This is a genomic window from Pseudomonas guineae (assembly GCF_900113745.1).
In the GTDB taxonomy this organism is placed as follows: Bacteria; Pseudomonadota; Gammaproteobacteria; order Pseudomonadales; family Pseudomonadaceae; genus Aquipseudomonas; species Aquipseudomonas guineae.
In genome coordinates this window covers 282,295-337,721 of sequence record NZ_FOQL01000003.1, presented here as the reverse complement: position 1 = coordinate 337,721, position 55,427 = coordinate 282,295, and the positions used below count along the sequence as shown (strand labels likewise).

Sequence of the window (55,427 nt, the reverse complement as noted above, 5' to 3'; positions counted from 1 at the left end):
CACCGTCAGGATTGTGCCTCGGTGCTGCAGCTGTCCGGTCGAGAGCCGGAGCGGATCATTCAGGTCAGCTGGGGCCCAGTGCCGGTGCAAACCTACCCGGTGGATATCATCATTCGCGCTTATGATCGCGCCGGTTTATTGCGTGACGTAACCCAGATGCTGCTCAACGAAAAGCTCAATGTACTCGCGCTTAATACCCGCTCGAACAAAGAGGACAACACCGCTTCGATGTCCATCACGGTCGAGATTCCTGGGCTGGATGCGTTGGGGCGGCTACTGGGACGTATCTCGCGCTTGCCAAATATTATTGAAGTACGCCGTCATCGCGCATCCTGATAAGCGATAGATCGAGGCAGGTGCGTTAGGCGCAGGATGTTTACGCGATGTTGATGAAAAGGGGTTTAACCGCGACGCGGTTAAACCCCTTTTTTACTCAAGTGACTCACTAGCGGTTTTGACGCTCAGTCACTTAGTCGACTTTCAACACCAGCTTACCGAAGTTCTCGCCGCTAAACAGCTTGAGCAGGGTTTCCGGGAAGGTCTGCAAGCCGCTGACGATGTCTTCCTTGGACTTCAGCTTGCCGCTGGCCAGCCAGCCGCCCATCTCCGCAGCCGCTTCGGCAAAGCGCGGGGCGTAGGTCATCACCACCATACCTTCCATGCGTGCGCTATTGACCAGCAGATTGAGGTAATTAGCCGGGCCTTTGACGGCCTGCTTGTTGTTGTACTGGCTGATTGCACCGCAAATGATTACCCGCGCCTTAAAGGCCAGGCGGGTGAGGACGGCATCGAGAATGTCGCCGCCGACGTTATCGAAATACACGTCCACGCCTTTCGGGCACTCGCGCTTGAGGCCGGCGATCACCTCTTCATTCTTGTAGTCGATGGCGCCATCGAAGCCCAGTTCGTCGATGAGGAACTTGCACTTGTCTGCGCCGCCAGCAATGCCGACAACGCGGCAGCCTTTGAGCTTGGCAATTTGCCCGGCCACACTGCCCACGGCACCGGCTGCACCGGAGATCACCACAGTTTCACCGGCCTTCGGCGCGCCCACATCGAGCAGGGCGAAATAAGCGGTCATGCCGGTCATACCCAGCGCCGACAGGTACAGCGGCAGGGGCGCGCGCTTGGGGTCGACCTTATAGAACCCCTTGGGCTCGCCGAGGAAGTAGTCCTGCACACCCAGTGCACCGTTGACATGGTCACCGACAGCAAAGTCCGGGTGCTGCGAGGCGATCACTTCACCCACACCGAGGGCGCGCATGACTTCGCCAAGAGCGACGGGCGGGATATAGGACTTGGCATCGTTCATCCAGCCACGCATGGCCGGGTCCAGCGACAGGTAGGCATTTTTCACCAGAATTTGTCCGGAACCAGGCTCGCCGACGTTGCTTTCTACATAACTGAAGGTTTCGCGGCTGGGTAGGCCAACGGGGCGTTGAGCGAGCAGGAATTGACGATTGAGTTGGGCGGTCATGGCAGATACTCACTAAGCGGAAAGACTGTTGATAGCCCTTACATGCGCAATGAGCAAGATTTGCCCAAAGAACGAATGGTGGTTAATCCATTCGAGTGATAGGTGGCGTGGGGTGTTAATCACTCATTTGGATGGAGTCTTCACCGCCAGTTTGATAGTGCTGCCTTGGGTGTGGGCAGCTGATTAGACTCAGCACAGACTTTTAAATCTTTGTGAGGACACGCAGATGAGCTTGAGCTTTTCCGGCCGGGTTGCCCTGGTCACCGGTGGTGCTGCTGGTATTGGCCGTGCTACCGCACTAGCATTCGCCAACGAAGGTCTGCAAGTGGTGGTGTCCGATGTCGATGTGGCAGGCGGTGAGGGCACGGTTGCGTTGATCCGTGAAGCCGGCGGCGATGCGCTGTTCGTGCGCTGTGACGTGACCCGCGATGCTGAGGTCAAGGTACTGATGGAGCGTACGCTGGGGGCCTACGGTCGTCTGGATTACGCCTTCAACAATGCCGGCATCGAGATTGAGAAAGGCAAGCTGGCCGAAGGCAGTGAAAGCGAATTCGATGCGATCATGGGCGTTAACGTCAAAGGCGTGTGGCTGTGCATGAAACATCAGATTCCATTGCTGCTGGCTCAGGGCGGTGGCGCCATCGTCAACACCTCGTCGGTGGCTGGCTTAGGTGCGGCGCCGAAGATGAGTATTTATTCAGCGTCCAAGCATGCAGTCATTGGTCTGACTAAGTCCGCTGCAATCGAATACGCAAAGAAGAAAGTACGCATCAACGCTGTTTGCCCAGCGGTGATCGACACTGCTATGTTCCGCCGCGCCTATGAAGCTGACCCGAAAAAGGGCGAGTTTGCGGCGGCCATGCACCCGGTCGGGCGTATCGGTAAGGTCGAAGAAATTGCCACCGCCGTGCTGTACTTGTGCTGCGATAACGCAGCCTTCACCACCGGCCATGCACTAGCGGTGGATGGTGGTGCAACGGCGATCTGATCTGCAGATGCGGCGATAAAAAAGGTGCCTCTATGGCACCTTTTTGCATATAGGGTTCCCCGGTCGGCTGATTGGCCGCTAAAGTCAGTGCGAGCATCGTCATGCGCTCGCCAGAATCGTTACGCTGTCCCGATCCCGGAGTAGAACAATAATGACTGCTGATCCGTTACTGACCCTGTTTCTTCCTCTGGCCCTGGGCATCATCATGCTCGGCCTGGGCTTGTCATTGACCCTAGCGGATTTCGCCCGCGTGGTGAAACTGCCTAAACCGGTGTTTATCGGCCTCAGCTGCCAGCTGGTGCTGCTGCCTTTGGTGTGCTTTTTTCTGGCCAAGGCGTTTGGTTTGGAGCCGGCGCTGGCCGTTGGTCTGATGCTGTTGGCCGCCTCGCCAGGCGGTACCACCGCGAATCTTTATAGCCATTTGGCCCACGGTGATGTGGCGCTGAATATCACCCTGACGGCGGTTAACTCAGTGATCGCCGTGCTGACCATGCCGCTGATCGTCAACCTGTCGCTGGCCTATTTTATGGACGGTGATCAGGCACTGCCGCTGCAGTTCACTAAAGTGGTTCAAGTGTTTGCCATCGTGCTCGGCCCGGTGGCCATCGGTATGTGGATCCGCAGCCGTTTCGAAGGCTTTGCTGCACGCATGGAAAAGCCGGTGAAAATTATCTCAGCGCTGTTTTTGCTGATCATCATTCTGCTGGCTGTGGTTAAGGACTGGCAGACGTTCGTTGACTACGCGCCCTTAGTGGGCGGCGCGGCGCTGGCCTTCAATTTGATCAGCCTGGCGGTAGGCTATTGGGTGCCGCGCTTGTTGAAGCTGAGCTTGCGCCAGTCGATTGCCATCGGCATGGAAATCGGCATCCACAACGGCACCCTGGCGATTGCCTTGGCATTGAGCCCGATGCTGTTGAATAACCCGACCATGTCCATCCCGGCCGCCATCTACAGCATCATCATGTTCTTTACCGCAGGCGCGTTTGGCTGGTGGGTGAACTTTGCCCATGGCCAGGAGCTGAAGCGCAGCGAGTGACCAGCAGCTTTTAGCAGGCAGAAAAAAGCCGGTCACGCGACCGGCTTTTTGTTGCCTCGATATTAGTGCAGGGGCAGTTCAACGCCTTCAAACAGTTCTTCCAACTCAATCTTGTTGTGGCATTGCACGGCTTTGGCCATGACATCGCGGGTCAGGTGTGGGGCGAATTTTTCGATAAAGTCGCACATGAAGCCACGCAAGAAGGTGCCACGACGGAAGCCGATCTTGGTCACGCTGGATTCGAATAGGTCGCCAGCATCCAGCACCACTAGGTCGGGGTCGAGCTTGGCATCGACGGCCATCATAGCCACGATGCCTACGCCGAGGCCTAGGCGAACGTAAGTCTTGATCACGTCAGCATCGGCGGCAGTGAACACCACTTTTGGCGTTAGGCCACGATGGCTAAAGGCTTCATCGAGCTTGGAGCGGCCGGTAAAACCGAATACGTAGGTGACGATAGAATACTCAGCCAGTGCTTCCAGCGTCAGCTTCGGCAGCTTGGTCAGCGGATGGCCCTGTGGCACCACCACGCAGCGGTTCCAGCGGTAGCAGGGCATCATGATCAGGTCGTTGAACAGCTCCAGGCCTTCTGTGGCAATGGCGAAATCAACCGTGCCATCGGCGGCCATTTCGGCAATCTGCATCGGCGTGCCCTGGTGCATGTGCAGCGACACATCCGGGTACTGCTTGATAAACGCGCTGATCACCGGCGGTAGGGCATAACGCGCTTGGGTGTGGGTGGTGGCAATCGACAAGGTGCCTTTTTTCTCGTTGGAGAATTCCTGAGCAATCTGCTTGATGCTTTCAACCTTGCGCAGGATCTCGCCGGCGGTGTTGATGATGCGCTCGCCGGCTGGGGTGATGCGGGTCAGGTGTTTACCGCTGCGGGCGAATACTTCCACGCCCAGTTCGTCCTCCAGTAAGCGAATTTGCTTACTGATGCCAGGCTGCGAGGTGTAGAGACTTTGCGCCGTGGCAGAGACGTTGAGGTCGTGATGCGCGACTTCCCATATATAGCGCAATTGCTGAAGCTTCATAAAAATCCCTCAGTGCAGAAAGACAGCCGCTCAGGTCGCCGGCGTTTTATATAACCATAATGACTAGTTAAGCATTAAATCTAGACCAAAAAATTAATATTTGCTGCGCTTCTTTAAAGATCTCCGCGGCCGCGATGCTGCAGCATCGGCACCAGGTACACCGGTACTTCGGCCAATTGCACCAGGCGTGAAGCGGTGCGTCCCAGAGGTATGTCCATATCCGTGCCGTGGCTGTGGCTACCTAGGACCAGCAGGTCGACGCCCAGTTGCTGCGCTTCATCGAGTATCACCAGCGGTGGATCGCCCTGTACCACGCGTACCGCCTTGATCAGGTCAAGGTCATGCAAGGCTTCACCAATCTCATCACGAAAGCCTTCCAGCACGCGCTGCTCGATGCTCGCCATCACCGTGCTCAGGCCGTTGCTGCGCAGTTTCTTGAGCTGTGCTTCATCTAGATAAGTTTGTAAAACTGACTCGGCAAACAGGCCCATAGGCTCCACAGCGTGCACCACATACAGGCTGGCATTGAATGAGCGGGTCAGCTCAAGCGCATGCTGCAAGATATAGGGTGCATAAAGGCCAAGATCAGTGGCATAGAGAATCGAGCGAATCATGCGGCCTCCTTGACTGCCTGACTGGCGGGCCTGATTTGAGCTTAGCAGCGCAATGGGCAGGTCAATGATGCTCAGGGTCTTGAGGACGAATGGTTATATGCGCAAGTAAGCAGGGCAGCGGGGCGCAAGTGCCCCGCTTAGAGGGTAGGGTTAGAGCTGAGGTTCGTTGCTGATACCGTGCGGCACATGCCCGGTGGCGACCACTTCGCGGGCTTTTTCGCAGTGCCCGGCCTGGTCGTCGAAGAACACATCGGCACCGAAGGTTTCCAAAATCGCTGCTTTCTCCAGGCCACCAAGGAAGTAGGACTCATCCAAGCGAATATTCCATTCGCGCAGGGTGCGAATCACCCGTTCATGGGCTGGAGCCGAGCGCGCGGTAACCAAGGCGGTACGAATCGGGCATTGTTCTTCGGGAAACTCCTGCTGCAAACGGTGCAGGGCCGCGAGGAAGGGTTTGAAGGGGCCACCGCCGAGTAACTCACGGGCCGACTGGCGTTCGTGGCTCTGGAAGGCTTCCAGGCCACCCTGCTGATAGACCCGCTCGGCCTCATCGGAAAACAACACCGCATCGCCATCGAAGGCAATGCGCAGTTCATTACTGGCCGCCCGCCGCGCACCACCGGAGAGAATGGTCGCCGCACCAAAGCCGGCGCGCAGTGCGCTGCGCACATCTTCGGCATGGGTGGAGAGAAACAACTGGCAGCCGAATGCGGCGAGATAAGGGTCCGGGCTGCGCCCGCCAACAAAGGCGGCGCGGGAAATGCCTAAGCCATAGTGCTGAATCGAATTGAACGCGCGTAGGCCTGTGTCGGCACTGTTGCGCGACACCAGAATCACCTCGACCCGCTGTTGCTTAAGGGTGGCATTCAGCGCCAGCAGCTTTTCGACGAGGGGGAAGGCATCGCCGGGAGCGAGTATCTCGTCCTCATGCTCAATCTGGTATTGGCGATAAGCCGCGACGCCTTGGCTTTCATAAATCTGATGGCTATCGCGCAGGTCGAACAGCGCCCGCGAGGAAATCGCCAGTACCAGTTTGTCGCCTAATCCCTTGCTCATAACTGCTCCACTTTACGGTTGGCGTTGTTCGAGGTAACGCAGGGCTTGATAGAGCATCTCAGTGCGCGGCATGGCGCAGCCGACCTTGGCGGCGGCGGCCAGGGGCGCGGCATAAATAGCGTGCAACTCCAGCGGGCGTTGCAGGGCAAAGTCGTGGTACATGCTCGGCAGGTAATCCGGCATGCGTTCAGTGGCGGCCAGTAGCTTACCGGCAAACCCGGTGGGCAGCGGATAGCCGCAGGCGCCTGCAGCGTCCACCACCTCCTGCATGATCGCCTCAATCAGCGTACGGCTATCGGCATTACCCATCAATGCGGTGGTAGCGCTGTTCAGCAGTACGGCCAGGCCGTTATAGGGCACGTTCCACACTAATTTTTGCCAGCGCGCTTGGCTCAACTCAGCCATGGCCGTGGAGTCCAGCCCCGCCGTTTGAAACAAGCCGGTGCCTTGCTCAAGGATCAGCTGGCGACTCTCTGTATCCATCGCCGGGCCTGAGTGATAGCCGAGATTCACGCCGCCAAGGGCTTGGTGCTCGACCACTCCCGGCGCGCTGCGATGGGCGCAGATATAACAAAGGCCGCCGAGCAGGTGCAGCGAGTCGGGTAACAGCGGACGCAGTTCGTCTTCTACGCCCAGGCCGTTTTGCATCAGCACCACCTTGGCGCCCGGAGCCGCCGCCTGGCTGATGAGCGGCGCCAATTCGGTGTTACTGGTGGTCTTGGCCGCGACTAGAAGCCAGTCGCAGGGTGGCATATCGGCGACTGACTGGTATGCCTGCACCGGTTGCTCGTGCAAATTACCGTGCACAACACTGTTGACCCTTAGGCCTTCGCTGGCCACGGCAGTGAATTCACTGCGCAGAAGAAAGTGCACATCAAAACCGGCGCGGGCCAGCATCAGGCCATAAAAGCCGCCAATGGCGCCTGAGCCGATAATGCCAATACGGGATCCTGCAGTCATCAGGGAAGCTCCTCAGCTGGGCGCGACAGGGCAGTGTTCAGCGCCAGGGTTAATTCGGCGCTCAGCAAGCGAGCCTGCACAGCGCCATAAAATTGGCCGTCACGCACAGCAAATAATGCCGGCAGATGGAAGACCTCGTAACGCGTGACTAAACCACCATTATCGCCGGCATCGACCCACGCCAAGCGCTGCACGGGCAGGTCCAGCTTGGCCAATTCACGGCGCGCCCAACGGCAACTGGCACAACCTATGCTGGTGAATATCAGCAGTGAAGTGCCGGGCAGGTCGAGCAGGTAACGATCCGCATCTAAATCGGTGAGTTCCAGTTCAGTCACTATACTGCTCATATGTGATATCAAATTGATGGCATTCGAGGCCGTAACCGATGCGTCACTTTCTGCGTCATCCCAGTGATATGCCGGTGGAGTTGGTGTTGCGCAAACAGGCGTGTGTGCCCAAACAGCGGCTCAACAATATCAGCCTCGGTGGCGTGGCTTGCAACTCCAACCGTGCTTTTCGCCGTGGTACGGCGGTTGAAATGCGCATCCCGCTGTTCGGCGAACAGGCACGTTACCCGGGGCTGGTGGCGTGGTGCCGTAAACAGGGTGAGCATTATCTGGTGGGTATCGCCTTTATTGATGAGGACACCTTGTTTCGCGCCCGCATGGTCGAGCAGGTCTGCCACATCGAGCACTACCGCAAGCAGTGTGAGCAGCAGCAGGGCTGTAGCTTATCGATTGAGGCCGTGGCGCAAGAGTGGATCAGCCAACACGCTGCCGAGTTTTCCCGCGATAGTTTGAGTTAGTCAATCCAACCATCGGCACAGCTCAAGCCGCCATGCCCATTGTCGAGCCGTGCCTTTACGCGCTAAGGTTCGGCTTCCCCGCAGTGCTCCTATTGCTGTGCTCCGCCACACGGGGATCGCTGGCGGCCGGCACCCGTGACCTGATGACTCTGACTGATGAATAGCACGATGGCTGATTTACCGATTGATGACCTCAACGTTGCCTCCAACGACACCCTGATAACCCCTGCACAGCTCAAGCGTGAAATTCCGCTGACTGAAGCTGCACAGCGCACGGTTTCCAGCGGTCGTGAGGTAATCCGCAATATTCTCGATGGCAAGGATCATCGCCTGTTCGTGGTAGTCGGGCCGTGCTCGATCCACGACATCAAGGCCGCCCACGAGTATGCCGAGCGCCTTAAAGCACTGGCTGCCGAGGTATCGGACAGTCTGTATCTGGTCATGCGTGTGTATTTCGAGAAGCCGCGTACCACCGTGGGCTGGAAAGGCCTGATCAACGATCCGTTTATGGATGACTCGTTCAAGATTCAGGACGGGCTGCACATCGGTCGCCAGCTGCTGCTTGACCTGGCCGAAATGGGCCTGCCGACCGCCACCGAAGCCCTCGACCCGATCTCCCCGCAATACCTGCAGGATTTGATCAGCTGGTCGGCCATTGGTGCACGTACCACCGAATCGCAAACCCACCGCGAGATGGCCTCTGGTCTGTCTTCCTCGGTCGGTTTCAAGAACGGCACTGACGGCGGCCTGACCGTAGCGATCAATGCCTTGCAGTCGGTTTCCAGTCCGCATCGTTTCCTTGGTATCAACCAGGAAGGTGGCGTGTCCATCGTCACCACCAAGGGCAATGCCTACGGTCACGTGGTACTGCGCGGCGGCAACGGCAAACCGAACTATGATTCGGTGAGTGTTGCCGTGTGTGAGCAAGAACTGACCAAAGCCGGCATCCGCCCAAACATCATGGTCGACTGCAGCCACGCCAACTCCAATAAGGACCCGGCGCTGCAACCGCTGGTGATGGACAACGTCGCCAACCAGATTCTGGAAGGCAACCAATCCATCGTCGGCCTGATGGTCGAAAGCCACCTGGGTTGGGGCGCTCAGTCGATTCCCAAGGACTTGAGCCAGCTCAAGTACGGCGTATCCATCACCGACGCCTGCATCGACTGGGAAAGCACCGAGAAAACCCTGCGCGGCATGCACGCCAAGCTCAAAGACGTGTTGCCTAAGCGTCAGCGCGGCTGATTTAGCTAGCTGCAACAAAAACGGGCTTATGCGTGATGCATAAGCCCGTTTTTTTTGTGGCTGTGTTTGCGCTGGCTGATCAATGTTTCAGTGAGAGGGTGATCCGCGTGGGCGGAGCTTTTGCGGCGAGCCTTTAACGAGTCATGTCGCGGCTAATGCCCCTCCTGAATCAGTGTTGCTCTACTGCCTTCTTCGGCAGACCTGCGGGTGCATAAGTGCATTGCACTTGACCGTCCACTGACACCGCTTCGGGCCAGTTTTTTGAATTGGTTATGACCAGCGATTGCACTCGCCTGACTAATTAGCGGCGACGAAGTGAGGTGCTTCAATCATCCAGTGTTTACGAATGCTGGGTCGGTCGAGTCGGTACCTGCTTATTTTTCCAGCTGCTTGCGAATCGTTTTTAGCTCCTGCCGCCGCGCCGCGTTGACCGTCGGGTAACTCAACTTAAGACCTTGCAGTGCATCGAGCACGATCTGCGACACGATCAGCCGCGCGTTGTGCTTGTTGTCGGCTGGCACGATGAACCAGGGCGAGTCCGCCGTACTGGTTGCGCCCAGGGCATGGCCATAGGCTTGCATGTAGGCGTCCCAGTACTCGCGTTCGGCGATGTCGGCCGCGCTGAACTTCCAGTTCTTGTCGGGCTCATCAATGCGCGCCAGCAGGCGCTTACGCTGCTCCTCTTTCGACACGTGCAGGAACACCTTGATGATGCGCGTACCGTTGGCGTGCAAGTGTCTTTCCAGGTCAACGATTGAGCGGTAACGGCCGTGCCACACCGATTCGTCGGGCTCAGGGTCGGGCAGGTGCTCGCTGTGCAGCAGGCTTTTGTGCACGCGCACAATCAGCACTTCTTCGTAATACGAGCGGTTGAAGATGCCGATGCGCCCGCGCTCAGGCAGGTCGCGGGTGGTGCGCCAGAGGAAGTCGTGTTTGAGTTCGCGCGCACTCGGGTGCTGAAAGCTGAACACCTGGCAGCCTTGCGGGTTGATACCCGACATCACGTGACGGATGGCGCCGTCCTTGCCCGCGGTATCCATCGCCTGAAACACCAGTAATAAGGAATGGCGGTTAGACGCGTAGAGCATGCGTTGCTGGTCGCTTAAGCGATCAACGTGGCCTTGCAGCACTTTGTGGTACTTCTTCTTCGACTTGCACAGCGGTTTGACGTTGGTAGGCCAAAGGCCGAGGTCGACCGTATCGCCTTCGCGGAGTTTGTATGCAGTGGCGTCGATTTTCATGTGATGTCCTTTTTCGTCGCCGGGCAACCGTTGTGCTTCTCGCGTTAGCGGTCTAGCTCGATTGCTGGGTCGTAGGCGGGGGCGGCCTTCACTGCCTCACGGCTCAGGTCCACGGTCACGGTTCTGTCGGGCCAATGCACGCCACTGACCTGCTCCGGCGCGATGAGCACCTTGTGCCCGACCCACCAGTTGCTGGTATTGATCACCAGGTAGCGGATGGCCCAGCTTTCATCATCAATCAGAAACCCATCAACATGGCCCACTTCGCCATCGCTGGCGTGGATGTGGTAACCGATGACCGCCTGGCAACTGCGTAGGTGCGGATCGTCGTCACGATGGTTCGCCTGGTCGGCCATTGCGCTTTGTTCGTTGCTTTGTTCCAGCGCTACGTTGCCACCGGGCAGCACAGCGGAGCCGGGGTACAAGCCCATCGGCAGCATGCCGTTGCCCCACATCCCGGTGCCGCCCCAGTAATTGGGATAGCCGTAGTAGCCCATGTACTGCACCTCATGCTGCCGGGATACGGGCTTGTCGGTGTCGATGATGGGGCTGTGTTTGACTTGCTCCTGGGTGATCGCGACGTGAAGCTTGTTCGCCTCCCACTCGAGGCGGTTGATGGCAATGGGCGAGATCAGCACTTTGCGTTCTGCCAACCAACGCCCTGTGTCGACGATGAGGTAGCGGGTCGCCCAGGCGTGATCGTCGAAGTAGATATCCTTAACTTGGCCAATGTCGCCGTCGGCGGCGCTGATAACGCACTTCTCGATGTCTTTCTGGCTGTGCAACATGGGGAGTCTTCCTTTCGGGATGGCGACCACTGCGCATCAACAGGATGCGTGGGTGAATCGTGGGTGGCAGGGACGTCAGCGGGGCGAGGTGACAGCCGCCGGCGCTGATGTACGCGATGAGTTGGCGATGCAACCAATGTGCTGGCCGGCAGGGGCTGACGTCTGTTCGTTGGCGCACACACTGCGGTTGCGGCAAGGCAAAACCGGCATACAAATTCGGGTTCTGTTCGGCAACCGGCTGAACAAGTCCGAGCATCCTCCACGCTCTCTGTGCGCCAGCGAACAGACTCGAGCAGGTAGCGCGGGCAGGCTTTTGCTTTAGGTAGCGAAGGATGCCCCTGCGCATGCCGACCGTGCGGATACTGTTGGTTGGCATTACTTAGTAAGGGCCGTCTGCTTGTTTGGCTTGGTGACTCGCGCTCGTTATTCAAGGAGACGCAGCATGATGACGTTACTAAGCAATCTTCCTGATCATCTAGTGGGCGTCAGTGCTTCGGGTCAGATTTTTTTCAAATGCGCAGCGCGCCGATGCCGAGAAGTGGATTGCGGCCTAGAACCCATTCACGCCGCAGGCGCCATTGACCCCAGCGTCAACGCGAGATCCTGCCTTGCGGTGTGTCGGTCGGGCAGTGACCGCTGTGATGTCAGCCGCGCCTTGTTCATGGCTCCTCAGACCCGCCTAATAAGGAACAACGGCAAATGGTACTGACAGTTATCACCGCATCGATTCTCATCCTTCTCGGCACCGTCCTCGTTGCTGGGGGGGCCTGGCTTGCCACGCTTGGCGGCAGCTGGGCGTATGGCGTCGCGGGCATCGCCTTGGTGGCGTGCGGGATCTTGCTGGTTCGCCGCCGCCGCCGCGCATTGGCTGTGTATGCGGCACTGCTGGCGGCGATGGCAGTCTGGTCACTATGGGAGGTGGGGTTCGATCGCTGGGCGCTGATTCCCAGGGGCGCGCTGCTCGCCGTCGTCGGCTTATGGCTGTTGAGCCCATGGATCGACCGGACGCTGCAGGCAGTGCCGGTCTCACCGTCCTCTTCATGGCGCGGCCCGCGCGGCTGGTTGGCAGCCACCATGCTCAGCCTGGTCGCCATCGCGGCTATTTCGATTACGCGCGACCCCTTCGATGTAGCGGGCAGCCTGCCCGATTCAGCTGCCGCGGCGGCTGCAGCGCAAGGTCGCGCGGATACCCCTGACGCTGCGGGCGATGACTGGCCGGCCTATGGCGGAACTGGCCTTGGCCAGCGCTACTCGTCGCTGGCGGACATCACACCTGCCACGGTAAGCCGATTGGATCTCGCGTGGACCTTTCACACTGGCGAGACGCCGCGCCCGAGTGACCCGGTTGAACGCACTTTCGAGGTCACGCCGTTGAAGATTGGCGATCTGCTGTACTTGTGCAGCGTGCGGCAACACGCCATTGCGCTGGACGCCGCCACCGGGCAGGTGCGCTGGCGCTTCGATCCACAGATTGACGTGGGCCACAGCAGCCAGCATCTGACCTGCCGCGGCCTGGCCTATTTCGATAGCTCCGCCGGGACATCGCAAGCGCCTGCCAGCGCGCCGGATGCAGTTCAGCCGCCAACTTGTACCCGTCGCATCTTCTTGCCCACCATCGACGCGCGTCTGTTTGCGCTGGACGCGCTGACCGGCAAGCCCTGTCTCGAGTTTGGTGAACAAGGCGTGGTCGACCTCAACACGGGTATGCCGAACCTTCGTGCGGGTTCCTACATGCAGACCTCGCCACCCGTGGTGGCGGACGGTGTGGTGATTGTCGGTGGTGCAATCAACGACAACGCGTCGGTGCTCAACCCGTCCGGCGTGATCCGGGCGTTCGATGCGCGCAGCGGGAAGTTGGTATGGAACTTCGATCCAGGCCGTCCGGATGCTACCGCGCCACTGCTGCCGGGCCAGACCTATACCGCTGGTGCGCCGAACAACTGGGCACCGTCCAGCGTCGATGCGCAGCTCGGGCTGGTCTATATCGGGCTGGGCAACCGCTCGCCCGACCAACTGGGTGCGGGCCGTAGTAAGCAGGTCGAACGTTTCTCCAGTGCCCTCATCGCACTCGACGTGGCGAGTGGAAAACTGCGCTGGCTGTTCCAGACAGTGCACCACGACCTCTGGGACCGTGACGTGCCGTCGCAACCGTCATTGATTGACTTGACGATTGACGGCAAGCGGGTGCCCGCACTGGTCCTGCCCACCAAACAGGGCGACCTGTATGTGCTGGACCGTCGCAGCGGCCAGCCGATTCTGCCGGTGCGCGAGTTGCCGGCCCCGGCCAGCACGGTGCCCGGTGAGTTCGCCGCGCCGACACAACCCCATTCGTCGCTGAGCTTCATGCCAGCCGCTCTGACTGGCAAGGACATGTGGGGCGCAACGCCACTGGACCAACTTCTCTGCCGCATTGAGCTGCGCCGCATGGGTTATGACGGGTCCTACACGCCACCCGCGACGCGGCGCACGCTGGTGTATCCGGGCAACCTGGGGGTCTTTAACTGGGGCGGCGTGGCGGTCGACCCTGTGCGCCAGATCATGGTCGGCACACCGGCGTTCCTGGCCTTCACATTCGAGTTGATTGCCCGCCCCGATGCTACGGCGAATATCGTCAGCGCCGGCTCCAGCGAGCACTGGAACGAGAACCATGGTGCAGCTTACGCGGTGAAAATCGGCCCGTTCCTCTCGCCACTCGGCCTGCCGTGCCAAGCGCCGCCCTGGGGTGCGATTGCCGGGGTCGATCTACGCAGCGGTCAGCGCGCCTGGATGCACCGCCACGGCACCGTGCGCGATCAGATGCCGAGCGTACTTCCGATTCCTTTGCCGATGGGCGTGGCCAGCCTGGGCGGGCCCTTGATTACGGCCGGCGGGGTGGTGTTCTACAGCGGCACGCTGGACAACTACCTGCGCGCCTATGACGTGACGACCGGGCGCAAACTCTGGGAGAGTCGGCTGCCTGCAGGCGGCCAGGCGACCCCCATGACCTACCGCATCCATGGCAAGCAGATGGTTGTCGTCGCCGCGGGCGGCCATGGCTCATTTGGCACCACGCTGGGCGATACGGTCCTGGCTTACGAGCTGAAGTGAGGCTTCTTGAACGCACCGCTACGTCGGGAGTTATCAATCGCTCCGTCGCCGCTGTGTGTGTTGCCGTGCCGACACCTAAAGCACGTCCCGCCCGCCAAGGCTGCGCGGCGCAGTAAAGCAGTAAGGAGAACCAGCATGAAAGCACCGGTCACGCTTGCGCTGCTGGCACCGGTCGGCGTCTGCGCACAGCTCTCGAATAGCCAGATTTCAAGGCGCCCGTGCTGATTGATTAAAACCGGCGGCACGCCTCACCCCGAAATGGGGCGGGCAATCACTTACTGCGCGTTCGGTGTCTTAGTTGCCTTCGTCGTCAGCAGGATGCTGATGCCGATCGCTGCGGCCAGCAATGAACCGATGAGGATGGCCAATTGCGCTTCGCGCACGAAATGGCTGTCCTGAAACGCCAGGCTGCTGATGAACAGTGCCATGGTGAAGCCGATACCGGCCAGGAAGGCGGTGCCAATCAGCTGCCGCCAGGTCGAGCCTTCGGGCAGTTCGGCCAGCCCGCTCTTCACGGCCAGCCAGCTGGCCAGGCTGATGCCGAGCGATTTGCCGAGCACCAGTCCGACCATGATGCCCAGTGGCACAGCGGTGGGTAGCGTGCGCAACACCGCGGCGTCGATGGCGACCCCGGCATTAAACAAACCAAAAATCGGCAGGATGGCGTAGGTGACCCACGGCTGCCCCCCGTGCTCGAAACGCTGCAGCGGCGCGGTGGCTGCATCGAGGCTGCCGTCGAGCGCGCCTATGATGGCGACACGATCGGGATGCAGCGCGTCGGAGTCGTTATCGAGGTCCTGGGCTTCGATGTCGTCGGCGCCACGGTGGATGACCTCCGGCAGCGCACTCGGCAGGATTTTCACCCGTGCTGGCACAAACAATGCTGTCAGCACGCCGGCCAGTGTCGCGTGCAGACCGGACATGAAAAATCCGGCCCACAACCCCAGCCCGAGCAGCAGATAGATCGCGGCCCGGCGGGCCCCGAAGCGATTGGCCACCCACAGCCCGAGCAGCACGGCGACGATCACGGCGATGCCGCGCCAATCGATCGACGCGGTGTAGAAAATCGCAATGACCAACAGTGCGCCGAGGTCGTCGACGATGGCCAGTGCGACTAGAAAAACCTTCAGGGCTTCGGGAATACGCGAACCCAGCAAGGCCAGCGCACCGAGGGCAAAGGCGATGTCGGTGGCCATCGGAATGCCCCAGCCTTTGGCGCCTGCACCATCGAAATTGAACCCGGCATAGATCAATGCCGGCAGCACCATACCGCCCACAGCGGCCACGATGGGCAACATGGCCTTGCGGCGTTCGGCCAACTCACCGACGAGGAACTCGCGTTTGATTTCAAGGCCGACGCCGAAGAAAAAGATCGCCATCAGGCCGTCGTTGATCCAATGCAGCAGGTCCAGGCGCAACACCTGATTGCCGACGGCAATGCTCAGCGGAACGTGGAGCAACTGCTCGTAGGTCGATGCCCACGGCGAGTTGGCCCAGGCCAGTGCCAGAATGGCGCAGCCCAGCAGGACCAAGCCGCCGGACGCTTGCCGTTGTGCGAACAGCTGAAACGGCCGCACCACAAGGTCACCCGCGCGCTCAGCGGTCGTCTGATCGCGCAGCTCCTCGTCCCGCACCAAGCTATTCGGCTTCATGGTCGCAAGGGCAGGTGCAAGCTGCCTAACAAACGACTGTGCGGGGTGGGTCGCGGCAAATTAGCGTCTGTGCTGTTCATCCGCTAAGCCTATCGCGATCTGCGCGCATTGCACGGTGCGTTAGCGAACAGTCGAGTGTGCGCTGTCGTACAGACCCGCTCGCGCAAATTGGGCAGGCTGTATTTGAGTTGCATCCGCCAATTTCTGCTGGCTTTCAGCCCGGTCAGGGCAAAGATGATAGGTCGCAGCCGACAGCGCTGGTGTGCGCCCGTGAGCTCGATTGCCCCACCACCGGCTCGCAGATACCCGCGAAGGAATCGATATGAAGACCACTGAAACTCTACTCAGTAGCGAGCGCCTGTGACGCTGTCCGGCCGGCCCGCCGCATGGTGGGGGCTGACCAAGCAGGTCGCGAGTTCCTGGCTCGACGATTACGTGCCGAGCATGGGCGCCGCGCTGGCCTACTACACGATATTCTCGCTGGCGCCGCTGCTGCTGGTGGTGATTTCGATGGCTGGGCTGCTGTTCGGTGAAGACGCCGCTCGCGGTGAGATCCAGGCGCAGTTGCAGAACCTGATGGGTGAGCGCAGCGCTGGCGCGGTGCAGAGCCTGCTGGTCAGCGTGCGCGAGCCCGCCGAGGGGCTGACGGCCACCGTTGTGGGTTTGGTGCTGCTGTTCGTTGGCGCGACCACCGTGTTTACCGAACTGCAGAACGCCCTCGACCGGATTTGGCGGGTTCCGGAGGGGCTGCGCAAGACGGGTTGGTTCTCGCTCGTACGCGCCCGTCTGATGGCGTTCGGTATGGTGCTCGCATTAGGCTTCCTGCTCATTGTGTCGCTGGTCGCCAGTGCGCTGCTGGCTGCTGTGGGCCGCCAACTGGAACCGGTGCTGGGCACCTGGCAGACCGTGCTGGAGGCCGGCAATGCGCTCGGCGGTTTCCTGCTGGTGGCGTTGATGTTCGGCCTGATCTACAAGATCATGCCGCGCCAGCGTGTCCTAGCGTCTGATGTGTGGCTCGGCGCATTGCTCGCGGCTTTGCTCTTCACTGGGGGCAAGGTGGTGATCGGCGCTTACATTGGCCGCAGCGACGTCGCGTCGGGCTTTGGCGCGGCTGGCTCGTTAGTGGTGGTCCTGCTCTGGGTGTACTTTTCAGCGCAGATCCTGCTGGTAGGCGCAGAGTTCACCTGCGTCTACGCCCGCACGTTCGGTTCGCGAAAAGATATCGACTGATCGCTGCCAACGCCGTTGCCGATTTCCATGTGGTGCCCGGCCAACAATGAGCGGTCGGCGACGAGACGCGCCGTTGCGTCAGCTGCGAACATTGCGCAGAGCAAGCGTCGCCGCGGCGAAGCGCACCTCAACGGCGAGCACATCGTCCGCTTCCGGCACCGCTTCTCGCGCCCCTTTGACGATCATCCCGGCCTGGCGCTGAAGGCACGTCGCCTGCTGCTGGGAGCTCACATGACCCGCGATCTGGGCGATGGCATCAAGCATGCGGATGGCCACGGCCGGGTTCGATCGAGCGCTTTGCCTGATCTGGTTGAAGGCCGTATCAATAATGCCGGCAAACGTGGCACCCGATGCTACCAGCCGCAGCTGCCCGTGATCATCGAATCGATAAGGGGAGGGTATGTCGTGCTCGGCCAGACGGCACAGTGCCGATTCCAGCCGATCCACGCAGGCGACTGCCGTGAATGGGTCGTTGATACCCGGTGACAACGCACGCAAGGCGATTTCGACCAACTGCTGGAGGGAGAACTCGACATCCTGTGCGGCACTGCGCTGGTTGCCCAGCACAAAGGCGGCGTTCAATTTGCCCGCAAGGGTTTCAGTCACGCGATCCCCGGGCCAGACCATCAGCATCGCTCTGCCCTTGGCGAGGTAGTGCCCAGGCCGGCGCTCCAGTCGCAGCAAGAGATCTTCTTTGCAGGCCAACGTCATCAGGGCGTCAGCATCGATCATCTGGATATAGCCGTCTGCAAGGGCACCCACAGGGCATGCCTGGCGTGCGAAATCGGTTGGCAGCTTGGCTTCGCTGGTCTCTCCTGAAACGTCGGCCCCAGGGTTGCCAAGGTCAGCGGGAAACAACCTGTCGATACCGTCAGCGAGTTCCCGGCCGACCCGAGCCACGACCTGATCCGCCTGTATCGAGACCGAGATGTGGTGGATGAAGTAGATCAGCACGCCAACGCTGACAATGGCCAGCAATACACCGATGCTGATAGAGAGATGAGGCACGAATGCCACTTCGTCGGCGCGCCGGATGGTGCGTAGCACCAGCAGGCAGTACAAAAACGTGGCGACGAAGGTGCCCAGCACCACCTGGTTGGCGGTGTCGCGCATGAAGTTGCGCAGCAGGCGCGGGCCCAACTGAGACGAGGCGAGCGAGAGCGCCACCAGTGTCATCGAGAACACCGTCCCGGCGATGGCGATCATCGACCCCGCCACGGTGCCCAATAGCAGGCTGGCGCCCTCAGCACCCCCCGAGTAACTCCAGCCTAATAGCTGCAGCCAGTCGTTAGTAACGGTCTTGTCGAGACCGACGGCGCATAAGGCCAATGCCACGGCTAGGAACGCCATGGTCGCTGGCACGAACCATAAACTGGATCTAAGTCGATACCAGTATTTCTGCAACAAAGTTTTCACGACGCCTCATTTCAACTCGACAGCTTCGAACTAAGCGCCCAAACAGGCGCTGAACAAGCCTTTTCTACCCTGTAAGTTTTCGAACCGAAGTTAGCTGTTCGTCCTTCTATATCGTGCCAAGCCTTTCTTTCAGGGGGCGCGGCATCTCATGCACGGACCGCGCGCAGCATCGCCGCGAACTCGTGGAGCGTCTCGCTGCCGCTGGCCTCGGCTGTCTTCAGCCAAGCCTGCAAGTCGGCTACACGTTGTGCGCCGGAGGCGTCCGAGGGCGTCCACAGCGGTCGCAGTTGTTCGCGCATCGTGACCAGCTCTTTGAGTGTCGGGCTTTGCTGAATCGCGCTCGACGCCTGCCGCTGCTGGCTGATCGGGATATGGCGCGCGTCTCGGTGCAGCCAGCGGCGCGCGCTGCGCAGGTCCGCACGCTTGAGCGAGTGCCCTCCCTCGCGTAAGCGCAGCCATTCGGCAAGGGCCGCGCGGCGCACACGCCTTGCATAATTCGCCATCAGCTCGTAGCGGTTCGCAATGATTGCGTTGAGCATGGTCGCATCCACCACCGGCCGCGCGGAACCAAGCCGCAACTGCGGGCGGACCCGGCGCACAGTGGCCAGCCCGAGCATTTCGAGGCCGCGGATGTAGGCCCAACCGAGGTCGAACTCATAGCGCCGTACCGACAGCTTCGCCGACGTCGGATAGGTGTGATGGTTGTTGTGCAGCTCCTCGCCGCCGATCAGGATGCCCACGGCACAATATTGCGGCTTGCATCGGCGAGTTCGAAGTTGCGATACCCCCACCAGTGGCCGATGCCGTTGACGATGCCAGCGGCGGTGATCGGGATCCAGAGCATCTGCACTGCCCAAACGGTTGCGCCGATCGCGCCAAATGCCAGCAGATCGATCACCAGCATTAAACCGACGCCGTAAAAACTGTGCGGCGTATAGAGTTTTCGCTCGATCCAGTCGTTGGGTGTGCCGGCTCCGTACTGCTCAAGCATCTGGCGGTCCTTCGCGGCGGCCGCATACAACTCGCTGCCGCGCAGCAGCACGGCTGAGATGCCACGGGTCTGAGGGCTGTGCGGATCTTCGGGTGTCTCGCAGGCGGCGTGGTGTTTTCTATGCACCGCCACCCATTCGCGCGTCACGATGCCGGTGGTGAGCCAGAGCCAGCACCTGAAAAAATGTGAAGCCAGTGGTCGCAGTTCGACCGAGCGATGCGCCTGGCTACGGTGCAGAAAGATCGTGATCGCAGCGATCGTGATGTGCGTTGTCACCAGCGTATAAGCGACGATCTGCCAACCGCTAAAACCAATAAGGCCATGCGCAAGCCAGTCGAATAAAACGTCTTGCAGTGTGGTCAGCAGTTCGCTCATGAGCATTGGGATGTCTCCATGAATAGCCTGGGGTCGGCCGGCACCGCACTAGCAGGCTGTTGAAAAACCACCTACGTGGCCGATACTTCGTTAAAAACGACCTGCTACTGGGTCGAGCGGACCGCCATTTCAACCTCGCTGACCGTGGCCTCGTTCGGCGCGCCCTCGACGCGTGCGATGACCTTGCCCTGCGCGTCGAGCACGAATACGAATGCCTTGGCACTGTCGCGCGGGATGTTCAAAGCGCTTTCAAGGCTCGCCTCGTTCAAGATCCAGGTCTGGTCCTGGTAGCGCCGCGGAATTTTTTCCTTGGCCCGGCTGATCGCGTCTTCCTCGCTCATGAAGAACGGCAGGTCGATCGCCAGCACGTCGCGGATCCGCACCGCGCTCTGGTCAACGTTCTTACGCAAGGCTTCGGCCCACAGGCGGGTGTGTTTGGCGGCGTCCGTGCTCGGCGTGACGATCAGGATCGTCGGCTGGCCGATCAACTGGGCGGCGCTGACTTTTTCCCCCGTCAGCGCGGTTGCCGTAAAATCGGGGATCGGGCTGTTCGAGAGCTGTGCCCAGGCGTTAACAGGCAACAGCAGCGCAAATGTGAGCGTGATAGCTGTTTTCATGGCAGTTTTCCTGAGAGGTCGGACTGCACTGCGCAGCCTCTAATCAGATTTCAGCCTACGCAGGACCTGCTTGGGTTGTCGGTACGGCAACACACACAGTGGCTGCGCAACGATTGCTCACTGAGGCCCGCCCTGGACGATGTCAACTCAGCAAGGCAACACTGTGAAAGCCGTAGTAGCTGGATTACGGGGTGATCCTTGAAAAGCCAATCGTTATTCAGCAAAGACCTACAGCAAGCTGCCGCGGGTGACAGCCGTACCCTAAGACAACGAGTATTCTTGGATCGTCAGGCGTTCGACTGCGGGACGGTGAGGGTGTGCAGGATTTGTTTAAACGAAATTTTGCTGAAAGCTGAGGACGTCGCGGCTCAGCCTTGGCCAATCTAAACAACCCCAAGGCACACCCATGTGCTCAGGAGCAGAATGCACTGGTGCTGGAGTGATGGGCCGCTTTCTACGGGTGGTCAGCGGCAGCTTTGGAGCGGTTTCGGCCGGTCATTGACCAGTAAGATAGATCGAGCGTAGCGATACCTAGCGATCAGCGTCCTGCTTGCCCCAGTTGAGAATAGCCAGGGTCAGCAAGCCGGCGACTATCCCCCAGAAGGCCGAACCCACCGAGAACAAGGTCATGCCCGAGGCCGTCACCAGAAAGGTGATCAGCGCCGCTTCACGCTCTTTTGGTTCACTCATGGCTTGGGTCAGGCCGCCGATGATTGAGGCAAACAGAGCTAGCGCCGCGATGGACAGGATCAGCGCTTTCGGCAGTGCGCTAAACAGTGCGGCCAAGGTAGCGCCAAAAATCCCGGCTATGCCGTAGAACACTCCGCACCAGATGGCGGCGGTGTAGCGTTTCTGCGGGTCTTCGTGGGCTTCTGGGCCGGCGCAAATGGCAGCGCTAATGGCGGCCATATGGATGCCGTGGCTGCCGAACGGGGCCAGCAAGATTGACGTCAGTCCGGTCGTGGTTAGCAGTGGGCTGGCCGGTACGTCATAGCCATTGGCACGCAGCACGGCCATGCCGGGCAGGTTTTGCGAGGCCATGGCGACGATAAACAGCGGAATGCCGATGCTGATGGCTGCTGCGAGGGAAAAGCTTGGCGTGGTCCATTCCGGCACCGCCAGTTGTAACTCGAACTGCTCGAAATTGAGCAGGCCGAATAGCCCAGCCAGCACGCTGCCGACAATCAGCGCGGCGAGTACCGCATAACGCGGCAGCAGGCGTTTGCCCAGTAGGTAAGCTAACAGCATGGCCACTACTAGCACCGGTTGCTGTTCGGCGGCCACGCAGATTTCCAGGCCAATTTTGAACAGCACGCCGGCCAGCAGGGCGGCCGCCAAGGAGCCGGGAATGCGCCGCATCATGCGGTCGAAGGTACCGGTTAAGCCGATCAGCACGATCAATCCGGAGGCGAGGATGTAGGCACCTATGGCTTCGCCATACGGCACGCCGGGCAGGCTGGTGATCAGCAAAGCGGCACCGGGCGTCGACCAGGCGATCATGATCGGCGCGCGGTAGCGCAGTGACAGGCCGATGCAGCAGATGGCCATGCCAATCGACAGCGACCAGATCCACGAGGATATCTGGCCATCCGTCAGTCCGGCGGCTTGGCCTGCCTGGAACATCAGCACCAGTGAGCTGGTGTAGCCGGTGAGCATGGCAATAAAACCGGCAACGACCGCTGAGGTCGAGGTGTCGGCCAAAGGGCGTAAGCGGGCTGGTGATAAATCGTGCATCAGAACAGCCCCGTGTCCGCGATGATGGGGTATAGCGATGCCACCAACAGCAGCGCCATACCGATATTAAAGATGCGTAACCGTCGTGCATCCTGCAGCCAGTTACGCAGCAGGCTGCCGAGCACGGTCCAGACGCTCATGGTCGGGCAATTGACTACTGCAAAGAGTGCTGAGATTAGCAGCACATTGACCACGAAATTTTCCTGCGGGGTGTAGGTGGTGATCGCCCCGATCGCCATGATCCAAGCTTTGGGGTTGACCCACTGGAAGGCCGCGGCCTGGAGAAAGCTGAAAGGTTTGCCGCTGGCTGAGGCTTGGCTGTTCGGCGCGCCGGCATTGGCAATTTTCCAGGCTAGATAAAGCAGGTAAGCCGCGCCGACATAACGCAGCACGCTGTACAGCACAGGCACTTGCTCGAATAACTGACCAAGCCCCAGCCCGACCGATAGCACCAGCAGCATCAGGCCCAGGCTAATGCCCAGCATGTGCGGCAAGGTGCGGCGCAGGCCAAAATTGGCGCCAGAGGCAAGCAGCATGGTGTTGTTGGGCCCAGGTGTCACCGAAGTGACAAAGGCAAACGCGACAAAAGCAATCAACAGTTCGAGGGTCATGGCGCAGCACTCATAAACAGTGCTTAACAGCCTAGGGACAGATAGGCAGGGCGTCGCGGTACAGCGATGCAGGCAATGATCGGTACAGTTTAGATTAGGTTATTAGCAGTAGCAGTACAGTTAAACGGTAGCGAAGTGCAGATCATTGGTCAGCCATCGCACGCGCTGCTGTTAGCGGCTGTTGCCTAGCGTTTGGTTGACTTGCAACCAGCCACTGACGGCCGCTTCACCCGCCTCATTGAAAGCGCGCTGCAGCAGCTTGGTCTGTTCGCGGCGCAGCGCTTTTTCCAGCTTGGTGCCTTCGGCGGTAAAGCCGAGCAAACGTTTGCGCTTGTCATCTTCGGCGGTAAGGCTCTGCACCAAGCCCATTTCCAGCAACTGACGCAGTGGGGTATTCAGTGCCTGCTTGCTCACGCTCAGATAAGCCAGCAGTTCTTTCATGCTCAAGCCAGGGTACTTGGCGATAAAAAATAGGATGCGGTGATGCACCCGTGACAAACCGCGGCGCGCCAGCATCTCATCGGCTTTGGCGGTAAAGGCCTGGTAGCCGAAGAAGAAAGCTTCCATGGCTACTTGTTGAGTGGCTGTGCTTTTGAAATCAATCATTAAGGTCAAGCCTATTGACGTATATGTGGTGGCCGGCGTAGTTTCTGGCAACCAGAGTTTCAGTCAAACAGTTTGACCTATTTTTATTTGCCTTTGCTACCGGTGTATCCATGGCCTTCTCCGAACGTGTTGCCCGCCTGAAAAGCTCTTTGATTCGTGAAATCCTAGCTGCGGCGCAGCGTCCGGAGGTGATGTCGTTTGCCGGCGGCTTGCCTGCCGAGCCGATGCTGCCGAAGGTCGAGTGGGATGCGATGCCGGCGAGTATGGGCCAGTACGGCACCAGTGAAGGCGAGCCGGCATTGCGTGAGGCCATTGCCGCCGAAGCGCGCGCCTTGGGCGTGCCCTGCGATGCCAGCCAGGTGCTGATTGTCAGCGGTTCGCAGCAAACCCTCGACTTGGCCAGCAAGCTGTTTATTGATCCGGGTACCGAAGTGCTGCTTGAAGCACCGACGTATCTGGCCGCGCTGCAAGCCTTCCAGCTATTCGGTGCTGATTGCATCGCCGTACCGCAGGAGTCCGATGGCCCGCAGCTCGATGCGTTGCGCCAGCGTTTGGAAAATCATAAACCAGCGTTTGCCTATCTGATCCCAACCTTCCAGAACCCCTCGGCCGTGCGCTACAGCGAAGCCAAGCGCGATGCCGTTGCGGCACTGCTAGACGAGTTCGGCGTGACCCTGATTGAAGATGAGCCATATCGCGAGCTGGTATTCGATGGCGGCAGCGCCACGCCGATTGTCAGCCGCTTAAAGAAAGCCAGCTGGATCTACACCGGTACCGTGTCGAAAACCCTGCTGCCGGGGCTGCGCATCGGCTACCTGATTGCCACACCGGATCTGTATCCCTACTTGTTACGCCTCAAGCAGTCCGCGGATTTGCACACCAATCGCATCGGCCAGTGGCAGGCGTTGCAGTGGTTGGGCAGCGAGAAATATCGCGGCCACCTGGCCGAACTGCGTGATTTCTACCGCATCCGCCGTGATGCCATGCAGGCCGTGCTGGCAGAACACTTCAGCGATCTGGCTGAGTGGCAAATTCCTCAAGGCGGCTTGTTCTTCTGGCTAACCCTGAAGAAACCGCTGGATACCCGCACCCTGCTGGCCCCTGCACTGGCGCAGAACGTGGCGTTTATGCCGGGTGAACCCTTCTTTATTGACCCGGACGCTCACCCGGGTCACCTGCGACTTAACTTCAGTCACGTGGCGCCGGAGCGTTTAAGCGAAGGCCTCAAGCGGCTGGCCGAGGTGATCCGTCAGGCCCAAGCGAGCTAGTTGAGCGGCTTCAGTCAGAGGAGGGTGAGATGTACAAGGTGTATGGCGATTACCGTTCTGGCAACTGCTACAAGGTCAAGCTGATGCTGCACCTGCTGGATCAGCCCTATGAGTGGATAGCGATCGATATCCTCAAGGGCGAAACCCACAGCGAAGCGTTTTTGGAGAAGAACCCTAACGGTAAGATCCCGGTGCTGGAGCTAGAAGACGGCACCTGCCTGTGGGAATCCAACGCCATTCTGAATTTTCTCGCCGATGGCAGCGGGTTTTTGCCGACCGAGCCGCGCTTGCGCACGCAGGTGCTGCAGTGGCAGTTCTTCGAGCAATACAGCCATGAGCCTAATGTCGCGGTGGCACGCTTTATCCAGCTGTATCAGGGCCTGCCGCCAGCACGCCGCGCGGAGTACGAAGCGTGTCATGCGCTCGGTTACAAGGCGCTCAAGGTCATGGAGAAGCAGCTGCTGCGCACCACCTATTTGGTCGGTGAGGATTTCTCGATTGCCGATATTGCACTGTATGCCTACACCCACGTGGCGGATGAAGGCGGCTTTGACCTCGCGCAATTCCCGGCGATTCGTACGTGGCTGGCGCGGGTTACCAGCCACCCGCGCTATGTAGGCATGCTCGACTAACTATCTATCCGCATTGGCTGGTGAGCACGCGTTGTGTCTGTACGCCAGCCAATCGCCAGCTCAGCGTAAAAAGCACATATCATTCAACGATCTATCTACATGACTGGGTCGCGGATGCCATCTGTTGTTCAGCGCTACACGCGGCGGCTTGCCGCCGCCTTGGCGCGCTACTTCCCCCACACCACCGCGTACCTGCGTGCCGAGCGCGAAGCGCACGCGTTGCCGAAGCAACCTGGCGCACGCACCAAGAAGTCGCCCGCTACGGCTAAGCCCAAAACCGCTAACGCCAAGCAAGCGGCAAAACCACGCCGCGCCAGCACCTCGGCCAGGGCTCAGGGTATTTACGGACCGGCCATGCTCGCTGTCGATGCGAAGCAGAGCCAAAACATGCGCGAGCAAGTGGCCCGTACCGTAACGGCTGGCGTACTCAGCGCACCCTCGGATGAGCAGTGGGCGATGATCCTGAGCGATCATCCGCTGACACGCATCTTCGCCGGGGCCGGCTCGGGTAAGTCGACCACCTTGGTGTTGCGGGTGGTCTTTATGCTTTGTCACTTGGGTATCAAGCCTGAACAGTTGACAGTGATTTCCTTCACCAATGCCTCCTGCGCCGAGCTGCGTGAACAGTTGCTCAAGGTGCTGGGGTTATTCAACTACCCCTTCGATGCCGTCCAGGCGAGCCAGACGGTGCGTACCTTCCATTCGGCCATGGGCGGCATGGCCAAGAGCCTGCTCGATAATCCGCGTTGGTTCGAGCAGCTAGATGATCGCCAGGCCGCCAAGCGAGAGCTGGATAACCCGCTGATGGCGGGCCGACTTCGCCCGGCGCAGCAGCGCTTACTCAAGCAGGCGTATCAGCAGTGCTATGCCGAGCAGCCAGTGTTCCGTGAGCAGGTCCACAGCCTCTTGCAGCTGCCGATGCCAATACCGTCGGATGAGGCCAAGCGCCAGCCCAAGGCGCCTCTGGATGCCTTCAAGCTGCAGGGTGAGTTCAGTGCCATGCCGCTATATGAGGCTTTTTATGCTCAGGCTGGTTTTATCGAGAGCATTGGCATTGACCTGGCCACTTTGCAGCCACAGGCGCTGAGCGGCCCGGAGCAGGTGCGCAGCTTTAGCACGGCGCTGGTGCTGTTCTGGCCGTACTTCGAACGCGCCTTGCAGGAGCAAGGGTTGATGACCTTCAATGCGGCGTTTCAACAACTCACGGCGCGTTTGAATACGGGCGCGCAAGGCGTTGCTGCGCAGGTGCTAGCGCCCTTCAGTCACCTGTTGATCGACGAGTTTCAAGATATCTCGCCACAAATCGTGCAGTGGCTGCAGGCGGTGCAGCGCGCTCAAGCCGAGCGGGGCAGTAGCGTCAGCCTAATGGCGATTGGTGATGACTGGCAGTCGATCTATGGCTGGCGCGGCAGCTCGCCGGAGCTGTTTATCGACTTCGATCAGCATTTCCCCGGTAAAGGCCGAGCCAAGCACAGTGCCGTGCTGACCCTGGCCAACAATTACCGCTCAATCGAACCGATCATCCGTGACGCTGAAGCGCTGCTTGATGGTGTGCGACATAAACAGGCGAAAATCAGCCAGGCGATCAAGGCCATTCAACCGGGCGACCATGGGGTACGTTTGATACAGCGCTTCGACAGCAAGGCCCGTTTGCCTGAGTTGCTCAAACAGATTCAGGAGCAATGCGCGCACGCGGCTCAGCGCAATAGCCCTGAGCGCAACGCCGTGCTGCTGCTCAGCCGGCGTAACGAACCGTTGCAGGCCATTACGGCGCAGCTGGACAAAAAACTGCCGTTCAAGGCCTACACCATTCACCGCGCCAAAGGCCTGCAAGCGGAGGTGGCGATCATCCTCGATGACTGCATAGCACCCGCGCCGCATCCGTTGCGTAATGCGCTCTATGCCTACTCGGGGTTCTTCAACAACAGCTACGACCAAGCCATGCAGGATGAAAGCCTGCGTCTGGCTTATGTGGCAGTTACCCGTGGCGTTAGCCGGGTGTTTTGGTACTGCCAGAAAACCCAGGGGGCGACGCAGGTACTAGCGGGGCGGGGACGGTTTTAGAGCGGTTGAATCCACAGCCTAAATCTGCCGGTTACGATAGTCGGCAATCACCCCAAAGGACTTATTCGCTAGGGGCGGTAACCGGCAGGGGGCCAAGGGCAGGGCGCAAAAATAAATCTACGCTCTTATCTGTTATGCCGTCGTCGAGACTAAACCTTGTAATAGGCCAGTAACGTGCGCAGCTTGTCGGCGAGGAGCGTTAGGTTCTGACTGGCGTCCCGTGTCTGTGCTACCAGCTCTCCATTCTTCAAGGCTTCGTCGCTGATGCGCAGCACATTGCGGTTGATGTCTTCGGCTACGTGACTCTGTTCCTCTGCCGCACTCGCGATTTCAGTGTTTACCTGGTTGATGCGTGTAACGGCCTCCATTACATCGCTAAAGGCCCTGCCAGCATCTTGAGCCGCCTCGGCGTTACTGACTGCGAGCGTACGGTTTTCGGCCATCATCGCGGAGGAGCGACCAACGCCCTGCTGCACACGCTCAATCATGCCGCGAATCTGTTCGGTTGAGGCTTGTGTGCGCTGCGCCAGTGAACGGACCTCATCAGCCACTACCGCAAATCCGCGTCCCTGTTCGCCCGCCCGCGCTGCTTCGATTGCGGCATTAAGTGCCAGAAGATTGGTCTGCCCGGCAATGTTCACGATCACCTCTAAAACCGAGCCGATATCATCGCTGGCGGATGCGAGCTCTTCGATGATGACCATGGACGAGGAGATTTCCTTCGCCTGCCCCTGAATGCTGCTGATGGTTTTACTGAGCGAGTCTCTGCCCTCAAGCGCCTGCGCGCTCGCCTGATTGGCTGCATCCTCACCGGACACTGCACTTTGCGCGACACTTTGCGCGGTTAGGCTCATCTCATGCATAGCCGTCGCGACCATTTCGGTCTCGCGATTCTGAACGTTAATTGACTCGTTGGATTGTTCCGCGACCGTTGCCAGTTCATTGGCCTGAAGGAGCAGGGTGTTAGCGGACGCCAGAGCTTCGCGAATAGTATGTTGTATGCGGCCAAGAAGCCGGTCGAATGCCCGGGCCATAATCCCGAATTCATCTTTATTGGTGCTGTTGAAGCGAACTGTCAAATCGCCGTTGCCATCGGCGATTTCTTCAATGGCTTTGATATTGGCCTTCAGAGGCTGGCTGATTAAAAGGTTCATCAGCAGACTGATACACAGGGCTAATACAACGCCAGCCAAGGTGATCATGATGGCTACTGAGATGGAACTGGAGAGCACCAGTTGACGCACCTCATTGGTGGAATAGCCAGCGATGATGTCATAACCCGAAGGCGCAAATGTACGTGTCTCGATATGCCACTTTTCGCCGTTATCCTTCATGGCGGCATTAATTTCATCTTCAGTCAGATTATTAGAGTGCATCCTGAGATTGCCGTTAGGATCGCGCAGAGCAACAAAGCCGTTGTCCAATATTCGTGAGTTGGATATGGCTTCGGATAGAGCGCTGAGGTCTGCGGAGTAACCGACATACCAGATACCTATCGTGCTTCCTTGCGCATCCTTGATGGGCTCGTAGCCGGTTAAATAGGGCTGCCCTAAGATGTCAACTTGGCCATAGAAGGCGTTGTCTGCCAGGATGGCCTTAACTGCGGCGCCATTTGGGTCTAATGGCGTGCCAATTGCGCGCTTTCCATCGCGCAATACGTTAGTTGAAACACGTACGAAATCGTTGCCCTGCCGTGAGAAGAGCGTTGCCGTGCCGCCCATGATTTTCGTAACGCCATCTACCAACTCAAAGTCATTGGCCTGTGGCAGACCACCTAGCAAAAGCTGGGGTACAGACGCTGTACCCACAGTGACATTACTACCCAGTTCCGGACTGCCAATTGAGGTGCCGCGCTGAATTAACAGCTGCATACTGTTTTTAACACGCTCACTCATGATCGAGTCGGTCAAGCCGAGCAGCCTGGTAGCTTCACTTTGCCGGCTGGTCACTTCTGCTAACGCCTGATCATTGATGCGTTTGCTTTGTGTGACGGAACTGATAACGACCGCCGCAGCAATAAATACCAACAGTAGGCACGCAAGAGTAAGGATGAACTTTTTTTGCAGTGTCATAATTAATCCGCATGCTAAGAAGGGTTTTTAAGTCGCGAGCATAGTGTCATTTGCAAACGAGCGATTAGAACGGCTGTATTTTAATGTTGTTTCCCCCTTCAATGTAAGCGCTTGTCCAGCCGCAGTGTAACGATACCTGCCGGATCCTATTTCCGGGTATTACTTCATCATAAGACTGGCTGTAGATTTTTGACGTGTAGGTGAATATCAGCAGGCGTTGACCTTGGCGACATTGGCCCACACCACGTGATGAGGTGATTGTGAGCGCCATCATGATCTGAGTTGCCCGAGTTTCCCTAGATATACCTGACCTGCTGACTTTAGCCGCGTACTGCAAATATTCAACGACGGCTATGCGTCGGAAACGCCAGACCAGACAGGCCAAAAGCTTATGTGTAGGCCACGGAAAATAAATCTGATCCTTTTGGCCGGCTAACCCCGCCAAGACTGAATACAATGTGCGCCCGATTATCCCGGGCCATGAAGATGGCTGCACTGAACAAGGAACGCGCCTCCATGGCCTCCCCAGATAAACAGCAAAAACGCGCTCAGCGGGCCAAAGCCAAGGCCAAGCAAAACCGCGCGGGCAATGCAAAAGTCAATGTTGTCCATCCGCTGCTGGCCAACCCGCTGATTAACGAGCCGTTCGATGATGTTGAAATCGACCTGAGCACCTTTGACTTCAAAGACATTGAAGAGAACGGCTTTGATCCGGCGCACTTCGACGACCTCTTCCAGGCGATGAAAGTCGGCGAAAGCATCAACCTACTTGCGATGTGCGTGGTGTTCCTGCAATACCCGGTACTGGAGCTGGTGGTCGCTGAGGAAGCGGAAGACGCGGCCACCGACTTCATGATGGGCCTGCTGATCACCTATCGCGGGATCTTCCATGATGAAGACGAAAACACGGCAGTTGATTGGGTTGGCGGCGACGCCTTCCAGAACGCCTACAACGAAGCGTCGATGATCCTGCAGAAGAAGAACGCTCGCGGCGCCCCAGGTGCACGCGCCTAAACGAGAAGAAGAGCAAAAGGGACTGATTTATTTGAGTTATCGGCGGCAGACCACGATTTAGAAAATACGGATCTGCCACCGACTTATATTGGCCTAGTTAGCCCGGCTAACACGCCATCGATCTCCCCGCTCCAAGCTACGCAGTTGCGCTAAAAACCCTTGCCCAGTATCTGCCCATTAACGGTTTCACCGTATAGGCTCACCCCGTCATTGGCGTGGTACTTATCGCGGGTCTTTTCCACCGAGCCTTCGACCAAGCGCGGGTCCTGAGGTCGTTCGTGACTGTTCATGAATGCCGCCACATGCCAGGCATCCTCATCCGACAAGGTGCCGCCTTTTCCAAACGGCATGTTCGCCTTGATAAACCCCGCAGCGGTGTTGATCCGGTGCATGCCAGCGCCCCAATTAAACGAATCAGCCCCCCATAGAGCTGGGAACACATATTCCTCGCCTGACGTCTGTCCTTCGCCACTTTTCCCATGGCACACCGCGCACTGTGCGGCGTAAATCTTTTCCCCTTGTGCAAGGTCAAACCCGCCTTTGGGTTTCGCTACTTCTGGGTAGGCGCGGCCTGGCAGCTCTTGCCCTATTGGTGCACCGGTTGCGAGCCAATAGGAGTAGGCGGTAAGCGCCGCGATTACGGGGCCGGTCGCGTCCGGTGCTTTGCCGTTCATGCTGAATTGGAAGCAGCCTTGCAGCCGCTCGGCATAGCTATTGACCTTGTCGTTCTTTTTACGGTAAGCCGGATACATGGCGTACGCGGCCCATAGCGGCGCAGAGTTAGCTTGTCTTCCCTGTTCAAGGTGACAGTTGCCGCATGCGAGACCATTGCCTACATATTCCGGTGCGTATGTTTTGGTGTCTACGAAGATGGCGCGACCTTCCTGTACCAGCTTTCCAAATGCGTTGTCTGGGAGCTCACTTAGCTTAGGCGGCTGGAAGTACTGACGGCTGGCTGGGTTAACTGCATCGGTGAGGATTTGCGTCTGATCCTCCATGGCGATGTTGTCTGCATGAGCAGGTAGGGCAAGTGCGAACAGTAACAAGGCGCTTGTGCGAGCGTTCATCTTCCTGCTCCTGTTTCGGTCAAGTTGGCGAAGTACTCCGAAACGGCCTTGATCTCATCGTGAGTGAGGCTGCGGGCGATGTGCCCCATCAGGTCGTTCGGGTCATTCTTGCGAGTCCCTTGCTGCCAGGCGATTAGCTGCGAAGACAGGTACTGGGCGGACTGTCCCACGAGTGGCGGAAAGGCTTTGCCGACACCGACACCGCTGGGTCCGTGGCAGGCCACGCACTCAGGAATATTGCGCTCCCAAGCGCCACGCAATGCAATGACAGCACCTACCTCCTCGGCCACAGCGGCGCGGCTGATGCGCTCGACTTTCGGTCCTGGTTTGCTGGCGAGCATTGTCGTGACCGCGTCGACTTCCTCGGGGCTTAAGGCTGCAGCAATAGGTTGCATGATGGGATTGGCGCGCTGACCGGAAGCGAAGTCCATCAGCTGTTTTTTCATGTAGTCAGCGGACAAACCGGCAAGCCGTGGAAACCCAGCTGCGGCCAGCCCTTCTCCCTCGGCGCCATGGCAGGTGGCGCACGCCATCGCGGCAGGATTGGTGCCGCCTTTGGCATAGATCGCGTTCGGGTCGGCGGCCTGGATAGATACGGATAACGCTAAGAAAAGCCCTGCGAAGGTCCAGCGAGCGACGTTCATATAGCCTCCACATCATTTTAGGTAACGGCGCTGAGCCGCTGGGGGAGTGATTTAGCGCTTCGCGGAAAGCGCCCCATAAGCTGATTCAGTGGAGCGGGACGTGGAAAGCCTTGTTATTGCAGTCGCCAATTCACCCATCGGCGTTACATTCGCTCAAGCTGTTCATTTACCTTAGACGAAATGCTTACGAGTGTTCGTTGGGCGCACAGAGGGTTTAAATCGGGTGCGCAGTTATTTTCGTTCTGATGGTGTTTGTTTGGGGGGATGAGCAGTCGCTAGTAACGCCGGCACATTTAAATGGCTGCGCTCAGGTCCTGGTTAACGCTCTTGCCTGTTTAATGCTTAGAGGTAAGTAGCAACGGCTTTAGTCAGTGCTACCCACTAGTAGGCGAAGGCTATGCAGTCACTAATGACAAAGACATCCAGCCACTTCGCGATGGAGTGGTTGATTTGGAAACTGGCGTTATAGAAGCGTTGACAGCGTCGGAATTGAGGGTTCAAGTGCTGTTCCGGGACAGGTATGTAGGTGTGGTGCGCTCACAACACCCACTGAGCCAAGAGGCAATCACAACGGCGAGTTATGCCGCGGGCAAGCATATCTTCGTCTCGCGTGCGGGGCTTGATGAAGGCCCCATTGATGAAGCGCTGAGGTCGCTTGGATTGAAGCGAAAGATCGTCATCATTGTTAGCGGTTTCTTGACCGCCCTGGGTTTAGTACGGGGCTCCGACCTTATCGCTAGCGTACCTGAGCGCCATACCGCAAATTTGCGGCAAGGGATGTTCAGCTTCCCACTTCCAGTTAGCACTGCGCAGTTCACCGTCTCCTTCCTTTGGCATCCACGACTAGGTGCTGATCCAAGCCATCGGTGGCTGCGGAAACGGGTGATAGGTATCTGCGCAAAGCCTACCTGAGTGATATTAATCGCCCTGAACCTGCTAGGCATTTGATGACTGCTTTGGCCGGTTGGTGTTTGTCGCAGTATCCACTCCAGCCACTGCGATTTCCCTTTACGCAGCGCCTCAAGTATCCCGAAACAGGTCGTGGGCGTTGAGCAGGCTATAGGCGATCTCTGGGCGTTTTTCCAGCGCGCGGCGGATGGCGGTGGGGATGGCCTGGCGGGTTTTTCGGCATAGGCCGGGAAGGGTGTCGATCTGGACCGCCATGCCGCGCATGCTGCGCACTTCATTGAAGCCCGGAGCGACGGCGACGCGTAAGCCCAGTTGCTCATAGATACGTTGCTGCATTTTCTCCAGGTCGGCCAAGCTCTCGAGGTTTTCCAGCCGCTCAAGCAGGCGCTTTTCCTCGGCGCGGGTAAGCCGCAGGATGCGCGCGTCGCTGTCGGCGTTTTCCAGCAAGGCCTCACGCCCGCAGTCGCAGGCTCCGGGAGGGCAGGGTTGGCGTAATGCTGGTGTGGGTGTCATGGGGTTCGATCATAGCCATCTCTTATGGCTTTTGCCCATAGGGCACACGTTGTGCGGCTGGGGGTAGGCAAAGGGTTTAGATCGATATGTGGGAGTGATCAATGGGGCCGTTAAACGGCCCCGGTTGCCTGATCAAGCGGTGGCGAAGCGCTCGTTGAGGTAGGCAATGATGGCCTTGGATTCGTACAGCCAGGTGCTCTGGCCATTTTCTTCGATGCGCAGGCAAGGCACCTTGATCTTGCCGCCTTGCTGCTCCAGATCATTGCGTGCCTGGGCGTCGTTTTTCGCATCACGCAGCGCTACCGGCACGTTCAGTTTGTGCAGGGTGCGGCGCGTTTTCACACAGAACGGACAGGCGTGGAATTGGTACAGCGCCAGGTTGCTGGCGCTTTGCGCGACGGAGGCCTGGGCTTCAGGTGTGCGCTTGAGCTTGGCCGGACGGCTGATCCAGTCGAGGAAGATGATCAGCTGGCCGAGGCCGATGCGCAGTGCCTTGATAATCATGCTGAGATAAACCTTGGGTCGATAAACACGGGCGGGCAGCTTACCCGAGTTTGTCGACGCTGGCCTGCACCTGAGCTGAACGGCATAATTCTCGACCTGGGTGCGCGCCAAACCAGAGTGTGCACAGGCAACCCCGCGAGTGCGTGATGAAACCCGACGATCTGCTGTTGCTGGTAACCCGCGAAATGCCCTTCGGCAAACACAAAGGCCGTTTGCTCGCCGATCTGCCGGGTAACTACCTCAACTGGTTCGCCCGCGAGGGTTTCCCTAAAAGTGAGATTGGTCGGCTGCTGGCGTTGATGCAGGAAATCGATCACAACGGATTGTCTGGCCTGCTAGACCCGCTGCGAACCAAGCCACGCGTGCCGTTCAAGGGCCAGTAAGCTGTTGCTCAGACAATAAAAAAACCGGCGCTCGGCCGGTTTTTTTATTGCGCAGGTGTTGCTCAGTTATTAACCAGACTGAGGAACTCGCTGCGGGTTGCCGCGTTTTCACGGAACTCGCCGAGCATCACCGAGGTGACCATGGAAGAGTTCTGCTTTTCCACGCCGCGCATCATCATGCACATGTGCTGGGCCTCGATGACTACTGCAACTCCGAGGGCGCCGGTGACCTGCTGGATGGCTTCGGCAATCTGCCGGCTAAGGTTTTCCTGAATCTGCAGGCGGCGCGCGAACATGTCCACAATGCGCGCGACTTTCGACAGGCCGAGCACTTTGCCGTTGGGGATATAGGCGACATGGGCCTTGCCGATAAAAGGCAGCATGTGGTGCTCGCACAGCGAATACAGCTCGATGTTCTTCACCAGCACCATTTCGCTGTTATCGGAGCTGAACAGCGCATTGTTAGTGACTTCCTCAAGCGTTTGTTGATAGCCCTTGCACAGGTACTGCATAGCTTTGGCAGCGCGCTTGGGGGTGTCGAGCAGGCCTTCGCGGGATACGTCTTCGCCAAGTTGGCCAAGGATCGCGGTGTAATTCTGTTCCAGAGACATGGACACTCTCGTAGGTCTTTGCAGAGCGCGCAGGGTAGGGCGCAGGGATAAGGCTGGCAAGTGCGCCAGCCGCTAGTTGCAGGGGCTTATTCGTCGCGACCATCCATCATGGTGCGCTTGAGCATCACGTAAACCGCGCCGGTGCCGCCGTGCTTAGCCAGGCAGGAGGTAAAACCGAGCACTTGGGTATGCTGCCGCAGCCAGGTGTTGACGTGGCTTTTAATCATCGGCTTACGGCCGTCCATGCGCACGGCTTTGCCATGGGTGATACGCACGCAGCGAACCTCCAGCTTGTTGGCTTCGGCGATAAATTCCCACAGGGTGTCGCGGGCTTTTTCCACGTTCATGCCGTGCAGGTCGAGACTGCCTTCAAAGCTGATTTGACCCAGCTTAAGCTTGCGCATTTGGCCTTCCTGCACGCCATTGGCTGCCCAATACAGCGGGTCTTCGGGGCCGACATCAATGACAAACTGATCGGATAGGCCATCAACCTTGATCGCGTCTACACGTGCCGTAGCCGCCTGGCGCAAGGTGGCCAATTGGGCACGATTGGTCTTTGGCTTGCCGGTGTCAGCACGGTCATATTTGATCGGTTTGACGCCATGCAGTTGGGCTTTAAACAGGGAAAAGTCGTCGTCTTGCATTTAGGGCCTGTTACCGTTTTGTTGGTGGCCGCGCCGATACGGCAACAGCCCCTACACTTGCGCGAAGGCCGCTAGTGTAACCAACCTGACGGCCTTGGTGCTGTGTGGATCAATCCGGCTCAGTCACGCTTTTTCATCAGGTGCGGGGCCATACTCAGGTCGCTGGGGCGGCGCAGGCGGCGGCGGCAACGACGCCAGAGCAGTACACCAACGCTCAGCAGCAGCAGACCAATGCCTACCAGTACGCTTGCCGTTGTCGGCGACTCGTTGAGCGGGCCGAATGCCGCTGGCTGGCCGAGTAGGGTGGCGGTGCCAGCCATGGTCAGCATCACGCCGAATGTGGCGAACAGCGCCGCCAGCCCAGCACCCAGGCGAAAGCGCCAGTTGCTGCCATTGCGTGGGCGCAATCGGCGTGCATCAAACCCATTGGAGAATTTCATTCCGATTTTCTCATGCCAAATTCCTCAGTGGCTATCGGCGTTATGACCGGCGTGTGCTGGCGTGGTTCAACGGGGGCGGCTGTTCCCTGTGTCGGCGCCCGCTACCACGCGGCGTAAGGCGGCTCAGATCAGCGCGCTGGCGTTTGGCACCACCGCGGCAAAATTGTCGGCTAGAGCGATCATCTCGGCGCGATGCATGTCGGAGGCACTGATGATTTGGCCGTCGAGAGTCGGCAGGTCACGGGTGGCGCATGCAGCATCGACCACGGTGCAGCGGTAACCATAGTCTTTGGTCGCCCGCACCGTGGTGCTGATGCTCGAATGGGTCATGAAGCCGCAGACGATCAGGTCCAGGTGCCCCAGCGACTGCAGGCGCTCATGCAGGTCGGTGCCATTAAAGGCGTTGGGCATGCGCTTTTCGACGATGATTTCCCCGGGTAGCGGCGCGACTTCGGGCAGGTGCAGGCCGCGTGGACCTCGGGGGTCGAGCAGACCGTCGGGAATACCCAGGTGTTTGATATGGACAATGGCGCTACCGCGTTCACGGGCAGCTGCCAGCAGTTTGGCAACCTCTTCCAGTGCTGCATCCAGCCCTGGAAGCTGCAAAACGCCGCTGCGGTATTCCTCTTGCGCATCGATGATCAGCAAGGTCGCATTGCTCAAGCTGGCGGGGGCATGGCTGCGGCCAGTGAGGGCGAACATCGTTTTTGCGGACGACATGGCAGAAACTCCAGGCTGGCATTGACGGACTGACCATTGTCCACCCGTGTCGTGCTTCTGTGAACCTCTGTCACCAATCATCTGCTCGTCGCCTGAGCGGCGAGCAGGCGCGAGTGGCTGCTGAGGCCCGGTGATTGCGCGTGACCCAGCGTGCTATTGAGCCGCCCGCTGAGTCCGGTTACAGCGCTATCGGTTGCGCTTAGTACAGGCCAAACAACTCGAACTGCAGGTACCAGATCCCCAGCGAGCCGAAGAAGTTGACCAGGATGGCGGGTAAAAACTTCAGGTGCACGGCGAAGCTATAGGTTTTGTCCAGCGACATGGCCATGATCCCCGCTGCTGAGCCGACCACTGTCAACGAGCCGCCGATGCCGACCATCAGGGCATTCAGCGCCCATTGGTTAAGCCCTAGGTCGGGATTCGACATCAGCGCCGCCGCTTCTACTGGCACGTTGTCCATCACCCCGGACGCGACACCGAGCACGACGTTGACGGCGGTGGGGTGCATCACCTCGAACAGCCGCGAGATATATGACAGCCAGCCCACATGGTTAAGGCACGCCACCGAGGTGATGATGCCGATAAAAAACAGCAGGGCGTTCCACTCGACCTTTTGCAACTGGTCTTGCCAGGGTAGTTCGATGCCGCGGCGCATCAGCAGCCAGGCGTAGAGAGCGACGATACCTAAGCCAATGCCGATGGCAAATTCGATGCTGACTTTCAGCAGGACATTGCACAGCACCGCACCGAATACTGCGCAGAAACCCACCAATGCTAAGCCTGCACCGCCAGGCTTGAGGGCGGATTCGGCGGAGTCCGCAAGGTGAACCAAGCTCTCTCCATTGAGTTTGCGCAGGTAGAAAAAATGCAGGGTAGCGGCGAACAGCAACCAGCCAATCAGCGCAGACGGGATCAGCAGCAGTAAACCGGCGATGCTGATTTTACCGGCCAGTACCACCATTAGGCTGGTCGAGGTGCCAAGAAACCACACCCCGGAGTTGGAGGCGACCACGATGTTGCACAGCGATATGTGGGTGTAACGCTGATTGGTCGAAATGCTTTTCACCGTTTTGCCGAAGATCATCGCCGTGGTGATGTTGTTGAGAAACGGCGAGAGCAGCGCCGACAGCGCCCCGGTGGCCCAGAACATGCCGCGCGCGCCGAGGCCTTTGCGCATCAGGTAGCCGTTGAGCGCGGTGAACACGTTCCGCTCATTGAGTAGCTCGACGATCATCCACATAAACGCCATAAAGGCGATCAGACCGAACAGTTCTTCCTTGATCTCGCTTTGTGCATGCAGGAAGTACTGGAAGCCGTTCGGATCATAAAACGCGTAGTGGGCACCGATAACGATCAGGCCGGACATCATGAACATCGCCGGCTTGAACTTATCCATCTCCAGTTGTGCTTCGAAAACGATCAGCGTCATGCCAATCAGGAATATCGCCAACACGAGCAGGCCCGTGAGCGAGAAGGGATCTATGACCATTTTTAGAGGATTCTTGAGAAGGGAGGGAAGGGTTATAAATTGGTAACAAAATTATACGGCGGTGCGTAATGCTTAGGCAGGTTTACTTTGTGACTGCTGCGGCCTTAACGGTCAGCAATGCGTCACCCCGATAAGCCGGCGCGCAGTCCAAGCGCGAGCAAAGGTGGCAGGCTGTTAGAATGGTGAACTTTTTCCTGTGGAGAGCTGCTGTGACCGACGCTATACATGCCCACCCAACCCGCCTGCGCACTGTGCGCGACTACATTCGCTGGGCGGTCAGTCGGTTTCATGGCGAAGAGCTGTTCTTCGGCCACGGCACCGACAATGCCTGGGACGAAGCCCGCCAGCTGGTCCTCGGTGCCCTGCACCTGCCGTATGAAATTGCCGACAGCTACCTCGATTGCCGCCTGGAAGACGACGAACATGCGCATCTGCATGCGCTGCTCGCACGGCGCATCGACGAACGAGTGCCCACCGCCTACCTGTTGGGCGAAGCTTGGTTTTGCGGCATGTCGTTTATTGTCGATGAGCGCGTGCTGATCCCGCGCTCACCGATTAGCGAGCTGATTGAGCAGCACTTTGCGCCCTGGCTGGCCATGCCGCCGACGCGAATTCTTGACCTGTGCACCGGTTCGGGTTGCATTGGTATCACGTGTGCGTATGAGTTCCCTGACGCCGAGGTGGTACTGGGTGACCTGTCTTTCGAAGCCCTAGAAGTGGCCAACCAGAATATTGAGCGTCATGGCCTAGATGAGCGTGTGTACACCGTGCAGGGCGATGGCTTTGACGGGCTGCCGGGTCAGCGTTTTGACTTGATCGTGTCTAACCCGCCCTATGTCGATGCCGAGGATTTTGCCGACATGCCGGCCGAATACCAGCACGAGCCGGAGCTAGGCTTGGCCTGCGGTGAGGATGGCCTGGACCTGGTGCGGCGCATGCTGGCCGAGGCCGCCGACCACCTGAGCGAAAAGGGTGTGCTGATTGTTGAAGTCGGCAACAGCCAGGTGCATGTCGAAGCTCTCTACCCAGAAGTCGATTTCACCTGGTTGGAGTTCACGCGCGGCGGCCACGGCGTATTCCTTCTCGCTGCCCAGCAGTGCCGTGAGCATCAGGCGTTATTCCGCGCGCGCCTTTAGTTCTGAAGTAAAGACGCTGCAGTTGCAGCCTGATGAGCCCGTTGTTTGTCCTAACGCAGGGGCAAATGACGGCTAATCAGGGCGCGCAAGGCCGCTGGCTTGACCGGCTTGGGCAGGAAGTCGAGGCCGGCGGCATGCACTTGGGCGATCAACTCGGGGCGACCATCGGCGCTGATCACCACGCCCGGCAGTGGCTCACTCAAGTATGTACGCAACCAGGCCATCAGCTCAGTGCCGGTTTCACCGTCATCCAAATGAAAGTCCACCAGCGCCAGCTGCGGCCGCACGTCTTCACTGAGCAGGTGTTCGCATTCCAGGCGATTACGCGCGGTCCACACCTGGCAGCCCCAGCGTGATAGCAGGCTGTGCATGCCCGTGAGGATGCTGTCTTCATTGTCCACGCAAAGCACCTGAATGCCGGCCAGCGGCTGGCCGTGCTGGTCTAGCTGGGCAACCGGCGCAGGGGTTTCGGCTTGCTGTGCGAGGGGCACGGTGACACTGAACACGCTGCCCTTGCCCGGCCAGGAGCGCACTCGCAGCGTGTGCCCGAGTACTCGGCACAGGCCATCCGCAATCGCCAGGCCCAGGCCCAGGCCTTTCTCGGCACGGGTCTGGTGGCTGTCCAGGCGTTTGAATTCTTCGAAAATTACTTGGCGTTTATCGTCCGGTATGCCCGGGCCGCGATCCCAGACTTCCAGGCACAGATGCTGGCCTTGTCGGCGCACACCCAGTACCACGCGCCCCTTGGCATAGCGGAAGGCGTTAGTCAGGAAGTTCTGCAGGATACGCCGCAGCAGTTTGATGTCGCTGTCCACCCGCAGGCGGCTGCCGCGCATACGGAAGTCCACGCCCTGCTCTGTGGCCAGTACTCTGAACTCTGCACCGAGGGTGTCGAACAGGTTGTTCAGCACGAAGGCATGGCGATCCGGGGTGATGCGGCCGTTTTCCAGGCGTGAGATGTCCAGTAGGTCGCTGATCAGGTCTTCGGCCGAACGCAGCGAGCTGTCCAGGTGGCGTACCAGTTCACGGGCATCCGCAGGCAGCACATCGTCTTGGTGGGACAGGGCGGCGGAAAACAGCCGCGCGGCATTCAACGGTTGCATCAGGTCATGGCTGACGGCAGCAAGAAAGCGGGTTTTTGATTGATTGGCGCTCTCGGCCACGCGCTTGGCGTCGGTCAATGCTTGATTGAGTTGCGACAGCTCATGGGTGCGTTCGCTGACGCGCTGTTCCAGGCCTTCGTTAGCGTCCTTGAGCGCGCGCTCGGCTTCACGGAACTCGGTGATGTCAGTAAAGCTCATGACAAAGCCGCCGCCGGGCATGGGGTTGCCGATCAGCTCAATAAACTGACCGTTGGGGAACAGGCGCTCGGAGGTGTGGGCCGTGCCCTGGCGCATCCAGTAAAGACGTTTACTGACCTGCTCCTCAACATCGCCACCACCGAGCAGACCCCGCTCGGCATTAAAGCGGATCAGCTCAGCCACCGGGCGGCCAACATACACCTGCCCTTCGGGGTAGTTGAACAGCTCGATATAGCGGTTGTTCCAGGCTACCAGGCGCAATGATTGATCGACCACGCTGATGCCCTGAGTGATGTTCTCGATGGCCCCTTGCAACAGCGCGCGGTTGAACTGCAGCACCTCCGAGGCTTCGTCGACGATGCGCACCACGTCCTCGACCTGCATCTCGCGGCCTTCGATGGCCGCTTTGACCACAGCACGGGTCGAAGAGGCACCCAGTACGCCGGCCAGCAGGCGCTCGGTGTGGGCGATCCAGTCACTGTTGGCGGTCTGGCTGGGGTCGAAGCCTTTGCCCTGGCGGTAGGCAAATCGCATAAAGCTCTGGCGTGCACGGTCTTCGCCGACAAAGCGGTTGGCTAATAGCAGCAAATCGCCGACCTGTACCGCGAGCATGCTGCGGTTGCTCGGCTTGTTGCCCAGGTCATGACCAATAAAGCGCCCGGCCTGCCAGTACTCCGCCACCCGCGCGCGGGAAAAGTAGGACACCCAGGCAAACAGCAGGAAGTTACCGGCCAGCGACAACACCACGCCACGGGTCAGTGGATCGACCGTAAAGCCAATGGTGCCGTAGAGCAGGGTTTGGATACCCGGCAACACATCCACGGGCCAGCCGAGGCTGCGGGCGAGCAACGGCATGACCAAGGTGTAAAACCAGATCAGTGCGCCGATAAACAGCCCGGCAAAAACCCCTTGGCGGTTGGCTTGCTTCCACACCAGTGCGCCGAACATGGCCGGTGCCAACTGACCGATGGCGGCAAAGGAGACCTGGCCAATGGTGGCCAAGCTGGCATTGGAGCCGAGCAGGCGATAGCAGACGTAAGCCAACAGCAAAATCACTACGATGCTGACGCGGCGCGCGGTGAGCATCCAGTGGCGGAAGGCTTCGAAGGGGCGCTCGGTATTTTGCCTGCGCAATAGCCAAGGCAGCAGCATATCGTTGGAAATCATGGTCGACAGCGCCACAGAAGCCACAATGACCATGCCCGTGGCGGCCGACGCGCCGCCGATAAACGCCAGCAGGGCCAGGGCCGGGTGAGCTTCGGCCAGCGGCAGGCTGATGACGAAGGAGTCTGGTGTAACCCCAGCCGGCAGCAGCATCTGCCCGGCCAGGGCAATTGGCACCACGAACAGTGCGGCCAATATGAGATAGGCGGGAAACACCCAGCGCGCCAGCTTCAAGTCCTTGGGCTCGATGTTCTCCACCACGGTCACGTGAAACTGGCGTGGTAGGCAGATGATGGCGATCATCGCCAGGCCGGTCTGCATCATCATTGCCGGCCAGTTGACGGTTTCCGCCCAGAAACTCTCCAGTGCAGGGCTGGCATTGGCCTGGCTGAATAGGTCGGCAAAACCGTTGTACAGGCCATAGGTGACAAAGGCACCGACCGCGAGGAAGGCCAGCAGCTTGACCAGCGACTCGAAAGCAATCGCCAGGACCATGCCGCGGTGGTGTTCGGTGACATCCAGGTTGCGCGTGCCGAACAGTATTGTGAACAGCGCCAGAACCAGTGACACGATTAGCGCGGTGTCCTGAGCGCCTGTACCGTTGGCGCCCGCGCCAGCTCCACTCAGCAGATTCACGCCGAGCACGATGCCCTTAAGCTGCAGAGCGATATAGGGCAACACCCCGACCAGACAAACCAGCGCCACCACCACCGCCAGCGCCTGGGATTTGCCGTAGCGTGCGGCAATAAAGTCGGCAATCGAGGTGATGTTTTCCTGCTTGCTGATCATCACCATCTTCTGCAGCACCCAGGGTGCGAAAACCAGAATGATGATAGGCCCGAGGTAAATCGGCAGAAATGACCAGAGCTGCTCGGCGGCCTGGCCGACCGCGCCAAAAAATGTCCAGCTGGTGCAGTACACCGCCAGTGACAAGCTGTAGACCCAGGCCCGCACACGCGGCGGCATGGGCGCGGCGCGGCGGTCACCGTAGAACGCGATGGCGAACAGAATGGCCATATAGATCAGCGCAACCGCGGCGATCAGCCCGCTGGACAAGGTCATGCATACTCCAAAAACAAACGAGAGGGGCGGCGCGTTCGTAACGGGCAGCGCAATGGTCGCCAAAGCCTAACGCATCAGCGCCCGAGACAGATTATGGGCTGCAGTTTCGCAGTAAAGTTGCGATGCGTCAGGCACGACCAAGGTCGCACGCGCAAAGGTCATATGATTGTTGTGGATTGTGCACACTGATGCGCGCTGTTAGCGTGTCGCGCCTGCGACTCTGTCCGAGGAGGGACCCTATGTTCAAGCCGCAACTGATTACCCTGCAGCGTGGTGGATTGCGCATCGAACCCATGGTCGATGCGGATATTCCAGCGTTGGTAAACCTGGCCGAAGCCAATCGTGCGGAACTGGTGCATATGAATGGCACTCAGCGTCTGGACTGGTATCGCGAGGGCTTGCATGAACAGCGCGAAGGGCGCGCCTTGCCCTTTGTCATCCGCCTGGATGAAAAGCTGGTCGGCACCACACGCTTTGCTGATTTTGTCAGCAGCCTGCCGGCCGCAGAAATCGGCTGGACCTGGTTGGACCACAGCCAGCACGGCACGGGCCTTAACACCCTGATCAAATACCTGATGCTCAAGCATGCCTTCGAAAATTGGGGCATGGTGCGTGTGCAGCTAAAAACCGCTGCCAGCAACCTGCGTTCGCAACGCGCCATCGAAAAGCTCGGGGCGCTGCGTGAAGGCGTTCTGCGTAACCACCGTCGGCTGGCCGATGGGCGTTTGGATGACACCGTGTTGTACAGCATCACTGACCATGACTGGCCCGTGGTCAAGCAACAGCTGGAGGCGCGCTTCAGCGGTTGATGTATGGCGCAGGCGGGCATCGAGCAAACACGGTTTTGGCAATCACCCGAGTTGGCCGGCGTGGAGTTGCTGCACGCGCATTTTATTGAGCAGCGCTTTTCGCCCCATGTGCACGAAGGTTTTGTGTTTACCGTAATCGAGCAGGGTGCCCATCGGTTTCAGCATCGCGGTAGCGAGCATCTGGCGCCGGCCGGCAGCATGATCCTGATCAACCCAGACGAGCTGCACTCCTGTTCAAAAGCGCATGATCAGGGCTGGCAATACCGCGCGTTCTACCCCGAGGTTGGGCAGGTGCGTGAGGTGTTGGCAGAGTTGGAACTGGAGCGCGGCGGTCTACCCAGTTTTGCCGCGAGCGTGTTGCACGATGCGCTGCTGGGGCAGACGTTTGCCGACTTGCATCGTCTACTGGACAGTCCGGCCAGCGCTTTGCAGCAGCAGAGCGCCTGGCGTGAGGCGATTCTGCTGTTGTTTCAACGTCATGGGCGTATTCCAGCGGGCCTCACGCCAGGCCACGAGCCACAGGCTGTGGCGCGGGCCAAGGAGTTACTGGCCAGTCAGTTGGCGGCGCCGCCGTCGCTGGAGCAATTGGCGCAGGCCGTGGGTTTATCACCGTTTCATTTCGCCCGGGTGTTTCGCCGTGCCACGGGCCTGCCGCCACACAGCTGGCTGATGCAGCGCCGGCTGGAGCAGGCGCGCGGGCTGTTGAGGGATGGCTGCGCGCCGCTGAATGTGGCGATGCAATTGGGCTTTGCTGACCAGAGCCACCTAAGCCGTCAGTTCAAACAGGCCTATGGCGTGGCGCCGGGGCAATATCGCCAGGCCCGCGCCATTCGTTAGCGTGTCGCCATCCAGATCAGCAACCCCGCCTGAAACATGCAGAAGGCCACCAGGCAGGTGATGGTGAAACGTAAACTGCCGTCTTCACGTTTGAAGAACTCGATGCGCTCGGTCAGTTTGCGCACCTTCACATCCAGCTCGTGCAGGCTCTGATCGGCTTGCTGCAGCATGCCGGCAGCGTCCAGTAACTTGATGATTTGCACTTTTTCCGACTGCCAGTCGCCATGCAGCGAGCTGACCCGTGGTGCGCTGCACTGTGCCTTGATGTTTAACGGGTCGAGGTACTCGACAGTAAAACCCTGGGCCTTGAGGCAATGGTCGCGGCGGGCGCGAGCTTCATCACTGAAGGCGCTCTGGCTCGGCAGTGGGGTGCTTTCCACCTGGTAATGGGCGAATTGCTGCCGCGCCCAGGCAATCCCCTGGGCCAGCATAAACCGCCCCAGGCCACGATTTTCAGGCTCTACGCTAAGACCTTTGTCCGGACCAAAGCGCACTATCCGTTGCTCATGGTCCGCCCAGACGTCGAGGATGTTCTGTTCCGGACGTACCCGTTGCCCGGGCAGTTGCAGGGTCAAGCGCAGCAGGCTTTGCTGCTTACTCTGGCGCTCGACGCGGCCCAGCTGGATAAAACGCAGCGGCCGCGCGCCGGTGTGGCGGTCGGTGGGCAAGGGGGCCAAGCGCAATAACAGAAAGTGCTCGGGTACCAGCTCGGCCCAAGGGTGAGCGGGTACGACTTCCTCGGGTGCGGCTTCGGTATCGGTTTGCGGTGCGGGGCTGGTGGTCATAAACAGCGATCCTGTACGCGACGCCCTCACGATAGCGCCTGTCAGTGCGCTTATCGGCCGTTAATCGGCTAACTGGAGGCTGGCACTTTGCTGCTGCGCAGGATGAATCGGACGATCTGCTCGCTGAGGCCATGCGCCAGCGGTAACTGGGGGTTGTCATAGCTGGCCAGTTGCGCAGGTAAATCCAGCGCGCTGATGCGCAGCATATGGTTCATTCCCGGGATGATCAGCAGCTCGGCATCCGGTTTGGCCGCTTGCAACGCCTGAGCATCGGCGACGCTGACTTGAATGTCATGGCTGCCTTGTACGATCAGCGTCGGGATTTGCAGGCGGGCAAAGGCCTGGCCGGGGTTCTGTTGCAGCAGCGAGATCAAGTAAGGCTGCACGCTGGGACGAAACAGCACCTGCAACTGCTTGGGTACCTGCGGGCTCAGCTGTCCGGCTAACAATCGGTCGAGCAGCTGATTGCTTTGTTCGAGCAACGGCGGCGGAAGGCGCGCCGCCAGCTGCTCACGTAAGAGTTGATCAATCGGGCGCGAGCTGCCAGCGATTGCTACGAGAGCGTCGGCGCGGGCCTGTTCGGCGGCCAGGCTGGCAATCAGCGCGCCTTCGCTATGACCGATCAGAATCAGCTGGTCAAACGCCGGGTTGGCCTTGAGCAGCTGCGCCCAGGCCACTGCATCGCTGACATAACTCTCGACACTGAGGTCGCGCTCATCCGGTGTGGCGGCGCGGCTGGCGGCCACGCCGCGCTTGTCGTAGCGCAGGCTGGCGATGCCTTGTTTGGCCAGACTCTGCGCCAGGCGCTTGAGGCTGTCGCTCTGGCCGCCTTCAGGGTTGTTGCCGTCACGGTCGGTGGGGCCGGAACCGGCAATCAGCAACGCCACCGCCACTGGCGTCGTAACGCTGGGCTTAAGCAGCGTGCCGTAAAGCATGCCCTCGGCCGTTTGCAGGTGCAGCGCTTGCTGCACGCTGCTGTGTGAGGCGCTGTTGGCAGCGGCTTGAGCCAGGGGCGGGAGTAAGCAAAGGGTCAATAGAAGCGCTCGCAACATGGATAACAACTGCCAAAGGGGGAACCGTTGGACGGTTATACGCGCTGAAGGTTCGAGGATGAACTGTGCGAACGCCACGGGTATACTCGCCGCCTTACTTAAGCGGGGCTTGGCGCTGTTTTGCGCGGCCCTGCGTTGATTTTCGCGGAGCGTTTTGCACATGTCCGGCAATACCTACGGCAAGCTGTTCACTGTCACCACCGCTGGCGAAAGCCATGGCCCGGCGTTGGTCGCCATTGTCGATGGCTGCCCGCCGGGGCTGGAGATTAGCCTGGAAGACCTGCAGCGCGACCTTGATCGACGCAAGCCGGGCACCAGCCGCCACACCACCCAGCGTCAAGAAGACGACGAAGTGGAGATCCTCGCAGGGGTGTTCGAGGGTATGACCACCGGTTGCTCGATTGGTCTGCTGATCCGCAATACCGACCAGAAGTCCAAGGACTACTCGGCGATCAAGGATTCCTTCCGTCCGGCCCATGCCGATTACACCTACCACCACAAATACGGCGTGCGTGACTACCGTGGTGGCGGTCGCAGCTCGGCGCGCGAAACCGCGATGCGCGTGGCCGCCGGAGCCATCGCCAAAAAATACCTGGCCACCCAGGGCATCGTCATCCGCGGCTATATGAGCCAGCTGGGGCCGATTGAAATCCCGTTCAAGAGCTGGGAGTCGGTCGAGCAGAATGCTTTTTTCAGCCCAGACCCCGACAAAGTGCCGGAGCTGGAAGCCTATATGGACCAGCTGCGCCGTGATCAGGACTCGGTTGGGGCGAAGATCACCGTGGTCGCCGAAGGCGTAATGCCCGGCCTGGGCGAGCCGATTTTCGACCGTCTGGACGCCGAACTGGCCCATGCGCTGATGAGCATCAATGCGGTCAAGGGCGTGGAAATCGGCGCCGGGTTTGCCAGCGTTGCGCAGCGCGGCACCGAACACCGCGACGAGCTGACGCCGGCAGGTTTCCTCTCCAACAACGCTGGTGGCATTCTGGGTGGGCTCTCCAGTGGCCAGCCGATTGTCGCGCACCTGGCACTCAAGCCAACGTCGAGCATCACCACACCAGGCCGCTCGATTGATGTTGATGGCAACCCGGTGGATATCATCACCAAGGGCCGTCACGACCCCTGCGTGGGCATTCGTGCCACACCTATCGCTGAGGCGATGATGGCCATCGTGCTGATGGACCATCTGCTGCGTCATCGCGGGCAGAATGCTGATGTGCAGGTCAGCACGCCGGTGCTGCCACAGCTGTGATCAGCCGCGCGGTTCGGCTGGTATCGCCTCACGCCACGGCCTCGGGTTTATGCGTCGCATGAGCCCGGGCTTGCCTTACTGGCGCCTGTCCGGGTTCTACTTTTTCTATTTCTCGCTGCTCGGCGCCACCGCGCCGTTTCTCGCGTTGTATTTCGACCACCTGGGGTTTTCTGCCGCGCGGATCGGCGAGCTGATCGCCATTCCCATGCTGATGCGCTGCATTGCGCCGAATATCTGGGGCTGGCTGGGGGATTACAGCGGCAGGCGGCTGGCCATCGTGCGCTTTGGCGCACTGTGCACACTGCTGTGTTTTGCCGGCATCTTTATCAGCCAGAGCTACGCCTGGCTGGCGTTGATCATGGCGTTACACGCGTTCTTCTGGCATGCGGTGCTGCCGCAGTTTGAGGTCATCACCTTTGCCCATCTCAAAGAGCAGGCCGCGCGCTACAGCCAGATTCGCCTGTGGGGCAGCATCGGCTTTATTGTCGCGGTGGTGGGCCTGGGCAAACTGTTCGAGCTGCTCAGTTTAGACGCCTATCCCTGGGCGCTGATTCTTATCATGGCCGGCATTGTGCTGAGCAGCTGGTGGGTGCCCAATGCGCAGCCACAGATGCGGCCCAATACTCCGGATCAAGGCGGCTTCCTGCAGCAGCTACGGCGACCGGGAATTCTCGCCTTCTACATCAGCGCCGGTTTGATGCAGCTGAGCAACGGCCCGTACTACACCTTCCTCAGCCTGCACCTGGAAGCGCTGGGTTACTCGCGCGGGGTGATTGGCCAACTGTGGGCACTGGGCGTGCTGGCCGAGATTATGTTGTTTATGGTCATGGCCCGGTTGCTGGCACGCTATTCAATACGTACCGTGCTGCTGGCGAGCTTTCTGATTACCGCGCTGCGCTGGCTGCTGCTGGGCAACCTGGCCGGGCATCTGCCGGTGCTGCTGTTCGCCCAATTGATGCATGCGGCGACCTTCGGTGCTTTTCATGCGGCGGCCATGCATTTTGTTCAGCGCAGTTTTGCCGATCGCCAGCAAGGCCAGGGCCAGGCGCTGTATGCCGCGCTGGCGGGTGTCGGCGGTGCCTTGGGTGCACTGTATTCCGGCTACAGCTGGCACAGCCTTGGGGCGGCCTGGACTTTTGCTATCGCCAGTCTGATTGCCCTGTTCGCCGCTGTGATCACCGCGCGTTACATGCGAGATGAGCGTCCGTAACCCTATTCACTGAATTCCAAGGCTTGAATTGAGCCCTTTCTGATCGTACGAGAGCCCTGCCCATGAGCTGCCTGACCGTCTACCACCAGTCCGCACCCGCGCATCCGAACAAGCTGCTGAGCCATGCCGAAGACATTGCCAGCACCCTAGCTGCCGTCGGCGTGCAGTTCAGCCAAGTGCCTTTGCAGCAGCCGGTGATTGCCGGCACGGCCAGCGCTGAGCTGATGACGGCCAATCACGCGCAAATCAATCAGCTGCTGACTGCGCATGGCTATGCCAGTGCCGAAATACTGAGCCTGTGTGATGAGCGCGGCGAGGGCAGCGAGTTGGCCCGCGCGCTGAGACAGGAACAGGCCTGCCAGCCCGCTCACCTGCACTATTACTTGGCGGGTCGTGGCCTGCTGGCGCTGCATATCGGTGAGTATGTCTACGGCCTGTTGTGCGAGAAGGGCGACTTGGTGCAACTCTCCGCCGGTACCGCGCACTGGTTTGATGCTGGCGAGTATCCGCGCTTTGCCGTGCTGCGCCTGTTCGACAGTGCGCAGGTGCCCGTTTTTAGCCCGGTAGAGGGTGATTTCGCCGCTGCGTTTGCCGGCCTAGATGACTGCTAATAGGTCGAACAGCTGAACTCTTCTGCCGAGCGTCTATCCTAGGTAAGCGATCCCTTCGCATAGGAGCGACACTCTATGGGTTCAATGTTTAACGGTTTACTCGGGCTGGTCATTCTGGCGCTGGATATCTGGGCGATTCTCAGCGTGATCAAAAGCAACGCCGAAACGGGCATCAAGGTGTTGTGGATATTGTTGATCGTGTTGCTGCCGGTGCTCGGCCTGATTATCTGGGCGTTGATGGGGCCACGTGGCACGGTCAAGTTCTAATGCTTTGGCGGTCTGGTGCGTGGCTGTTAGCGTTGTGCTTATTGAGCGGCGCCGCCCAGGCCGATGATAAGCACGCCTGGACGGCGCTGCGTGAAGGCCGCGCCGTTTTGCTGATGCGTCACGCCACCGCGCCTGGCACCGGTGATCCGGCGAATTTTCAGTTGGGTGACTGCCGTACTCAACGCAACCTCAATCAGGTCGGTCGCGAGCAGGCGCAGCGCTGGGGGCAATTGCTGCAACGTCAGTGGATTAAACCGCGTCTGCTCAGCAGTCGCTGGTGCCGCGCTCAGGATACGGCTCGGGAAATGGGCATTGCTGCAGTCCAAGCGTTGCCCGCCCTGGATTCGTTCTTTCAAACCCCCACCACTGCCCGAAAGCAGACGGCTGCGCTGATCGAACAGGTCAATGCGCAAGCCCGTGGCACGCCCATGGTGCTGGTCTCCCATCAGGTCAATATCACGGCCTTGACCGGCATCTATCCGGCGTCTGGCGAGGGGCTGATTCTGGCCTTGCCGCTGCAAGCACCGGCACGCTTATTGGCGCGTATTCAGCCCTGAATTATCGTGCGTTAAATACTCAGCAGCCGCTGTTCCGGTAGCTGCGCCCCTTCCAGTTTGAGCAGCAGTGCCTTGCGCGGCAAACCGCCGGCATAGCCTGTGAGGCTGCCGTCGCGGCCGATTACTCGGTGGCAGGGAATGATGATGGCAATCGGGTTAGCGCCATTGGCAGCGCCCACCGCGCGGACTGCTGTGGGCCGTGCGATCTCGGCGGCGAGGGCGCTGTAACTGCCGGTCTGCCCGTAGGGAATGCGCAGCAGCGCCTGCCACACGGCGAGCTGAAAGGCCGTGCCTTGCGGCGCTAGGCGCAGTTCGAAGCGCTGCCGGCTACCGGCGAAGTACTCATCCAGTTGCTTGCACACCTTATCCAGCTCATCTGTCGCGTTGCGCCAGTGTTCGCCGATATGCCAGGGCTTGTCATCGATATCCATGAGCAGCTTTTGCAGGCCGGTTTCGTCAGCGGCCAGCAGCAGGCGACCGATCCGGCTGTCGTGGTAACGGTAGAACATCGGTTCAGCCCTCTGAATAGTTGTGCCACAGGTGCGCGGCGGCGTAGGCGCGCCAGGGTCGCCAGGCTTCGGCGCGGGCCTTGAGCTGTTTTGCGTCGATGCCAGCCACGCCCCATACCGGTGCCTTGAGCAGGCCCAGGTCACTGGCGGGAAAGGCATCGACCTCGCCAAAGGCGCGAAGCGCAATATATTCCGCGGTCCACGGGCCAATGCCAGGCAGGGCGCACAACCGCTCGACAAAGGCCGTGTAGCCATCCTGCAGGTCCAGGCGCAGGTCGCCGCTGGCCACCTGCGCGGCGAAGTGTTGCAGGGTTTGCACGCGCTTGCCGGGCATGCCGATGCCATCCAGATTGGCGTTGGCGATTGCCTGAGGACTGGGAAACAGCCGTTGAATCTCAGGTGCGTCAGCAAACTGCAGCGCTTCACCCAGACGGCTAACTAGACGGCCGGTAATGGTCACTGCTGCTTTGACCGTGACCTGCTGGCCAACGATGGCGCGTACGGCTTGCTCAAATGGCTCGAAGGCAGTCGGTAAGCGCAGCCCAGGGTTGCGTGCTACCAGCGGCCCGAGCTGCTCGTCGGTGGCAAAATGCGCGCTGATCTGCTGCGGTTGGCAGTCCAAATCAAACATCTTGCGCACCCGCGCGGTGAGGGTCGCCAGGCAAGGCTGCAGCGATTGGCTGTAGTGCAGCTGCAGTGCGGGTTGATCAGCCAGCGCCTGCACGCGGAACCAGCCGCGCTGGCCATCGAGGTGCGCGCTACGTGCGTAACTGTGTGGCTGCAGGCATTCCACTCCAGCCAGGGCACGCAAGGCAAAGTGTGCATGGAACTGTTGCCACTGCCAGGGCGGCTGATAGCTCAGTAGCAGGGGGGTGGGTGATTGGCTCATGGCCGAACAATACCCGCAGCCCGGCCGGCTGTCAGTGCAGAACTGACTTTCAAACTGAGGCGAGTAGCGAGCGGTTGAGGCGTTTGCCCCCTCTCTGCTCGGCAAAGGGGCCTCGATTAATGCTGCCCGGCCACGCGCTGATGCAGCTGATGGGAAAGCTGCTCAAAGCGCTGCCGAATCGCTGACCTGGGCCGCACCGGTGTCGATGATTTGCTGCGACTGGCTGAGAAGGTCAGCCTGGGCGATAGGCGTCAGCTGCGCCGTTCAGCTCAGCGTCTGGCGGTACTGCCCAGGCGTCAGGCCCTTCCAGCGCTTGAAAGCATGGAGGAAGTTTGACACTTCGCTGTAGCCCAGACGTTCGGCAATATCTTCCTGGCTCAGACTGGCTATGGCGAGTAGCTCTTCGGCCAGGGCTTGGCGCACTTCCTCCTGCAGTTGGCGAAAGCTGCTGCCCTGGTCTTCCAGGCGACGGCGCAGAGTGCGGCTGCTGATATTCAGCTCACTGGCGATCACTTCCATATCGGCCAGCCGGCCCGGGGTACTCAGCAAACGATCGCGAATCTGTCCGGCCAGGCCGCTACGCACCTGACGTTTGGCCAGCAGGGCCTGGCACTGCAGCTCGCAGAGCTGGGCGCTGTGCGGATTGGCGCGAGGCAGGGGCAGGTCGAGCAGGTAGCGGGGGAAACTGATGCGATTCTGCGCGCAGGCAAATTCCGGTAATAGGCCGAACTGTTCGGTAAATCGCGTCGGATCGGCCGGTGTAGGCAGGCTCAGTTGCACGCTGCTCAGGGGCACCTTGGCGCCGGTCAGCTCGCGTTGAATCACCATCACCGCGACCGCGTCGCGTAGCAGCAGGAAGTCGCGCACGCTGTCTGGTAGGTGGCTGCCATCCAGCTCCAGGTGCGCTTGGCTGGCATCTTCGTACAAGGTGATGCGGTTAAAGGCAAAGGTCAGGTCTAGGTAGCGCAGGCCCAGTTCAGCCGCCTGGCGGAAGGTCTGGCTGCTGAGTAGAGCGTACCCCCAGATACCGTAGGTGGTCAGCTGATAGCGCAAGCCAGCCTGTAAACCCAGGTCATCCTGGTCGGGCAGGGCGTTGATCAGGTTGCGGATCAGTTGCAGTTCCTGCGTGCCTTCGATTTCGCTGTGCAGCTCGGCCAGTTGCAGGGGGCTAAGGCCGGTATTGAGCAGGCAGCGTTCGACACTAAGGCCATGGTCGAGGCCTAACTGGGTCAGCAGTTGTGCGCTGGTGATGCTGCGTTTGGGCAGGCTCAGGGTAGTGCTTGGCATAGGGTGTCCGCTGCGATTGTCCGAAAGTCACAATCGATTGGCCGACTATGCCATAACTGATCAGGCGGCAGGTAAGTAGCATCCAGCTACCGCTACTGACAGCGATTGGGGAATAACAATGCATAACAACACCCAACGTCCGGCCCCCTTGCGCGTGCTGATTATTGGCAGCGGCTTTGGTGGCCTGGGTATGGCCATTCAGTTGCAGAAGGCCGGTATCGAGGATTTTCTGCTGCTGGAAAAAGCCGCAGAAATCGGCGGCACCTGGCGCGACAACAGCTACCCCGGTGCGGCGTGCGATGTGCCGTCACACCTGTACTCGTTTTCTTTCGAGCCGAAAATCGACTGGAGCCGTAAGTTCGCGCCGCAGGCGGAAATTCACGGCTACATGCTGCACTGCGTGGCCAAATACCAACTGCGCACGCGTATTCGTTGCAATGCCGAGGTGGCCTCGGCAGCGTTCGATGCGGCTGAGGCGCTGTGGCGAGTGACCCTGAGTGATGGTGACGAGCTCTGCGCCGACGTGCTGATCAGCGCCTGTGGCCAGCTCAACCAGCCGGCCTACCCGGCGCTACCCGGAATCGAGGGGTTTCAGGGCGAGGCCTTTCATTCGGCGCGTTGGCGACATGACCTGGACCTGTCCGGCAAGCGTGTGGTGGTGATCGGCACCGGTGCCTCGGCAATCCAGTTTGTCCCGCAGATCCAGCCTAAGGTGGCCGAGCTCAAGCTGTTCCAACGCTCGCCGGCTTATGTGCTGGCTAAGCCGGACCGCGCCTACAAGCCTTGGGAACTGGCGCTTATGCGCAGGCTACCCTGGCTGCAGCGCATCGATCGTGGCCTTAAGTACCTGCAATATGAGATGCGCGGCCTGGCGTTTATCAGCCTGCCGTGGCTGATGAAGCTGATGCGCTTCACCTTTGACCGGCATTTAAACAAGCAGGTCAGTGACCCACACTTACGTGCGCAGTTGCAGCCGGATTACCCTATGGGCTGTAAGCGCATCTTGATCAGCAATGATTACTTCCCGGCATTGGCAAAGCCCAATGTGACGGTGATCAGCGAGGCGATTAGCCGCGTCAGTGAAACGGCGATTATCACCGCCGATGGCCGCGAGCACCCCTGCGATGTGCTGATCTACGGCACCGGCTTTGCCGCCACGGATTTTCTCGCGCCGATGCAGATTACCGGGCTCGATGGGCTGGAGCTGAACCAGGCTTGGCAGGCCGGCGCCGAGGCCTACAAGGGCATCAGCGTCAGCGGTTTCCCCAACATGTTTATCCTTTACGGGCCCAATACCAACCTGGGGCACAACTCGATTATCTACATGCTGGAAAGTCAGTTCCGTTACGTGCTCGGTTGCATCGATGTGCTGCGCGAGCAGGACGTGCGCTATTTGGATGTGAAAGCAACGGTGCAACAGCGCTACAACCAGCAAATCCAGGCCAGCTCGCATCGCACGATATGGGAGCAGGGCTGCTCAAGTTGGTACAAAACTGCATCTGGAAAAAGCACCAACAACTGGCCGGGCTACACCTTTACCTACCGCCAACAAACCCGCGCACCGGAGTTGAATGACTATGACTGCACCCGTTGAGTTCACTGCGCCAGCGGCCGATCAGACGTTTTTACGCGGCGTATTGCGCACCAGCTTGCGTCTGTTATTCCGAGGTTTAGTACGCCCACCGATGCCGATTACCGGGCAGCGCGCGGTGCTACGTCTACTCACAGCTGCTAGCCCGGCGCTGCGTGGTATCACCCGCAGCACCGGCATGCTTGGCGGGCGACCCTGTGAGTGGCATAAGCCACCGAGTGGTCGCGGCAGCGTGATGCTGTACCTGCACGGCGGTGCTTACCTGATTGGCGGAGCGAATACCCACCGGGCAATTTGTGGCCATCTGGCCAAACGTGGGCAAATGGATGTGTGTGCACTGGATTACCGCCTAGCGCCAGAACATCCATACCCGGCCGCCCGTGATGATGCGCTTGCAGCATTCCAAGGGTTGATCGAGCTGGGTTACAAACCGTCGAAAATTGTTTTGGGGGGCGACTCGGCCGGCGGCAACCTGAGCCTGATTACCAGCTTGCGCTTGCGCGACTTGGGCCTGGAGCAACCGGCAGCGTTGGTGTGTTTTTCCCCCGTTACTGACTTTACCGGCACC

55 protein-coding genes and 1 pseudogene (2 of these 56 only partly in view) are annotated in these 55,427 nt (G+C 59.5%); 23 read left to right on the top strand and 33 right to left on the bottom strand.

All coding sequences use genetic code 11. The features are described from left to right. A protein-coding gene (relA, locus tag BMZ32_RS13055; protein ID WP_090242647.1) for a GTP diphosphokinase crosses the window boundary here: on the top strand, positions 1-336 show its end. It extends 1,908 nt beyond the left edge of the window; 336 of the gene's 2,244 nt are visible here — the last part of the coding sequence; its start codon lies off the left edge, out of view; it ends in the stop codon at positions 334-336. Positions 337-469: 133 nt separating this feature from the next. Here relA and BMZ32_RS13050 read toward each other — a convergent pair whose 3' ends face one another. Further along, positions 470-1,477 carry an NADP-dependent oxidoreductase gene (locus BMZ32_RS13050; protein ID WP_090242645.1) on the bottom strand — a complete coding sequence of 336 codons (1,008 nt, stop codon included), beginning with the start codon at positions 1,475-1,477 and terminating at the stop codon, positions 470-472. 226 nt (positions 1,478-1,703) lie between these two features. On the opposite strand from BMZ32_RS13050, the gene BMZ32_RS13045 reads away from it, so the two are divergent. Both BMZ32_RS13045 and BMZ32_RS13040 read left to right on the top strand, forming a co-directional pair. After that, complete coding sequence (locus BMZ32_RS13045) at positions 1,704-2,465, top strand: SDR family oxidoreductase (RefSeq protein ID WP_090242644.1); 762 nt, start codon at positions 1,704-1,706, stop codon at positions 2,463-2,465. Between the two features lie 151 nt (positions 2,466-2,616). Further along, positions 2,617-3,501, top strand: coding sequence for a bile acid:sodium symporter family protein (locus BMZ32_RS13040; protein WP_090242643.1), 885 nt, complete (start codon positions 2,617-2,619; stop codon positions 3,499-3,501). Positions 3,502-3,563: 62 nt separating this feature from the next. Here BMZ32_RS13040 and cysB read toward each other — a convergent pair whose 3' ends face one another. The 5 genes from cysB to BMZ32_RS13015 all read right to left on the bottom strand — a co-directional run bounded on the left by cysB (position 3,564) and on the right by BMZ32_RS13015 (position 7,515). Further along, entirely contained in the window at positions 3,564-4,538 is a 975-nt protein-coding gene (gene cysB, locus BMZ32_RS13035) for an HTH-type transcriptional regulator CysB (protein ID WP_090242641.1), read from the bottom strand. 113 nt (positions 4,539-4,651) lie between these two features. Beyond that, a complete protein-coding gene (locus tag BMZ32_RS13030) occupies positions 4,652-5,152 on the bottom strand; it encodes a universal stress protein (RefSeq protein WP_090242639.1) in 501 nt (166 codons plus the stop codon). Between the two features lie 150 nt (positions 5,153-5,302). Further along, complete coding sequence (locus BMZ32_RS13025) at positions 5,303-6,208, bottom strand: 5'-nucleotidase (protein ID WP_090242638.1); 906 nt, start codon at positions 6,206-6,208, stop codon at positions 5,303-5,305. Between the two features lie 12 nt (positions 6,209-6,220). Continuing rightward, complete coding sequence (locus BMZ32_RS13020; RefSeq protein WP_090242636.1) at positions 6,221-7,168, bottom strand: putative 2-dehydropantoate 2-reductase; 948 nt, start codon at positions 7,166-7,168, stop codon at positions 6,221-6,223. Next, positions 7,168-7,515, bottom strand: coding sequence for a YbbN family protein (locus BMZ32_RS13015; RefSeq protein WP_090242634.1), 348 nt, complete (start codon positions 7,513-7,515; stop codon positions 7,168-7,170). The genes BMZ32_RS13020 and BMZ32_RS13015 overlap by 1 nt, the downstream gene beginning before the upstream one ends. 38 nt (positions 7,516-7,553) lie before the next feature. Here BMZ32_RS13015 and BMZ32_RS13010 point away from each other — a divergent pair, with 38 nt between their 5' ends. Together BMZ32_RS13010 and BMZ32_RS13005 are read left to right on the top strand one after the other, a co-directional pair. Further along, positions 7,554-7,973: a PilZ domain-containing protein gene (locus BMZ32_RS13010; protein WP_090242632.1), complete on the top strand. Its 420-nt coding sequence runs from the start codon at positions 7,554-7,556 to the stop codon at positions 7,971-7,973. Between the two features lie 168 nt (positions 7,974-8,141). Next, on the top strand, positions 8,142-9,218 hold the full coding sequence (locus BMZ32_RS13005) for a 3-deoxy-7-phosphoheptulonate synthase (RefSeq protein ID WP_167376757.1): 1,077 nt from the start codon (positions 8,142-8,144) through the stop codon (positions 9,216-9,218). Positions 9,219-9,592: 374 nt separating this feature from the next. On the opposite strand, the gene BMZ32_RS13000 is transcribed toward BMZ32_RS13005, so the two are convergent. Together BMZ32_RS13000 and BMZ32_RS12995 are read right to left on the bottom strand one after the other, a co-directional pair. Beyond that, complete coding sequence (locus tag BMZ32_RS13000) at positions 9,593-10,459, bottom strand: ADP-polyphosphate phosphotransferase (RefSeq protein WP_090242628.1); 867 nt, start codon at positions 10,457-10,459, stop codon at positions 9,593-9,595. A gap of 44 nt (positions 10,460-10,503) precedes the next feature. Beyond that, positions 10,504-11,247, bottom strand: coding sequence for a PRC-barrel domain-containing protein (locus tag BMZ32_RS12995; RefSeq protein WP_090242626.1), 744 nt, complete (start codon positions 11,245-11,247; stop codon positions 10,504-10,506). 699 nt (positions 11,248-11,946) lie between these two features. Between BMZ32_RS12995 and BMZ32_RS12985 the strand changes: the two genes are divergently transcribed. Then, a complete protein-coding gene (locus BMZ32_RS12985; RefSeq protein ID WP_090242622.1) occupies positions 11,947-14,334 on the top strand; it encodes a membrane-bound PQQ-dependent dehydrogenase, glucose/quinate/shikimate family in 2,388 nt (795 codons plus the stop codon). 275 nt (positions 14,335-14,609) lie between these two features. Here the strand turns inward: BMZ32_RS12985 and nhaA are convergent, their stop codons facing one another. Beyond that, positions 14,610-15,968 carry a Na+/H+ antiporter NhaA gene (gene nhaA, locus BMZ32_RS12980; protein ID WP_244153989.1) on the bottom strand — a complete coding sequence of 453 codons (1,359 nt, stop codon included), beginning with the start codon at positions 15,966-15,968 and terminating at the stop codon, positions 14,610-14,612. Between the two features lie 378 nt (positions 15,969-16,346). Here nhaA and BMZ32_RS12975 point away from each other — a divergent pair, with 378 nt between their 5' ends. Next, positions 16,347-17,216 carry a YihY/virulence factor BrkB family protein gene (locus tag BMZ32_RS12975; protein ID WP_208598718.1) on the top strand — a complete coding sequence of 290 codons (870 nt, stop codon included), beginning with the start codon at positions 16,347-16,349 and terminating at the stop codon, positions 17,214-17,216. Positions 17,217-17,294: 78 nt separating this feature from the next. Here the strand turns inward: BMZ32_RS12975 and BMZ32_RS12970 are convergent, their stop codons facing one another. From BMZ32_RS12970 to BMZ32_RS12945, 7 genes are all read right to left on the bottom strand, one after another. Further along, positions 17,295-18,632: a DUF2254 domain-containing protein gene (locus BMZ32_RS12970; protein ID WP_090242620.1), complete on the bottom strand. Its 1,338-nt coding sequence runs from the start codon at positions 18,630-18,632 to the stop codon at positions 17,295-17,297. Between the two features lie 146 nt (positions 18,633-18,778). Continuing rightward, a complete protein-coding gene (locus tag BMZ32_RS19675; protein ID WP_341863135.1) occupies positions 18,779-19,372 on the bottom strand; it encodes a DesA/ISL3 alpha bundle tail domain-containing protein in 594 nt (197 codons plus the stop codon). Then, entirely contained in the window at positions 19,360-19,998 is a 639-nt protein-coding gene (locus BMZ32_RS19670; RefSeq protein ID WP_341863132.1) for a fatty acid desaturase, read from the bottom strand. The genes BMZ32_RS19675 and BMZ32_RS19670 overlap by 13 nt, the downstream gene beginning before the upstream one ends. A 104-nt stretch (positions 19,999-20,102) precedes the next feature. Next, a complete protein-coding gene (locus BMZ32_RS12960; RefSeq protein ID WP_090242619.1) occupies positions 20,103-20,615 on the bottom strand; it encodes a hypothetical protein in 513 nt (170 codons plus the stop codon). A gap of 531 nt (positions 20,616-21,146) precedes the next feature. Further along, positions 21,147-22,349, bottom strand: coding sequence for a benzoate/H(+) symporter BenE family transporter (locus BMZ32_RS12955; protein WP_090242617.1), 1,203 nt, complete (start codon positions 22,347-22,349; stop codon positions 21,147-21,149). Next, positions 22,349-22,960 (bottom strand): LysE family translocator, encoded by a 612-nt coding sequence (locus BMZ32_RS12950; protein ID WP_090242615.1) that lies wholly within the window; start codon positions 22,958-22,960, stop codon positions 22,349-22,351. The genes BMZ32_RS12955 and BMZ32_RS12950 overlap by 1 nt, the downstream gene beginning before the upstream one ends. 171 nt (positions 22,961-23,131) lie before the next feature. Next, positions 23,132-23,566, bottom strand: a complete 435-nt coding sequence (locus tag BMZ32_RS12945; RefSeq protein ID WP_090242613.1) for a MarR family winged helix-turn-helix transcriptional regulator — start codon at positions 23,564-23,566, stop codon at positions 23,132-23,134. 110 nt (positions 23,567-23,676) lie between these two features. Between BMZ32_RS12945 and BMZ32_RS12940 the strand changes: the two genes are divergently transcribed. From BMZ32_RS12940 to BMZ32_RS12930, 3 genes are all read left to right on the top strand, one after another. Beyond that, the gene (locus BMZ32_RS12940; protein ID WP_090242611.1) at positions 23,677-24,834 is read left to right on the top strand and encodes an aminotransferase-like domain-containing protein; all 1,158 of its coding nucleotides are present in this window, start codon (positions 23,677-23,679) and stop codon (positions 24,832-24,834) included. A gap of 29 nt (positions 24,835-24,863) precedes the next feature. Further along, positions 24,864-25,466, top strand: coding sequence for a glutathione S-transferase family protein (locus BMZ32_RS12935; protein ID WP_090242607.1), 603 nt, complete (start codon positions 24,864-24,866; stop codon positions 25,464-25,466). A gap of 114 nt (positions 25,467-25,580) precedes the next feature. Next, positions 25,581-27,530: a DEAD/DEAH box helicase gene (locus BMZ32_RS12930; RefSeq protein WP_090242605.1), complete on the top strand. Its 1,950-nt coding sequence runs from the start codon at positions 25,581-25,583 to the stop codon at positions 27,528-27,530. A gap of 149 nt (positions 27,531-27,679) precedes the next feature. Here BMZ32_RS12930 and BMZ32_RS19855 read toward each other — a convergent pair whose 3' ends face one another. Further along, on the bottom strand, positions 27,680-28,393 hold the full coding sequence (locus tag BMZ32_RS19855; protein WP_425272881.1) for a methyl-accepting chemotaxis protein: 714 nt from the start codon (positions 28,391-28,393) through the stop codon (positions 27,680-27,682). A gap of 144 nt (positions 28,394-28,537) precedes the next feature. Next, a pseudogene (locus BMZ32_RS19850) lies at positions 28,538-29,602 on the bottom strand (Cache 3/Cache 2 fusion domain-containing protein); the annotation flags it as partial. Between the two features lie 516 nt (positions 29,603-30,118). On the opposite strand from BMZ32_RS19850, the gene BMZ32_RS12920 reads away from it, so the two are divergent. Next, complete coding sequence (locus BMZ32_RS12920) at positions 30,119-30,616, top strand: hypothetical protein (protein ID WP_090243062.1); 498 nt, start codon at positions 30,119-30,121, stop codon at positions 30,614-30,616. Between the two features lie 149 nt (positions 30,617-30,765). On the opposite strand, the gene BMZ32_RS12915 is transcribed toward BMZ32_RS12920, so the two are convergent. Both BMZ32_RS12915 and BMZ32_RS12910 read right to left on the bottom strand, forming a co-directional pair. Continuing rightward, positions 30,766-31,683: a c-type cytochrome gene (locus tag BMZ32_RS12915; RefSeq protein WP_090242599.1), complete on the bottom strand. Its 918-nt coding sequence runs from the start codon at positions 31,681-31,683 to the stop codon at positions 30,766-30,768. Then, complete coding sequence (locus BMZ32_RS12910) at positions 31,680-32,327, bottom strand: c-type cytochrome (protein WP_090242597.1); 648 nt, start codon at positions 32,325-32,327, stop codon at positions 31,680-31,682. The genes BMZ32_RS12915 and BMZ32_RS12910 overlap by 4 nt, the downstream gene beginning before the upstream one ends. A 420-nt stretch (positions 32,328-32,747) precedes the next feature. Between BMZ32_RS12910 and BMZ32_RS12905 the strand changes: the two genes are divergently transcribed. Continuing rightward, positions 32,748-33,239, top strand: coding sequence for a LysR substrate-binding domain-containing protein (locus tag BMZ32_RS12905; RefSeq protein WP_090242595.1), 492 nt, complete (start codon positions 32,748-32,750; stop codon positions 33,237-33,239). A 108-nt stretch (positions 33,240-33,347) separates the two neighbouring features. Here BMZ32_RS12905 and BMZ32_RS12900 read toward each other — a convergent pair whose 3' ends face one another. Together BMZ32_RS12900 and BMZ32_RS12895 are read right to left on the bottom strand one after the other, a co-directional pair. After that, positions 33,348-33,749 carry a hypothetical protein gene (locus tag BMZ32_RS12900; RefSeq protein WP_090242594.1) on the bottom strand — a complete coding sequence of 134 codons (402 nt, stop codon included), beginning with the start codon at positions 33,747-33,749 and terminating at the stop codon, positions 33,348-33,350. A 132-nt stretch (positions 33,750-33,881) separates the two neighbouring features. Next, the gene (locus BMZ32_RS12895) at positions 33,882-34,253 is read right to left on the bottom strand and encodes a glutaredoxin family protein (RefSeq protein WP_090242592.1); all 372 of its coding nucleotides are present in this window, start codon (positions 34,251-34,253) and stop codon (positions 33,882-33,884) included. Between the two features lie 146 nt (positions 34,254-34,399). Here BMZ32_RS12895 and BMZ32_RS12890 point away from each other — a divergent pair, with 146 nt between their 5' ends. Continuing rightward, positions 34,400-34,636: a DUF3820 family protein gene (locus BMZ32_RS12890; protein WP_090242590.1), complete on the top strand. Its 237-nt coding sequence runs from the start codon at positions 34,400-34,402 to the stop codon at positions 34,634-34,636. Between the two features lie 62 nt (positions 34,637-34,698). Here the strand turns inward: BMZ32_RS12890 and folE are convergent, their stop codons facing one another. The 5 genes from folE to nhaD all read right to left on the bottom strand — a co-directional run bounded on the left by folE (position 34,699) and on the right by nhaD (position 38,540). Next, positions 34,699-35,247 carry a GTP cyclohydrolase I FolE gene (gene folE / locus BMZ32_RS12885; RefSeq protein ID WP_090242588.1) on the bottom strand — a complete coding sequence of 183 codons (549 nt, stop codon included), beginning with the start codon at positions 35,245-35,247 and terminating at the stop codon, positions 34,699-34,701. Positions 35,248-35,333: 86 nt separating this feature from the next. Continuing rightward, entirely contained in the window at positions 35,334-35,891 is a 558-nt protein-coding gene (locus tag BMZ32_RS12880; protein ID WP_090242586.1) for a Smr/MutS family protein, read from the bottom strand. Positions 35,892-36,010: 119 nt separating this feature from the next. Then, a complete protein-coding gene (locus BMZ32_RS12875; protein ID WP_090242584.1) occupies positions 36,011-36,331 on the bottom strand; it encodes an LPXTG cell wall anchor domain-containing protein in 321 nt (106 codons plus the stop codon). Between the two features lie 123 nt (positions 36,332-36,454). Then, a complete protein-coding gene (locus tag BMZ32_RS12870; protein WP_090242582.1) occupies positions 36,455-37,051 on the bottom strand; it encodes a cysteine hydrolase family protein in 597 nt (198 codons plus the stop codon). A 199-nt stretch (positions 37,052-37,250) separates the two neighbouring features. Continuing rightward, positions 37,251-38,540 carry a sodium:proton antiporter NhaD gene (nhaD, locus tag BMZ32_RS12865; RefSeq protein ID WP_090242579.1) on the bottom strand — a complete coding sequence of 430 codons (1,290 nt, stop codon included), beginning with the start codon at positions 38,538-38,540 and terminating at the stop codon, positions 37,251-37,253. Positions 38,541-38,761: 221 nt separating this feature from the next. On the opposite strand from nhaD, the gene prmB reads away from it, so the two are divergent. After that, positions 38,762-39,676, top strand: coding sequence for a 50S ribosomal protein L3 N(5)-glutamine methyltransferase (gene prmB / locus BMZ32_RS12860; protein WP_244153987.1), 915 nt, complete (start codon positions 38,762-38,764; stop codon positions 39,674-39,676). Between the two features lie 50 nt (positions 39,677-39,726). Here prmB and BMZ32_RS12855 read toward each other — a convergent pair whose 3' ends face one another. Continuing rightward, complete coding sequence (locus BMZ32_RS12855) at positions 39,727-43,203, bottom strand: hybrid sensor histidine kinase/response regulator (protein WP_090242576.1); 3,477 nt, start codon at positions 43,201-43,203, stop codon at positions 39,727-39,729. Between the two features lie 239 nt (positions 43,204-43,442). Between BMZ32_RS12855 and BMZ32_RS12850 the strand changes: the two genes are divergently transcribed. Both BMZ32_RS12850 and BMZ32_RS12845 read left to right on the top strand, forming a co-directional pair. Continuing rightward, positions 43,443-44,012, top strand: coding sequence for a GNAT family N-acetyltransferase (locus BMZ32_RS12850; RefSeq protein ID WP_090242574.1), 570 nt, complete (start codon positions 43,443-43,445; stop codon positions 44,010-44,012). A gap of 3 nt (positions 44,013-44,015) precedes the next feature. Beyond that, positions 44,016-44,849 carry an AraC family transcriptional regulator gene (locus BMZ32_RS12845; protein ID WP_090242572.1) on the top strand — a complete coding sequence of 278 codons (834 nt, stop codon included), beginning with the start codon at positions 44,016-44,018 and terminating at the stop codon, positions 44,847-44,849. Here the strand turns inward: BMZ32_RS12845 and BMZ32_RS12840 are convergent. Then, positions 44,846-45,634: a hypothetical protein gene (locus BMZ32_RS12840; protein WP_090242569.1), complete on the bottom strand. Its 789-nt coding sequence runs from the start codon at positions 45,632-45,634 to the stop codon at positions 44,846-44,848. The genes BMZ32_RS12845 and BMZ32_RS12840 overlap by 4 nt on opposite strands. 68 nt (positions 45,635-45,702) lie before the next feature. Further along, a complete protein-coding gene (locus tag BMZ32_RS12835; protein ID WP_090242567.1) occupies positions 45,703-46,686 on the bottom strand; it encodes an alpha/beta hydrolase in 984 nt (327 codons plus the stop codon). 160 nt (positions 46,687-46,846) lie between these two features. Here BMZ32_RS12835 and aroC point away from each other — a divergent pair, with 160 nt between their 5' ends. The 5 genes from aroC to BMZ32_RS12810 all read left to right on the top strand — a co-directional run bounded on the left by aroC (position 46,847) and on the right by BMZ32_RS12810 (position 50,583). Beyond that, the gene (aroC, locus tag BMZ32_RS12830; RefSeq protein ID WP_090242565.1) at positions 46,847-47,938 is read left to right on the top strand and encodes a chorismate synthase; all 1,092 of its coding nucleotides are present in this window, start codon (positions 46,847-46,849) and stop codon (positions 47,936-47,938) included. A gap of 58 nt (positions 47,939-47,996) precedes the next feature. Further along, positions 47,997-49,148: an MFS transporter gene (locus tag BMZ32_RS12825; RefSeq protein WP_090242562.1), complete on the top strand. Its 1,152-nt coding sequence runs from the start codon at positions 47,997-47,999 to the stop codon at positions 49,146-49,148. Positions 49,149-49,210: 62 nt separating this feature from the next. After that, a complete protein-coding gene (locus BMZ32_RS12820; RefSeq protein ID WP_090242560.1) occupies positions 49,211-49,759 on the top strand; it encodes a hypothetical protein in 549 nt (182 codons plus the stop codon). Between the two features lie 75 nt (positions 49,760-49,834). Continuing rightward, complete coding sequence (locus BMZ32_RS12815) at positions 49,835-50,026, top strand: PLDc N-terminal domain-containing protein (protein ID WP_090242558.1); 192 nt, start codon at positions 49,835-49,837, stop codon at positions 50,024-50,026. Continuing rightward, the gene (locus BMZ32_RS12810) at positions 50,026-50,583 is read left to right on the top strand and encodes a histidine phosphatase family protein (protein ID WP_090242556.1); all 558 of its coding nucleotides are present in this window, start codon (positions 50,026-50,028) and stop codon (positions 50,581-50,583) included. Before BMZ32_RS12815 ends, BMZ32_RS12810 begins: the two co-directional genes overlap by 1 nt. 11 nt (positions 50,584-50,594) lie before the next feature. Here the strand turns inward: BMZ32_RS12810 and BMZ32_RS12805 are convergent, their stop codons facing one another. The 3 genes from BMZ32_RS12805 to BMZ32_RS12795 all read right to left on the bottom strand — a co-directional run bounded on the left by BMZ32_RS12805 (position 50,595) and on the right by BMZ32_RS12795 (position 53,268). Then, positions 50,595-51,092 carry a methylated-DNA--[protein]-cysteine S-methyltransferase gene (locus tag BMZ32_RS12805; protein ID WP_090242553.1) on the bottom strand — a complete coding sequence of 166 codons (498 nt, stop codon included), beginning with the start codon at positions 51,090-51,092 and terminating at the stop codon, positions 50,595-50,597. Between the two features lie 4 nt (positions 51,093-51,096). Continuing rightward, a complete protein-coding gene (locus BMZ32_RS12800; RefSeq protein WP_090242552.1) occupies positions 51,097-51,981 on the bottom strand; it encodes a DNA-3-methyladenine glycosylase family protein in 885 nt (294 codons plus the stop codon). A gap of 264 nt (positions 51,982-52,245) precedes the next feature. Continuing rightward, positions 52,246-53,268: an AraC family transcriptional regulator gene (locus BMZ32_RS12795; protein ID WP_090242551.1), complete on the bottom strand. Its 1,023-nt coding sequence runs from the start codon at positions 53,266-53,268 to the stop codon at positions 52,246-52,248. Between the two features lie 118 nt (positions 53,269-53,386). On the opposite strand from BMZ32_RS12795, the gene BMZ32_RS12790 reads away from it, so the two are divergent. Beyond that, positions 53,387-54,862 carry a flavin-containing monooxygenase gene (locus BMZ32_RS12790; RefSeq protein WP_090242550.1) on the top strand — a complete coding sequence of 492 codons (1,476 nt, stop codon included), beginning with the start codon at positions 53,387-53,389 and terminating at the stop codon, positions 54,860-54,862. After that, on the top strand, positions 54,846-55,427 hold the 5' portion of the coding sequence (locus BMZ32_RS12785; protein ID WP_090242548.1) for an alpha/beta hydrolase. It continues 348 nt past the right edge of the window; the window shows 582 of its 930 coding nt (coding positions 1-582); it begins with the start codon at positions 54,846-54,848; the stop codon falls past the right edge of the window. Before BMZ32_RS12790 ends, BMZ32_RS12785 begins: the two co-directional genes overlap by 17 nt.

Bases quoted from the DNA above. Each gene is read 5' to 3' on its own strand.
- BMZ32_RS13050 (WP_090242645.1), bottom strand. From the start codon at position 1,477: ATGACCGCCCAACTCAATCGTCAATTCCTGCTCGCTCAACGCCCCGTT.
- BMZ32_RS13045 (WP_090242644.1), top strand. From the start codon at position 1,704: ATGAGCTTGAGCTTTTCCGGCCGGGTTGCCCTGGTCACCGGTGGTGCT.
- BMZ32_RS13040 (WP_090242643.1), top strand. From the start codon at position 2,617: ATGACTGCTGATCCGTTACTGACCCTGTTTCTTCCTCTGGCCCTGGGC.
- cysB (WP_090242641.1), bottom strand. From the start codon at position 4,538: ATGAAGCTTCAGCAATTGCGCTATATATGGGAAGTCGCGCATCACGAC.
- BMZ32_RS13030 (WP_090242639.1), bottom strand. From the start codon at position 5,152: ATGATTCGCTCGATTCTCTATGCCACTGATCTTGGCCTTTATGCACCC.
- BMZ32_RS13025 (WP_090242638.1), bottom strand. From the start codon at position 6,208: ATGAGCAAGGGATTAGGCGACAAACTGGTACTGGCGATTTCCTCGCGG.
- BMZ32_RS13020 (WP_090242636.1), bottom strand. From the start codon at position 7,168: ATGACTGCAGGATCCCGTATTGGCATTATCGGCTCAGGCGCCATTGGC.
- BMZ32_RS13015 (WP_090242634.1), bottom strand. From the start codon at position 7,515: ATGAGCAGTATAGTGACTGAACTGGAACTCACCGATTTAGATGCGGAT.
- BMZ32_RS13010 (WP_090242632.1), top strand. From the start codon at position 7,554: ATGCGTCACTTTCTGCGTCATCCCAGTGATATGCCGGTGGAGTTGGTG.
- BMZ32_RS13005 (WP_167376757.1), top strand. From the start codon at position 8,142: ATGGCTGATTTACCGATTGATGACCTCAACGTTGCCTCCAACGACACC.
- BMZ32_RS13000 (WP_090242628.1), bottom strand. From the start codon at position 10,459: ATGAAAATCGACGCCACTGCATACAAACTCCGCGAAGGCGATACGGTC.
- BMZ32_RS12995 (WP_090242626.1), bottom strand. From the start codon at position 11,247: ATGTTGCACAGCCAGAAAGACATCGAGAAGTGCGTTATCAGCGCCGCC.
- BMZ32_RS12985 (WP_090242622.1), top strand. From the start codon at position 11,947: ATGGTACTGACAGTTATCACCGCATCGATTCTCATCCTTCTCGGCACC.
- BMZ32_RS19670 (WP_341863132.1), bottom strand. From the start codon at position 19,998: ATGAGCGAACTGCTGACCACACTGCAAGACGTTTTATTCGACTGGCTT.
- BMZ32_RS12960 (WP_090242619.1), bottom strand. From the start codon at position 20,615: ATGAAAACAGCTATCACGCTCACATTTGCGCTGCTGTTGCCTGTTAAC.
- BMZ32_RS12955 (WP_090242617.1), bottom strand. From the start codon at position 22,349: ATGCACGATTTATCACCAGCCCGCTTACGCCCTTTGGCCGACACCTCG.
- BMZ32_RS12950 (WP_090242615.1), bottom strand. From the start codon at position 22,960: ATGACCCTCGAACTGTTGATTGCTTTTGTCGCGTTTGCCTTTGTCACT.
- BMZ32_RS12945 (WP_090242613.1), bottom strand. From the start codon at position 23,566: ATGATTGATTTCAAAAGCACAGCCACTCAACAAGTAGCCATGGAAGCT.
- BMZ32_RS12940 (WP_090242611.1), top strand. From the start codon at position 23,677: ATGGCCTTCTCCGAACGTGTTGCCCGCCTGAAAAGCTCTTTGATTCGT.
- BMZ32_RS12935 (WP_090242607.1), top strand. From the start codon at position 24,864: ATGTACAAGGTGTATGGCGATTACCGTTCTGGCAACTGCTACAAGGTC.
- BMZ32_RS12930 (WP_090242605.1), top strand. From the start codon at position 25,581: ATGCCATCTGTTGTTCAGCGCTACACGCGGCGGCTTGCCGCCGCCTTG.
- BMZ32_RS19855 (WP_425272881.1), bottom strand. From the start codon at position 28,393: ATGCATGAGATGAGCCTAACCGCGCAAAGTGTCGCGCAAAGTGCAGTG.
- BMZ32_RS12920 (WP_090243062.1), top strand. From the start codon at position 30,119: ATGGCCTCCCCAGATAAACAGCAAAAACGCGCTCAGCGGGCCAAAGCC.
- BMZ32_RS12915 (WP_090242599.1), bottom strand. From the start codon at position 31,683: ATGAACGCTCGCACAAGCGCCTTGTTACTGTTCGCACTTGCCCTACCT.
- BMZ32_RS12910 (WP_090242597.1), bottom strand. From the start codon at position 32,327: ATGAACGTCGCTCGCTGGACCTTCGCAGGGCTTTTCTTAGCGTTATCC.
- BMZ32_RS12900 (WP_090242594.1), bottom strand. From the start codon at position 33,749: ATGACACCCACACCAGCATTACGCCAACCCTGCCCTCCCGGAGCCTGC.
- BMZ32_RS12895 (WP_090242592.1), bottom strand. From the start codon at position 34,253: ATGATTATCAAGGCACTGCGCATCGGCCTCGGCCAGCTGATCATCTTC.
- BMZ32_RS12890 (WP_090242590.1), top strand. From the start codon at position 34,400: ATGAAACCCGACGATCTGCTGTTGCTGGTAACCCGCGAAATGCCCTTC.
- folE (WP_090242588.1), bottom strand. From the start codon at position 35,247: ATGTCTCTGGAACAGAATTACACCGCGATCCTTGGCCAACTTGGCGAA.
- BMZ32_RS12880 (WP_090242586.1), bottom strand. From the start codon at position 35,891: ATGCAAGACGACGACTTTTCCCTGTTTAAAGCCCAACTGCATGGCGTC.
- BMZ32_RS12875 (WP_090242584.1), bottom strand. From the start codon at position 36,331: ATGAAATTCTCCAATGGGTTTGATGCACGCCGATTGCGCCCACGCAAT.
- BMZ32_RS12870 (WP_090242582.1), bottom strand. From the start codon at position 37,051: ATGTCGTCCGCAAAAACGATGTTCGCCCTCACTGGCCGCAGCCATGCC.
- nhaD (WP_090242579.1), bottom strand. From the start codon at position 38,540: ATGGTCATAGATCCCTTCTCGCTCACGGGCCTGCTCGTGTTGGCGATA.
- BMZ32_RS12855 (WP_090242576.1), bottom strand. From the start codon at position 43,203: ATGACCTTGTCCAGCGGGCTGATCGCCGCGGTTGCGCTGATCTATATG.
- BMZ32_RS12850 (WP_090242574.1), top strand. From the start codon at position 43,443: ATGTTCAAGCCGCAACTGATTACCCTGCAGCGTGGTGGATTGCGCATC.
- BMZ32_RS12845 (WP_090242572.1), top strand. From the start codon at position 44,016: ATGGCGCAGGCGGGCATCGAGCAAACACGGTTTTGGCAATCACCCGAG.
- BMZ32_RS12840 (WP_090242569.1), bottom strand. From the start codon at position 45,634: ATGACCACCAGCCCCGCACCGCAAACCGATACCGAAGCCGCACCCGAG.
- BMZ32_RS12835 (WP_090242567.1), bottom strand. From the start codon at position 46,686: ATGTTGCGAGCGCTTCTATTGACCCTTTGCTTACTCCCGCCCCTGGCT.
- aroC (WP_090242565.1), top strand. From the start codon at position 46,847: ATGTCCGGCAATACCTACGGCAAGCTGTTCACTGTCACCACCGCTGGC.
- BMZ32_RS12825 (WP_090242562.1), top strand. From the start codon at position 47,997: ATGAGCCCGGGCTTGCCTTACTGGCGCCTGTCCGGGTTCTACTTTTTC.
- BMZ32_RS12820 (WP_090242560.1), top strand. From the start codon at position 49,211: ATGAGCTGCCTGACCGTCTACCACCAGTCCGCACCCGCGCATCCGAAC.
- BMZ32_RS12815 (WP_090242558.1), top strand. From the start codon at position 49,835: ATGGGTTCAATGTTTAACGGTTTACTCGGGCTGGTCATTCTGGCGCTG.
- BMZ32_RS12810 (WP_090242556.1), top strand. From the start codon at position 50,026: ATGCTTTGGCGGTCTGGTGCGTGGCTGTTAGCGTTGTGCTTATTGAGC.
- BMZ32_RS12805 (WP_090242553.1), bottom strand. From the start codon at position 51,092: ATGTTCTACCGTTACCACGACAGCCGGATCGGTCGCCTGCTGCTGGCC.
- BMZ32_RS12800 (WP_090242552.1), bottom strand. From the start codon at position 51,981: ATGAGCCAATCACCCACCCCCCTGCTACTGAGCTATCAGCCGCCCTGG.
- BMZ32_RS12795 (WP_090242551.1), bottom strand. From the start codon at position 53,268: ATGCCAAGCACTACCCTGAGCCTGCCCAAACGCAGCATCACCAGCGCA.
- BMZ32_RS12790 (WP_090242550.1), top strand. From the start codon at position 53,387: ATGCATAACAACACCCAACGTCCGGCCCCCTTGCGCGTGCTGATTATT.